We start from the raw sequence: 57,371 nt of genomic DNA on the forward strand, positions 1-57,371 counted from the left end.
CGGTTCACTTCGGCATGATCATGCTGGTCAACCTCGGTATCGGCCTGATCACTCCACCGGTCGGCGCGGTGCTGTTCGTGGGGGCGGCGGTGGGCAAGGTGAGTATCGAGAACACCGTGAAGGCGCTGCTGCCGTTCTATGGCGTGCTGTTTTTGGTGCTGATCGCGGTGACTTACATTCCGGCGTTATCGCTGTGGCTGCCAGGGCTGGTGCTGTGATGCTGATTGAACTGGAAGATCACCTGACCCACCTCACCCTCGCCCCGGCCGTCGGCGGCAGCATCGTCAACTGGCGCGTGCGCGCCAGCGGCCAGCCCCTGCTGCGGCCTAGCGATCAAGCGGCGCTGGACACCGGCCTGCCCGGCAAACTGGCCTGCTATCCCCTCGCGCCGTGGTCCAATCGCATTGCCAACGGCGGTTTCGATACGCCGGCCGGCTGGCTGGCACTCACGCCCAACAGCGCGACCGATCCGCTGCCGATTCACGGTTCGGCCTGGCAACAGGCGTGGCGCGTGGTCAGCCAGTCGGCGGGTGAAGTGCTGCTTGCGCTGGAATGCGCCACGCCGTTCGCCTATCGCGCCGAGCAGCGGTTTGGGTTGAGCAACGGCGTGTTGAGTATCGGGCTGAGCGTGACGCATCTGGCCGAAGCCGCCGCGTGGCACGGTTTGGGCTTGCATCCTTACTTCCCGCGCCGGGCGGGTACGCGGTTGCAGGCCAAGGCTGGGCAGGTATGGATGAGTGATGCGTCCAAGCTGCCGACGGCGCTGGCACCCGTACACGCCGATTGGGATTTCCAACAGCTCAAGGGATTGCCCCAAGCGTTGGTCGACAACGGGTTTTGCCAGTGGGACGGGCATTGCCGGATCGAACAGCCGGAGCTGGGTTACACCCTGGAATGCCAGGCCACCGGCGCCGATTACTTCTTGCTGTACTGCCCGCCGGGGTTGGGGTTCTTCTGCATCGAGCCGGTGAGCCATCCGGTGAATGCCCATCACTTGCCGGGCAGGCCGGGCCTGAAACTGCTGGAACACAACCAGCAGACCCAACTCAATTTCACCCTGAAATACATTCCAACTGTGGGAGGGGGCTTGCCCCCGATGGCAGTGTGTCAGCCACTACATGCATGACTGACCCACCACTATCGGGGGCAAGCCCCCTCCCACATTTTTGACTGGGTTCGGCTTCCAGGATCAGGTCGGCTATAAGGCAGCCTCGCTTTTGCTTTTGCTTTTGATCTTAGGCGCCCCGTAAAACCACGCTGGCCGAACGCAGGCTTGAATCCGTGGGCAACCCGGCAGGACGCCGGGTTAGCCGTCCTGGGCCAGGGATGGCCCATGACGGCGGCCCACGGATTCAAGCCGGAGTGAGGGCATGCCGAGCCTAGGCGAGGCACCGAGTGGTGGGGCAAGAGCCCTTTGGTTACTTTGGGGCTTTTCCAAAGTGACCCGCCGTAAGGGCGGAACCCATAGCAGCCGTGACCGCAACAATGGATATGTACTCAACCCAAAAAGCTGGTCAGCCCAGAGGCCGCCATCGGGGGCAAGCCCCCTCCCACATTGGATCTCCTTTGCATTGGCGACCCCATGACACGCCCTATCAGATCCAGCCAAGCCAGCTCCAGTACGTCGCCGCAAACACCAACATCAACAAGTAACCCATCAGCGTCACCAACACCCCCACCTTGGCAAACTGCCGCGCCGTGAATGTCCCGGTCCCCAGGCACACCATGTTCTGCGGCGCATTGATCGGCAGGATAAACCCGTAGCTCACCACAAACCCCAACAGCATGGTCATCCCCAACCGGTTGAACTCCCCCGGCAAGGTCTGCAACACCGCAATCAGGATCGGCAACAACGCCGAGGTCAACGCGGTCGCACTGGCAAACCCCAAGTGGATCACGATCAAAAACGCCCCGAGGATGGCAAACACGCCCAGCGGCCCGACCTGGTCCAGGCCGGTATGCGCCACCACTTGCGAACCCAGCCACTGCCCGGCCTGGGTGGTCAGCAACGCCGTGCCGAGGCTGATGCCGACGCCAAACACAATCACCGTGCCCCACGGAATCCGCGACTGCACATCCTTCCAGGTCATCACGCCGATCCCCGGCAACAGCAGGAACACCAGCCCGGCGTAGGTGGTCGAGGTGGTGTCGAAATTGTGCAGGCGCCCTTCGGTAGCCCACGCCAACAGCAACAGCACCGACACGGCAAGCAGGCGTTTTTGCGGGCCGGTCATCGGGCCGATGTCCACCAGCGACTGGGCCACGGCTTCTTTGCCGCCGGGGATGCTGTCGCTTTCCGGCGGCAGTAGTTTGATCACCAGGAACAGCAACACCGCCGACATGATCAGCGCCCATGGCGCGCCGGCAATCAGCCAGTCGATCCACGACACGCGCTGGCCGAGCATCTTGTCCATGAACCCAACGGTCAGCAGGTTCTGCGCGGCGGCGGTCTGGATGCCGACGTTCCAGATGCTAGTGCCCTGGGCCACCACGATCATCAGGCCGGCGGCGATGTTGGAGCGTTTATCGACGCCAAACGCCGCCACCACGCCCATCATGATCGGCACCACGCAGGCACTGCGCGCGGTGGCGCTGGGTACGACGAGGCTCAGGAGGATAGTCACCGCGATCGCCCCCAGCAGAATGCCGCGGGTGCTGGTGCCGACCCGGGTCAGCGTGACCAGGGCGATGCGCCGATCCAGGCCGGTGTGGGTCATGGCGGCGGCGATGAACAACGCCCCCGCCACCAGCGCCAGCGCCGGGTTGGAGAAGCCGGTCAGCGCCATGCCGATGGCCGGGCTGGAGCCGATCAGGTGCGCGGGGTCTTGCAGCGACGGCGCGGTGCCGAGCAAGAACGCCATGAGCGAGGTGATCATGATCGCGCTGGCCTCATAGGACACCGCCTCGCTGATCCACACCACCACCGCAAACGCGAGGATCGCCAGCATGCGATGCCCGGCCACCGGCAAATCCGCGGGCAGCGGTAACAGCAGCACCCCGACCATCACCAGTACAGCGACGACCAGGCCCAAGGGCAACTTGAATGATGCAGCGGTTGTTGCGGGGGCGCTCATGGGGGAGTCTCCGTCGGCGTCAAATCAGGCTGGGAGCATGGCGCAAAATGCCGCACGCGGTGTTGACAGGTATCAAACCTCTAGGCCAATAACTGACTCAACACCGCCCGCAACTTCCCGGGCTTGACCGGTTTGTTCAACAACGGTGCGTCCAGCCGCCGCAGGATGCGCCGGCACTGGTCGGTGCGGTCGGCGCTGATGATCACGGCGGGAATCGTCTGGGCAAAATGCTCGCGCAGGTACTTGACCACCTCACAGCCCACCACGCCGTGGTCCAGGTGATAGTCCGCCAGGATCAGTTCCGGCGCCCTGCCCTGCAACGCCAGCAACGCGCCGGCCTGGTCGGTGGCCGTGATCACCTCGCAGCCCCACTGCCCGAGCAGCGCGCTCATGCTTTCGAGGATGCTGACTTCGTTGTCCAGCACCAGCAAACGCCGCCCCGGCAGCGGGTTGCCGGTGGTCGGTTGCGTGGGTAGTTGGCTGATGGCCAACGGCATTTCTTCGCTGATCGGCACTTCGAGGCTGAACATCGACCCGCGTCCCGGCCACGAGCGCACCGCCACCGGGTAACCGAGGATCTCAGCGATCCGCTCGACAATCGCCAGCCCCAGGCCCACGCCCTTGCGGTCCGAGGCGCGGCCGACGTCCAATTGGTTGAATTCGAGGAAGATCGCGTCGAGCCGGTCGGCCGGGATGCCGCGCCCGGTGTCCCACACTTCCAGGCGCAGGTGATCGCCGCGACGACGGGCGCCGAGCAGGATGCAGCCGTCGTCGGTGTAGCGGCAGGCGTTGCTGAGGAAATTACGCAAAATCCGCGTCACCAGGCGCAGGTCGGTCCGGATCGCGTAATGGCCGGTGTGTGCGCGTAGATTCAGTCCGGCGGCCAGGGCGACGGACTGGAATTCGGAGACCAGCGGCGCAAACAACTCATCCAGGCGATACAGCGCCACGTCCGGCTTGACCGCTGCCTGGTCGAGCCGCGAGATATCGAGCAAGTCGGTGAGCAAATCCTCGGCACCTTCCAGGGCCTGGTGCGTGCGCTCCACCAGCACCTGTTCGACGCTCGGCAACGACCGTTCGCGCAGGGTGGCGATCAGCAGCCGTGCGGCGTTGAGCGGCTGCAACAGATCATGGCTGGCGGCGGCGAGGTACTTGTCCTTGCTGCGGTTGGCGGCCTCGGCGGCGTCGCGGGCGTCGCGCAGCTCCTGTTCGACCTGTTCGCGCTGGGCGACCTGCTGTTGCAGGTTGCGGTTGGCTTCGAGCAGTTCATCGGTGCGCGCCGCCACCCGCTGCTCCAGCTCATCGTTGAGGCGGATGTAGCGGTTGCGCTCGGCCTCCAGCTCATCGAGGCGGGCCGTGAGTTCCGGGTAGTGGCTCTTGCGCGCAGACTGGTCGCCCAACCCCAGCAGCCCGGCCAGGGCGCGCTGCTGGTCGTCAGAGAGCTTCGCCATAGACGACCTCGACGTCACGCTGGCTCGATTCGCGGGGGTTGGTGAGGATGCACGGGTCGTGCATGGCGTGCTGGGACAGGAACGGAATGTCCGCCACCCGCACGCCGTGCAGGCCGAGGGTTTCGTGGAAGCCGATGGCACGCTTCAGCGCGATCAGATGCTCGACCAGCCGCCCGCGGATCTGCGGATGAGTCAGGCCGCGGCAGTCGATGCCGAACGTCTCGGCAATCACCTTGAAGCGCTCCGGCGCCGAGTTGTAGTTGAACGCCACCACATGCTCCACCAGCACCGCGTTGCACAGGCCGTGAGGCAGGTCGAGGAAGCCGCCGAGGCTGTGGGACATGGCATGCACCGCGCCGAGGATCGCATTGGAGAACGCCAGCCCCGCCTGCATGCTGCCGAGCATGATCTTCTCGCGCAGGGCGATGTCCGCCGGGTTGGCGATCATCTGCACCAGGTTGCCGTTGATCAGGCGCATGGCTTCCAGCGCGTGGGGGTCGGTCAGCGGGCCGTGGCCAGTGGAGACGAACGCCTCGATCGCATGCACCAGCGCATCGATGCCGGTGCAGGCGGACAGGAACGGGTCCATGCTCGCCGTGGTTTCCGGGTCGATCAGCGACACGTCCGGCACCACCGCCTTGCTGACGATGGAGAACTTCATGCGCTCCTGCTGGTTGGAAATGATCACGAACTGCGAGACATCCGCCGAAGTGCCGGCGGTGGTGGGGATCAGGATCAGCGGGGGGCTGGGCACGCGAATGGTGTCCACGCCTTCGAATTCGAGGATGTTGCGCCCATGGGCGACCACGATGCCGATGGCCTTGCCGCAGTCCATCGGGCTGCCGCCGCCGATGGCCACGATCACGTCGCAATGGTTGTCGCGGTACACCTCGGCACCGAGCATGACTTCTTCGACGCGGGGGTTGGGCGAGACGCCGCTGTACAGGCAGTAATCGATGCCGATGGCCTGCAGGCTGGCTTCCACGTCGGCGACCCAGCCGGCGGCGATCACACCGGGGTCGCTGACCACCAGCACTTTGCGCGCACCGAAGGTCTTGGCGTAATTACCGACGTTGTGCCGGCAGCCGGCACCAAAGATGATTTCAGGCGAAACGAACTTACGCAGAAGGCTGAGATTTGGGCTCATTGGAAAGCCTGTTTTTATTATTTTTGAGAGATGCGCTCCACACTAACCCATCCGCGCGCGAATGCAATCAGACCAAAGAGTCATTCCCCAAACGACCCCGGCCAGCGCGAGGCTGGCCGGGGGTGAATCAGCGGCTGGCGAAGTACATGGTCACTTCAAAGCCGATACGCAGGTCGGTAAACGCGGGTTTAGTCCACATGGGGCGATCCTCTTGTTGTGCCGGAAGATTCCGGTAATGGCATTAATGCATGGGGGGATGGGGGTGCGAATGCTACTTTCGAACGAGCCTGAAGCATGCCTTGGTAGCAGATGTACACCGATCAAAAATGTGGGAGGGGGCTTGCCCCCTCCCACAGTTGGTTGCATGTCAAGTCGGGGTTAGAAGAAGCCCAGGGGGTTAGTCTGCAGGTAGTGATCCAACAGGCAAAGCCCTCTTGTTGTGCCGGAACGGGTGTACGCCGATCAAAATGTGGGAGGGGGCTTGCCCCCGATGGCAGTGTGTCAGCCAATACATGCCTGACTGATCCACCGCTATCGGGGGCAAGCCCCCTCCCACAGTTGGTTGCATTTCAAGTCGGGGTTAGAAGAAGCCCAGGGGGGTGGTCTGCAGGTAGTGATCCAACAGGCAAAGCCCTCTTGTTGTGCCGGAACGGGTGTACGCCGATCAAAATCTGGGAGGGGGCAAGCCCCCTCCCACAGTTGGTTGCATTTCAAGTCGGGGTTAGAAGAGGCCCAGGGGGTTGGTCTGCAGGTAGTGGTCCAACAGGCAAAGCCCTCTTGTTGTGCCGGAACGGGTGTACGCCGATCAAAATGTGGGAGGGGGCTTGCCCCCGATGGCAGTGGGTCAGCCAAGACATGCCTGACTGAGCCACCGCTATCGGGGGCAAGCCCCCTCCCACAGTTGGTTGCATTTCAAGTCGGGGTTAGAAGAAGCCCAGGGGGTTGATGTCGTAGCTCACCAGCAGGTTCTTGGTCTGTTGGTAGTGATCCAACATCATCTTGTGGTTCTCACGCCCCACGCCGGACTTTTTGTAGCCGCCAAACGCGGCGTGCGCCGGGTACAGGTGGTAGCAGTTGGTCCACACGCGGCCGGCCTTGATCGCCCGGCCCATGCGGTAGGCGCGGTTGATGTCGCGGGTCCACAGGCCGGCACCCAGGCCGAACTCGCTGTCGTTGGCAATGGCCAGGGCTTCGGCTTCGTCCTTGAAGGTGGTGATACCCACCACCGGGCCGAAGATTTCTTCCTGGAACACGCGCATTTTGTTATGGCCCTTGAGCAGGGTCGGCTGGATGTAGTAACCGCTGGACAGGTCACCCTCCAAACGCTCGGCCGCGCCGCCGGTGAGCAGTTCGGCGCCCTCTTCCTGGGCGATTTTGAGGTAGGACAGGATCTTGTCGTATTGCTGCTCGGACGCCTGGGCGCCGACCATGGTTTCGGTATCCAGCGGGTTGCCGCGCTTGATCTTGACGATCTTTTTCATCACCACTTTCATGAAGTCGTCGTAGATCGACTCCTGCACCAGCGCCCGCGACGGGCAGGTACACACTTCGCCCTGGTTGAAGAACGCCAGCACCAGGCCTTCGGCGGCTTTCTCGATGAACTGCGGCTCTGCATTCATGATGTCTTCGAAGAAGATGTTCGGCGACTTGCCGCCCAGCTCCACGGTCGACGGAATGATGTTCTCGGCCGCGCAATGCATGATGTGCGCGCCGATTGGGGTAGAGCCGGTAAAGGCGATCTTGGCGATGCGCTTGCTGGTGGCCAGCGCTTCGCCGGCTTCACGGCCAAAGCCCTGGACGATGTTCAGCACGCCCGCTGGCAGCAGGTCGTTGATCAGCTCGGCAAACACCATGATCGACAGCGGCGTCTGCTCGGCCGGCTTGAGCACGATGCAGTTGCCGGCGGCCAGGGCCGGGGCGAGTTTCCAGGCGGCCATCAGCAGTGGGAAGTTCCACGGGATGATCTGCCCGACCACGCCCAGCGGCTCGTGGAAGTGGTAGGCGGCGGTGTGTTCGTTGATCTCGGCGGCGCCGCCTTCCTGGGCGCGGATGCAGCCGGCGAAGTAACGGAAGTGGTCGGCGGCCAGCGGCACGTCGGCGTTGAGGGTTTCACGCACGGCTTTGCCGTTGTCCCAGCTTTCGGTGACGGCCAGCACTTCGAGGTTCTGTTCGATGCGGTCGGCGATTTTCAGCAGCACCAGGGCGCGATCCTGGGCCGAGGTCTTGCCCCAGGCGTCGGCGGCGGCGTGGGCCGCGTCGAGGGCCTTGTCGATGTCGGCGGCGTTGGAACGCGGGAATTCGGCGATCACTTCACCGGTCACCGGCGAGGTGTTGGTGAAGTATTCACCGCTGATCGGCGCGACGAATTCGCCGCCGATGAAGTTGCCGTAGCGTGACTTGAAGCTGACGATGGCGCCAGGGGTGCCAGGTTGTGCGTAGATCATGTTAAAGCCTCTGTCTGGGTCCGGGCCTGTCGGTCAACAGGCGATGACCCGATAGTAAAGAGCCCCCGCTGCCGGGCGAATGCGCCGTTGGCAGGAGGGCTCTTGTCATTTGGTCGTAGATTCAGTGTTTGGCGACCAGTTCTTTAGGCAATTTGAAGGTCCAGAGCATGCCGCCCTGGTTGAAGTCCTTGATGCGTTTGGCCACTTCACCGCCCCACAACGGCACCGCGCCGCCCCAGCCGGAGAGCACCGAGACGTACTGCTCGCCGTCCATTTCCCAGGTCACAGGCGAGCCGAGCACGCCGGAGCCGGTCTGGAATTCCCAGACCTTCTCGCCGGTCTTGGCGTTGAACGCCTGCAGGAAGCCTTCCGGCGTACCGGTGAACACCAGGTTGCCCTTGGTGGTCAGGACCCCGCCCCACAGCGGCGCGAAGTTCTTGTGGCGCCAGACTTCCTTGCCGGTTTTCGGGTCGATGGCGCGCAGCACGCCGATGTAGTCTTCGTTCAGCGGCTTGATGGTGAAGCCCGCACCGAGGAACGCCGCACCTTTTTTGTAGGTGATGCCTTCGTTCCACATGTCCATGCCCCATTCGTTGGACGGCACGTAGAACAACCCGGTGTCGCGGTTATAGGCCATCGGCATCCAGTTTTTCGCGCCGAGGAACGCCGGTGCGACGAACACCGAAGTGCCCTTGGCTTCGTTGCCTGGCGCGCCGGGGCGGCTGGCTTCGTTGTAGATCGGCCGACCGTCTTTATCCAGGCCGGTGGCCCAGGTGATCTTGTCGACGAACGGGAAGCCGCGGATGAACTTGCCGTTGGTGCGGTCGAGCACGTAGAAGAAGCCGTTACGGTCGGCGGTGGCCGCCGCTTTGATCTCTTTGCCGCCTTCGGTGTAGTTGAAGGAGACCAGTTCGTTCACGCCGTCGTAGTCCCAGCCGTCATGGGGCGTGGTCTGGAAGTGCCACTTGATGGTGCCGTCATCCGGGTTCAGCGCCAGGCGCGAGGACGAGTAGAGGTTGTCGCCAGGGCGCAAGTGCGAGTTCCACGGCGCCGGGTTGCCGGTGCCGAACAGCAGCAGGTTGGTTTCCGGGTCGTAGTAGCCGCCCAGCCACGGTGCCGCGCCGCCGGTTTTCCACAAGTCGCCAGGCCAGGTCTTGCCCGCCTCGCCGCCGGAAATGCCGTTTTCCACGGCCTTGCCGTCCTTGTAGACGTAGCCCATATGACCTTCAACGGTCGGACGGGTCCACAGCAGGTCACCGTTTTTCGGGTCGTAGGCTTCGATCTTGCCCACCACGCCGAATTCGCCGCCGGCCACGCCGGTAATCAGCTTGCCGTTGATCACCAGGGGCGCGGCGCTGATCGAGTAGCCTTCCTTGTGGTCGGCGACTTTCTTGCTCCACACCACTTTGCCGGTGTCTTTGTTCAGGGCCACCAGCTTGGCGTCGAGGGTGCCGAAGAACACCAGGTCGCCGTACAGCGCCACGCCGCGGTTGATCACGTCACAGCACGGGCGGATGTCATCGGGCAGACGCGCATCGTACTGCCAGAGCTTCTTGCCGGTGCGTGCGTCCACCGCGAACACCCGCGAGTAGGACCCGGTGAGGTACATCACCCCGTCCTTGATCATCGGCTGCGCCTGCTGGCCGCGCTGTTTCTCGCCGCCAAAGGAGAACGCCCAGACCGGGCGCAGGTCCTTGACGTTGTCCACATTCAGGGTATCGAGCGGGCTATAGCGCTGGCCTTGGACGCCCAGACCGTTGGTGACGATCTGCCCCGGGTTTTTCGGGTCCTGGAGAATCTCCTGATCGGTCACGGCCGCCATGGCCTGGCCGGATAACAGAATGGCACCGAGCAACACACTCAAGGCGAAGGGTTGGCGGCGTGCGGGTTGGGTCATGACGGCTACCTCTGCGGTTTTTTGTTATACCCGGGAAATTTTCCCGGTCTGGTACAGATTCTTGGGCGCAGGGGCGGTTGTCACAATTGACCGCAGTATCGAGATTGCTAGTTCCTTAGTAGCGGGTCCGGTCCGTCAGCGCGCCGAATCCACGCGCTGCATCTGCTCGCGCTCGTAACGCGGGTACAGGTGGCTGACGCTACGGATCAGTTCATAGCGGCTCAGGTTGATCGCGGCGAAGCGCTCGGGGATGGGGCTGCGGATCATCTCGGCCATGTCGCTGCCGTGGGCGGCGCCGTCGCGCAGCAGTTGGTCGAGCCAGGTCAGGTAGTCGCGCATCTGCGCGAACGGCTGTGCATCGTTGGCCACCGGGCCATGGCCGGGCACGACCAGGGTCCAGGGCAAGGCCTGTAGGGTGTCGATGTCCGCCAGCCACGCCGCCAGCCCGGGGCTGTTGGGGGTGGTGAGGGCGCGTTGGTAGAACACCAGGTCGCCGGCAAACAGCACGCCGGTAGTCTGGTCGAGGATGGCCAGGTCGGCGTCGGTGTGGCCGGTCAGCGCGAGCAGGCGCAGGTCGTGGCGGCCAAAGCTGAGCACACCGGGTTCGAGCACTTGCGTGGGCAATTGCACTTCGGTGCCGCGCATCCAGTCGCCGACCATGCGGTAGAGGTTCTCCGCCATGCCGTCGCCCTGCTCATGCAGCAGGCGCGTGGTGCCGGCCAGGGCGCCGATGGGCACGTCCTTGAAGGCCTGGTTGCCCAGCGCATGGTCGGGGTGGTGGTGGGTCAGCAGCACCTGGATCACCGGTTTGTCGGTGACGCTGGCGATCGCCCGGCGCAGGGCTTCGCCGTAGCGCCGCGACGGCCCGGTGTCGATCACCACCACGCCGGCCTCGGTGACGATGAACGCGGTATTGACGATATTGCCGCCGTTGTCCTTGGCGAAATTGTCGGTGCTGCCTTCCAGCAGCCAGGTGTCGTCGGCGATCAGTCGTGGCTTGAGGGCGTAGTCGAGGTCGGCCACGGCGGGCAGGCTCAAGCTCAGGCACAACAATAGAATCCAGCGCATGCCGCGCTCCTTCTGGTCAGGGAATGGCTGCGTCGAATTCATTGCCGCTGTTGTCGCGCAGCACCAGGCGCGTCGGCCCGGGTGCGTCGATGTCAAAGGCCAGGTTGGGGTTTTCGCTGACCGCCGGGAACAGCACCAGCTCGGCCAGCACCTGGCCGTCCTGGCCACGCAGTTGCGCGTGGTTGAGATAGAACTCGGGGATGCCGCTGACCATGCCGTTATCCATCGGGTGCGCCACCTGTACGCGCACCCGGCTGAATTCGCCGCGTGGGTAACGCCCGCCGAGGACTTCGCCGATATGCTCTTCCCAACCCGGCTGGGTGCGGACCACGCTGGGCGCGGTGCAACCGCCGCCGGCCGCGTCGATCAGGGTCGAGCCGACGTGCCACAGCCCGTCATCGGTGAGCACCGCCGCGCGCAGGGGCGTGGCCTGTTCGATACGGATACGGATCGACAGCCAGGGCAGCACCCCGGCCTTGGGCTGAAAATCGACAATCCTGGGCAACGGGTTGAGTTCGGCCCAGGCAAGGATCTTCACCACGTGCCCCTTGAACGCCCGCGCGTCGATTTCCAGGGGCACCTGGCGTGCATCTTCGGCGAACGGCGGCGCCAGCAGCTTGACCCGCTCATCGAACACGAACGGCGCATCGGCCAGCAACTGCTTGTGGTAGAACGCCCACATCACCGACGGCACCGGGTCCGTGCCCGGTTCGACCGCCGCGGCGTGGGCCGCCAACGGTAACCAGCAGGCCAACATGCAGTTCAGTCGCCAGTTCATCGCCTGCTCCTATTGGTACATTTCGGGCACTTCGTACTGCAGGCCGTAATGGCTGTAGATGGTTTGCAGCGAACCGTCGCGGATCAGGCCTTCCAGCGCCTCTTCCACCGCATAGGCCAACTGGCGATTGCTTTCGTGTACCGCCATGCCGATCTCCCAGCGCTGCCGGCCCATGTTCGGGTAAGCGTTTTGCGCCAGGGCCAGTTGCGGATCGCGTGCTTGATGCACCTGCCAGTCGATCTCGCCGCGCATCGCCATCACCGCGTCGACTTCACCGGCCTTCATCGCCGCGAACGCCTGGGGGACACCGGGGTAGTGATGGGTCTGGCGGGCGAGCATGCCGTTGAACACCGAGGTCAGGTAGAACGACGGCACGCTGTCGACTTCGACACCGATCGGGTGCTCCTCGAACACCGCCACGCTGGCGACCTTGTCCAGACGGCGGCGGTCGTAGGCCACCTGCCATTGTTCGTTCTGGTACGGCCCGAACATCACCACATGGCCGTTTTCCAGTTCGCCCTGATCGTTACGCCTTTGCGCGTAGTCGTGGTCGTAGGGTGCGCGCATCATCAGGTCGGCCAGTTGCTGGTTATGCAACTGGCTGCCGCGCCAGATGTAGTCGCGCAGGTCGTCGTCGAGTTTTTCCCCGGCCGGCGCCCAGATCAATTTGAGCTGCACCCCCAGCGCCTTGGCCAGGGCCTCGGCCAGCTCCACGTCGACCCCGCGCGGGGTGGCACCGTCTTCGAAACTGTAGGGGGCAAAGTCCTTGTACACCGCCACTTTCAACTCACCGGCGGCGATCATCTGGTCATAGCTGCGCACCTGCGCCTGTGCCGTCTGGCAACACAGCAGGGCCAGGCCGAGCACATAAGCGAACAGGCGCATGGCTTACTCCTCGACGTGAACGCTGTCCAGGTAGGTGCGTACCGCCCACAAGGCTTCCTGGCTCAGGTAATCGGCCATTTTCGGCATATATACCCGGCCGTCGCGCACCGCGCCGTGACGCACGCGCTGCACAAACCACTCATCACCGGCCTCGCCCACATCCAGCATGCGCAAGTCGGGGGCGATGCCGCCGGACTTGGCTTCCAGGCCGTGGCAGGCGGCGCAGTTCTGATTGTAGGCGGACGAACCGATTTCCAGGGCCCGGTCGTGTTCAGGCGACGTGCGGTAAGGGTTCACTGCCGCCCAGCCGTCCTCGTCGACCGGCACGCCGGCGTCCTTGATCGAGGTCAGGCCCTTGGTTTCCACTGCTTGCGGGACCACGTTGCCGTGGGCCCAGGCCGAGCCTGCACCGATCACACCGGCCAACAGCCCGGCGACGAGCAAGGCATTGCGTTTTGTTGTCATTATTTTTGCCCTCAGGATTGCACGCAAAACCTCATTGCAGAGGTTATGGCAACCATCTTAGAAACCCTGGGGCATAGGCCGTATGCTGCTTTGGTGGCCGGCTTGTCCTCCCTTGGTAGTAGGGCTTGTGGGGCACGCCTAAAACAGCGGCGCTTCGGGAAGTCTTCCCGGCAACAGCGGGACTTTTTCCGTATCCGCGCAGCGCCCTGGCGCTCCACCCTGTGCAGGCCAAAACCTCCACTGGGAACTGCAACCATGATAATAAGATCGCTACCCGCCCGTTCGCCGCTGAGCCTTGCCGTGCAGGCTTTCCTGCTGGTCGGCAGCCTGTCCTTGAGTGCGGCCAGCTTCGCCGCCGCCGACCCTGCCGCGCCGTCCACCGCAAAGGCGACGCGCAACGTCACCTGGGAAGACATCGCCAACGACCACCTGAGCACCAAGGACGTGCTGCAATACGGCATGGGCACCAACGCCCAGCGCTGGAGCCCGCTGGCCCAGGTCAACGACAAGAACGTGTTCAAGCTCACCCCGGCCTGGTCGTACTCGTTCGGCGATGAGAAGCAGCGCGGCCAGGAATCCCAGGCCATCGTCAGCGACGGCGTGGTCTACGTCACCGGCTCCTACTCCCGCGTGTTCGCCCTCGACGCGAAGACCGGCAAACGCCTGTGGACCTACAACCACCGCCTCCCCGAAAACATCCGCCCGTGCTGTGACGTGGTCAACCGCGGCGCGGCGATCTTCGGCGACAAGATCTACTTCGGCACCCTCGACGCACGCCTGATCGCCCTCGACAAGAACACCGGCAAAGTGGTGTGGAACAAGAAGTTCGGCGACCACGCCGCCGGTTACACCATGACCGGCGCCCCGGTGCTGATCAAAGACAAGGTCAGCGGCAAGGTGCTGCTGATCCATGGCAGCTCCGGCGATGAGTTCGGCGTGGTCGGCCAGCTGTATGCGCGCGACCCGGACACCGGCGAAGAAGTGTGGATGCGCCCGTTCGTCGAAGGCCACATGGGCCGCCTGAACGGCAAGGACAGCACCCCGACCGGCGACGTCAAAGCGCCGTCGTGGCCGGATGACCCAACCACCGAAACCGGCAAGGTCGAGGCCTGGAGCCACGGCGGCGGCGCACCTTGGCAGAGCGCGAGTTTCGATGCCGAGACCAACACCATCATCGTCGGCGCCGGCAACCCCGGCCCGTGGAACACCTGGGCGCGCACGTCCAAGGACGGCAACCCGCACGATTTCGACAGCCTCTACACCTCGGGCCAGGTCGGTGTCGACCCGAGCACCGGCGAAGTGAAATGGTTCTACCAGCACACCCCGAACGATGCCTGGGACTTCTCCGGCAACAACGAGCTGGTGCTGTTCGACTACAAGGACAAGGATGGCAAAGTGGTCAAGGCCACCGGTCACGCCGACCGCAACGGGTTCTTCTACGTGGTCGACCGCAACAACGGCAAGCTGCAGAACGCCTTCCCGTTCGTCGACAACATCACCTGGGCCAGCCATATCGACCTGAAGACCGGTCGTCCGGTGGAAAACCCGGGCCAGCGTCCGGCCAAACCGTTGCCCGGTGAAACCAAGGGCAAGCCGGTGGAAGTCTCGCCACCGTTCCTCGGCGGCAAGAACTGGAACCCCATGGCCTACAGCCAGGACACCGGCCTGTTCTACATCCCGGGCAACCAATGGAAAGAGGAATACTGGACCGAAGAGGTCAACTACAAGAAGGGCTCGGCGTACCTGGGCATGGGTTTCCGCATCAAGCGCATGTATGACGACCACGTCGGCACCCTGCGGGCGATGAACCCGACCACCGGCAAGGTGGTGTGGGAGCACAAGGAAGCCCTGCCACTGTGGGCCGGCGTACTGGCGACCAAGGGCAACCTGGTGTTCACCGGCACCGGCGACGGTTTCTTCAAGGCCTTCGACGCGAAAACCGGCAAGGAGCTGTGGAAGTTCCAGACCGGCAGCGGCATCGTCTCACCGCCGATCACCTGGGAACAGGATGGCGAGCAGTACATCGGCGTCACCGTCGGCTATGGCGGCGCGGTGCCGTTGTGGGGCGGCGACATGGCCGAGCTGACCAAGCCGGTGGCACAGGGTGGGTCGTTCTGGGTGTTCAAGATCCCGAGCTGGGATAACAAGACCGCCCAAAAATAACCCGTCCCCAGCCCCGTCGTAGCAGCTGGCTGCTCGACAGCTGCTACGTCACGGGGTTGCTTCGTCTGGAGGTTCCAAGATGAACTATCTGCCCTTGTTACTCCTGCTCGCCCTGCCCCTGGCCCACGCCGACGACGGCGACGACACCCCGCTGGTCATCAACGGCTGCACCCTCGCCGAACACAGCCAATGCCCCGGCGCCAACCTCAGGGGCGCCAACCTGAGCAACCAGGACCTCAGCAAAATGAACCTGGCCGGCGCCGACCTGCGCGATGCGGACTTGCGCCACGCCAACCTCGACCTGGCCAACCTGGAAAAAGCCCAGTTGCAGGGCGCCAACCTGACCCGCGCCAGCCTGCAACAAAGCAACCTGCGCCTGGCCGATTTCACCGGCGCCACGCTGATGGCGATCCAGGGTTGGGGCCTGTTCGCCCAGGGTGCGCAGTTTGAAAACGCCAACCTGAGCGCGGCCTACCTGCAATTCGCGCGGCTGTCCGGGGCAAAAATGCGCAAGGCCAACCTGCGCGCCGCCGACCTGGAAATGACCTGGTTGAGCAAGGCCGACCTGCGAGGGGCGGATCTGAGCGATGCGAATCTGCAAGAGGCCAAGTTCGGTGAGAGCAACCTGGAAAGCGCGATCCTCACGGGCGCGCGGCAGCATTATGCGAATTTCCAGGATGCGAACATGGAAGGCTGCAAGGACTGCCCCACCACCTGGAATCGTTAGCACACCGCCATTTGAATGTAGGAGCGAGCTTGCTCGCGAAAAACCGGAGACCGCTGCGGGGGGTCTGGTTTTTCGCGTTATCGTTGACGGTTTTCGCGAGCAAGCTCGCTCCTACAGTGGTAACAGTGGTGACAGTGGTACATGGGGGGATCAGCCCGCTACGCGTACCACGCCGAGGTCGATTCCCAGGTGGACCAGTTCGGCATGGGAACTGACCTGCAATTTGCTCTTGAGCAGGGTCAGGTGGTTGGACACGGTCTTGCTGCTGATATTCAACTGGTCGGCAATCACTCGGGTCGGCGTGCCTCTGGCCAGCATCAGGAAAATCTCCAGCTCACGCGGGGTCATGCCTTGCAAGCGTTGGTCGCTTGGCGTGTAGGCCAGTTGGGTGGCGAGGGACTGTTCGATATAGGCGTGGCCGTCGAGGACGCGCCGCACCGCTTCGATCAGCACCTCGGGCGCCGAGCTTTTGGTCAGGTAGCCCGAGGCGCCGGCTTCCAGGGCCTGGCGCACCAGCGGCAGTTCGTCGTGCATGCTGAAGAACAGCACGCGCAGTTGCGGCAGGCGCTGGCGCAGGCGGCGCGTGGTTTCCAGGCCGCTGATGCCGGGCAGGCCGAAGTCCATGATCACCAAATGCGGCAGTGCTTCCTGGACCCGGCTCAAGGCCTCTTCGCCGCTGGCCGCTTCGCGCACTTCGATGGCCGGCAACAATGCGCGCAACAGGCTGGCATAGCCCTGGCGCACCACCGCATGGTCGTCCACCAACAGAATATTCATGAGGCCTCCAATGGCATGTTCAACGCCAGCGCCCAACCGACGCCGGGGTGGCTGAGGATTGTCAGTTCGCCGCCCAGGCAGCGCGCGCGTTCGTACATCGAATACAGGCCGACGCCGGGACGCTGCGGCGTTTGCGCGCCGCAACCGTTATCGCGCACCCACAGGCGCAGGCGCGAACCGTGACGATGCAGGCGCACGCGCACCTGGCTGGCATCGGCATGCCGCACGATATTGGTCAGGGCTTCCTGCAGCAGGCGATAGAGGTGCGTCTTGCTCGCCCCGGACAACGCCGGCAGGTCCGCGCTGACCCGCAGCCGGCAATCGATGCCATGGCTGGCCTGCCACTGCGTCACCAGCATCGCGAACGCCTCGGCCAGCGGCAGGTGCTGCAGGGCCACCGGGTACAGGTCGTGGACCAGTGCGCGAAAGCCTTGCTGCAAGTGATCGCAGTGATCCTCCAACTGCGCCACCGTGCGCGCGAGCAATTGCGGTTGGTCGGTGACCAGACGCAACAGGCAGGCCTGGGCGCGAATACCGGCCAGGTATTGGCCGAGGTCATCATGCAGGGTCTGGGCCAGGTGGTTGCGCTCCTGCTCTTGCACCGCCATCAGGGTTTGGGTCAGTTGGGTATTGTCGGTGTGCGCCTGCTCCAGGGCGTCGGTCATGCGGTTGAAATGCAGCGCCAGTTGCCGCGCTTCCGGCGAACCGGCGCTGCGCAGGCGCACATTGAGCTGGCCGGCGCACACCTGTTGCAAGGCGCGCAGCAGTTCGTCGAGTACGCCCATGCCACGACGCACCGCCCAGCGGATGGTCAGCAGGCTCAGGGCCAGGGCCAGGGCGCACAGGCTCAACAGTTGTTGCAGGGAGTCCCAGACTTCATCGATCTCATCCCGCGGGTCGACGGCGATGGACACGCGTCGGCCGTCCGGCAGGTCCAGCACCTGGGCACTGCGCCGCGCCTCGGCAAACAGCAGGCGCCCGAGCCAGGCGTCCAGGCCGGACGGCAGCGGCGCCGGCAAGGTCTCGTCGGGGGCCAGCCAATGCACGCGCACATGGCGCAGGCTGGCGGTGAGATGCGGTTGCAGGCTGGCCGGGTCGCGCTCGGCGGTTGCGCTGAGGTAATGCACCACCGCTTCGGCCGATTGCAGCTCACGCTCCACATCCGTCAGGGCCTGATGCAACAACAGCGCGGTGCAGGCGCAGGTGACCAAAGCGAAGAAACCGCACACCCACAGGTTGATGCGCCACAGTGCCGACATACCTAGTGCGCCACGCTGGCGGGCACGCTCAGCGCCGGGCGTGGTGCGTGCAGCTTGTCGACGCCGATCAGGCTCACGATCAGCAGGAACGGCAAAAGCAGCGCCTTGAGGATTTGCATGATCGTTCATCTCCCGGATGGACACGGTGGGGGTAACCCATGCTAAGACCGCGTCACCTGCGCGGGGCTACTACCTTGGTACTGGCTCAGCGGTACTTTCTGCATATTTGCAGCAGACATAAGGCTTCCTATGCTGGCGCTACCTGACATGGAGTGCCTTATGCGCCAGCTCGCCCCCTACGCCGTGCTCTACCTGCTGGCGATTGCCTGCGCCGCCGGGGTGGCCACTGCCAGCCAGGCCGCCGAGGCGCCGTTGGCGGTGCAGATCGGCTACCTGGGCTATCGGCCCGACCCTGGGCCGCTGCTGTCGAACGTGATCCCCGAGCCCACCGACGCCGGGCAACGCGGTGCGGAACTGGCGATCATCGACAGCAACAGCACCGGCGCCTTTCTCAACCAACGCTACAGCCTGACCAGTGCCACGGTGGACAGCCCCGACGCCCTGCTCGCCGCCGCCCAGGCCCAGCACGCCCAGGGCCTGCGCCTGTTCGTGGTCAACGCCCCCGCCGCCAGCCTGCGCCAGCTCAGCGCGGCCCTGCCCGACAGCCTGCTGTTCAACGCCGGCAGCCCCGATGACAGCCTGCGCAGCACCGACTGCCTGGGCAACGTGCTGCACACGCTGCCCAGCCGCGCCATGCTCGCCGATGCCCTGGCGCAATTTCTGGTGGTGCGCAAATGGCAGAAGGCGCTGCTGATCGTCGGCCCCACCGAGGATGACCAGGCCTACGCCGCCGCCCTGCGCCGCGCCGCCAAGCGCTTCGGCGTGCATCTGGTGGCGGAGAAAGCCTGGCGCTTCGATAACGACCAACGCCGCAGCGCCCAGGCAGACATGCCGCTGTTCACCCAGACCGCCGAATACGACGTGGTGCTGGTGGCGGACGAGCGCGGCGACTTTGGCGAGTACGTGCCCTACCAGACCTGGTACCCGCGCCCCGTCGCCGGCACCCAGGGCCTGACGCCCACCGGCTGGCACAAGACCGTCGAGACCTACGGCGCCGCGCAATTGCAAAAACGCTTCGAAGCCCTGGCCGGGCGCTGGATGAACGACCGCGACTTCGCCGCCTGGATGGCCGTGCGCAGCGTTGCCAGTGCGGTGAACAAGCTGCGCCAGGTCGACCCCATGACCATCCGCCAACTGGAGATCAGCGAGCAACTGCCGCTGGACGGCTTCAAGGGCCGCAAGCTCAGCTATCGCGCGTGGAACGGCCAACTGCGCCAACCGATTCCGATCGTGCAGCCCCGCGCCCTGGTCAGCACCTCGCCTCAGGACGGTTTCCTGCACCCCTTCAACGAAATGGACAGCCTGGGCTACGACAAACCCGAGGTGACCTGCCGCTTCCCTTGATCGCTCCCCTACTCACAATAATAAGGAATCCGCCATGCGCCGCACCCTGCTCTCATGCGCCCTGCTGCTTGCCGCCGGGCACGCCGTGGCCAGCACCGCCTGGGTCTCCAACGAGAAAGACAACACCCTCAGCCTGATCGACATGCAGACCCTGCAAGTCACCGACACGCTCAAGGTCGGCCAGCGCCCGCGGGGCCTGCTGCTGTCCCATGACAAAAAGCTGCTGTACATCTGCGCCAGCGACTCGGACCGCGTGCAGGTGATGGACGTGGCCACGCGCAAGATCATCAAGGAACTGCCCTCCGGCAAAGACCCCGAGCAGTTCGCCCTGCACCCCAATGACCGCTGGCTGTATGTGTCCAACGAAGACGATGCACTGGTCACCGTGATCGACACCGAGACCTCCAAGGTGCTCGGCCAGATTAACGTCGGCGTAGAGCCCGAAGGCATGGCCGTGAGCCCGGACGGCAAGTGGGCGGTGAACACCAGCGAAACCACGAACATGCTGCACTGGATCGACACCAGCACCCAGACCCTGGTCGACAGCACCCTGGTGGACCAGCGCCCGCGTTTCGTCGAGTTCAACCACGATGGCTCGCAGCTGTGGGCCTCGGCGGAGATCGGCGGCACCGTGACCATCCTCGATGTGGCCAGCCGCGCGATCCTCAAAACCCTGACGTTCAAGATCAAGGGCGTCCACCCGGACAAAGTGCAACCGGTGGGGATCAAGCTCAGTTCCGACGGCAAGTACGCCTTTGTCGCCCTGGGCCCGGCCAACCATGTGGCGGTGATCGACGCCAAGACCTTCGAGATCCTCGACTACCTGCTGGTAGGCCGCCGCGTGTGGCAGATGGCATTTACCCCGGACGAAAAACAGTTGCTGGCCACCAATGGCGTCAGCGGCGATGTGTCGGTGATCGATGTGGACAGCCTCAAGGTGCTCAAGTCGGTGAAGGTCGGGCGTTATCCGTGGGGCGTGGTGGTCACGCCATGAACGCCCTGGAGGTGCGCGACCTGAGCTTCGCCTATGGCGCGCGCCAGGCCTTGCACGAGCTGAGTTTCAGCCTGGCACCGGGGCGATTCGCCGCGTTGCTGGGGCCCAACGGCGCCGGCAAGTCGACCTTGATCGCCCTGCTCACGCGCTTGTACGACCTGCAAAGCGGCGACATCCGCGTCGGCGGCCACTCCCTGCGCGATGCACCGCGCGCGGCCCTCACGCAACTGGGGGTGGTGTTCCAGCAAAGCACCCTGGACCTGGACTTGAGCGTCGAACAGAACCTGCGTTATCACGCCGCGCTGCACGGTTTGTCGCGGCGCCAGACCGACGTGCGCGTCGCAACCGAGCTGGCGCGCCAGGCCCTCACCGAGCGGCGCCGCGAAAAAGTCCGCGAGCTCAACGGCGGGCACCGGCGCCGCGTGGAAATCGCCCGGGCGTTGTTGCATGAACCGCGCTTGCTGCTGCTGGACGAAGCCAGCGTCGGCCTCGACCCCGCCAGCCGCCTGGCGCTGAACCAGCACGTGCGCAACCTGTGCCTTGAGCAAGGCATCAGCGTGCTGTGGACCACCCACCTGCTCGATGAAGTGCAGCCCGACGATGCGTTGATGATCCTGCACCAGGGCCGCTTGGTGGCCAGCGGGCAGGTCGATGCGCTGATCCTCGAACAGGGTGGCGATCTCGGCAGCGTGTTTGCGCGCCTGACCCGCCCCACAACGACGGGAGCCCCGGCATGAACGCTTACTGGCAATGCTTGCGCGGCATCGTGCTGCGCGAGTGGCTGCGCTTTGTGTTGCAGCGCACGCGGTTTCTCAGCGCCCTGGTGCGCCCGCTGTTGTGGCTGCTGGTGTTCGCTGCCGGGTTCCGCGCCGCGCTGGGTATCTCGGTGATCGAACCCTACGACACCTACATTCCCTATGAGGTCTACATCATCCCGGGGCTGGCTTGCATGATCCTGCTGTTCAACGGCATGCAGGGTTCGCTGTCGATGGTCTACGACCGCGAGATGGGCAGCATGCGCGTGCTGCTGACCAGCCCGTTGCCGCGCACGTTTTTGCTGTGCAGCAAGTTGCTCGCCACCGCGCTGATTTCGCTGTTGCAGGTGTACGGGTTCCTGGCGATCGCCTGGGTCTACGGCGTGCAACCGCCGGCCATGGGGCTGTTGATCGCCCTGCCGGCCTTGCTGCTGGTGGCCTTGATGCTGAGCGCGCTGGGTTTGCTGCTGTCGAACGCGATCCGCCAACTGGAGAACTTTGCCGGGGTGATGAATTTCGTGATCTTCCCGCTGTTTTTCATATCGTCGGCGCTGTACCCGTTGTGGAAGATGCGCGACTCCAGCGAGTGGTTGTATTGGCTGTGCGCAATCAACCCCTTCACCCACGCCGTCGAGCTGGTGCGCTTTGCCCTGTATGAACGCTTCGCCGGCCTGGCCCTCGCGGTGTGCCTGGGCTTGACCGTATTGTTCGCGGTGTTGGCGGTGCTGACCTTCAACCCCCAGCATGCGGCGTTGCGCAAAAAAGGCTGAGGGCGGCAAAAACTACTACTTTAGTACTGGTTTTCCTGTCTATCGTCGCATTCCCAAGGGCTCGGGACTCACGTGTAATGGGCGCATAACGATAAGGATCGCCCTGCCATGCTGCCTGCCCGACTGCCCTTGTTGGCGCTGCTGTGCCTGTTTGCCGCCAACGTACAGGCCGATACGCCATTGTTTTCCGCCGACGGCTATCGCATCAGCCTGTATCGCAGCCCCACGCCCGATCATGTGCAGGGCGCGACGATCATCGACACCCCTGCCCTGCAAGCCCTGCTGACCCAAACCCCAGCCCCGGTGCTGATCGATACGTATCGCCGCCAGTGGCTGCAAGGCCGCTTCATCGAAGACCAGCCCCACGCCAACCTGCCCGGCAGCCGTTGGCTGGCCAACACCGGCGACGGCGACCTTACGCCGGAGTGGCAAAGCTATTTCGTGCGCCACCTATACACCTACAGTGGCGGCAACCTGGCACGACCATTGGTCTTCTATTGCCGCTCCGATTGCTGGCTGAGTTGGAACGCGGTAAAACGTGCCGCCAACCTGGGCTATACCTCTGTGTATTGGTATCGCGATGGCCTGGATGCCTGGGAAGCGGCGAAGCTGCCGGTGTCGGTGGCGCAACCCGAGCCATTTGAATAACCACAATAAGAAAGGTGAACGGCCATGTACAAAATCCTGATTGCCGATGATCACCCACTGTTTCGCGAAGCGATTCATAACGTCATCAGCGATGGTTTCCCCGGCAGCGAAGTGATGGAGACCGCCGACCTGGACAGCGCCCTGGCGCTGACCCAGGAACACGACGACCTCGATCTGATCCTGCTCGACCTGAACATGCCCGGCATGCACGGTCTCAATGGCCTGATCAACCTGCGCAACGAATCGCCGACCATCCCGGTGGTGATCGTGTCCGCCGAGCAAGACAAGCAAATCGTGCTGCAGGCCATCACCTATGGCGCCGTCGGTTTTATCACCAAGTCGTCGCCGCGCCAGCAAATGACCGAGGCGATCCAGCAGATTCTCAACGGCAATGTGTACCTGCCGCCTGACATCATCCGCACCCAGAAACCCGGCACCCACCGGCGCCTGAACGAAAACCCGGGCTTCGCTCCGGAACTGCTGCAGGCGTTGACCCGCAAGCAGTTGCTGGTGCTGGAGCGGATGACCAAGGGCGAGTCGAACAAGCAGATTGCCTACACCTTGGAGATCGCCGAGACCACGGTGAAGGCCCATGTGTCGGCGATTTTGCGCAAGTTGAATGTGCATAATCGGGTGCAGGCGATTTTGAGCGCAGGGGATATTGATTTTGGTTCTTATCTGCGTCGCTGATCTTTCGGAAACAACATAGAAGCCTTGTGGGATGGGGCTTGTGTGGGGTTTGTGTGGGGCTTGTGTGGGAGGGGGCTTGCCCCCGATAGCGGTGGATCAGTTATAGGTGCAGTGACTGACAGTCAGCTATCGGGGGCAAGCCCCCTCCCACATTGGATCTCCATATGATCTCTGGATCTCCATTTGATCTCTGGATCTCTGTTTGATCGCTATTTGAGGAGCGTTCGGTGGTCATTTGCCTAAGAGGTGGCTCATCGCGGTCTTGAGCTTCATCGGCCGCACCGGCTTGTGCATTAAGGTGTGCCCCAGTTCGCGGATCTGCAGCTTCAGTTCGTTGCTGTAATTGGCGGTGATCATCATGGCCGGGATCGGGCTGGCGCGCCGGGCGTTGATGCGTGCCACGGCGTCGACGCCGTTCTGCTCATCGTCCAGGTGGTAATCGGCGATCAGCAGGTCGGCCTCGGCGTGGTAGTTGTCCACCTGCCGCGCCAGGTCTTGTTCCGATAACGCGGTGACCACCCGGCAGCCCCACCCTTCCAGCAAGGTCCGCATTCCCGCGCAGATCGCTGCGTCGTTATCCAGCACCCACACCCGCGCGCCTTGCAGGCGCTCCAGCATCGGTTCGCTCATGGACGGCTGCGGCAGCGATTTGGGCGCGGTGGCGCTCAAGGGCACGTCCACCGCGAACATCGAGCCCTTGCCCGGCCACGACTTGACGGTGATGCGATGGCCGAGGATGCCGGCGATTTTTTCCACGATGGCCAGGCCCAGGCCCAACCCGCGATCCTGGTCGCGCCGCTGCACATCGCCGCGCTTGAACTCCTGGAAAATTTCCTCCAGGCGATCTTCGGCAATGCCCATGCCACTGTCCCAGACCTGGATCGACAAGCGCTGGTGCTGGCGGCGGCAGCCCAGCACCACGCGTCCCGAGTAGGTGTAGCGAATCGCATTGCTCAGCAGGTTGCGCAGAATCCGCGCCAGCAGCTGGATATCGCTGCGCACCAGCGCCGAGCAGCCGACGAAGTGCAACTCCAGGCCTTCGCTGCGCGCCAGTTGGGTGAATTCGACGGCGAGGTTGTCGAGCAGCTCGCTGAGGGCGAACGGGGCGATATCGGCTTTGATCACCCCGGCATCCAGCTTGGAAATATCGACCAGGGTGCCCAACAGGTTTTCCACGTCTTCCAGCGAGTTGCTCACGTTGCGCACCAGGGTTTCATTGGCCTGGGGTTCGCGGCGTTCGAGCAAGGCGCCGGTGAACAGCCGCGCGGCGTTCAGCGGTTGCAACAGGTCGTGGCTGACGGCGGCGAGGAATTTGGTTTTTGACAGGTTGGCCTGCTCGGCTTCGAGCTTGGCTTCGCGCAGGCGCGATTCCACGCGGCGGCGTTCGTCGATTTCGCGCAGCAACTGGTCGTTCAGCGAAGTCAGTTCCGAGGTGCGCTGGGCGACGCGCAGCTCCAGGTTCTGATAGGCCTGGTGCAAGGCTTCGGCGGTGCGCCGGCGCTCGGTGATGTCGCGGATCAGCACAAAGATCCCCACCACTTCACCACTGGCCAGGCGGTTGGGCACGTAGGAGCGCAGCATGTAGCGCTCCTGGTTGTTGATGTTGGTTTCGGCGAATTCGAAGGTCACGCTCTCCCCCGCCAGTGCCCGCGAGACGTAGGCATCCAGGCGCTGACAGTGTTGTTCGCTGTGGACTTCGCGCAGGCTCTGGCCGAGCATCATGCCCCGCGGCCAGCAGTACCATTCTTCATAGACCTTGTTGGTGAACTCATACACCAGGTCGGCATTCAGGTAGCCGATCAGCGCCGGCACATGGTCGGTGATCAGGCGAATCCAGCGCTCGCTCTCCTGCGCCTTTTGCGCCGCGGCCTGTTCGCGGCGCAGGGTTTCGGCGCGCAGGCGGGCGTTGATCAGCAAGTGGTTGCTGGCGCGCAGTTCGGCCATCGCCTGGTTCAGTGCGTCGGTGCGCTCGCGCACTTGTTCGGCGAGCACCACCGAGTGCTGGAACGTGGTGTAGGGGTCGTTGCCCTGGGTCACCCCGGACTCGATGCGCTCGATCAGCGCCGCGTTGATCCGCGTCAGCTTGTAGTTGTCCAGGCGTAGCCGCGCCAGCTCGGCCAACAGTTCATTGCGATCCTGGGGCTCGCCCTCGGGCAATGGCGACGCCGGTGAAGGTCTGGTTGATATGCATGCCATTGAACTGTTCTCCGTAGGTGTTGAACCCCATCACCCGCTGGTCGCGCAGGAAGCCGCCGATCTGCTCCAGGGTGCCGCTGTCTTCCAGCTCCAGGCGGCGCAGGAAGCAGTCGCAGCCAATGGTCAGCAGCAGCTCGCCGAGGCGCGATTGCAGGCCGTCGAACAGGGTTACCAGGTTCGGCAGGATCGGCCCGGGTGTCATCACCGTGAGGACGATGCCGTTTTCCACGGCGCAGTAGAAACTCAGGCTCAGGTCGTCATGCACCTGCTGGATCGCCCTGACGTAGTACTGGTCGTGGATACGTACCGCCAGCGGGTGCGCGGCGAAGATGCGGTGGTCGAGGTCGGCCACGGCCACGCCGATGTGTCGCGCGTACTCCTCGGCGGCGGGCTCGGCGTTGAGCTCGAACACTCGCCGCGACGGGCTGTCGGCGCCGGTCACCACGAGTTTTTCCGCACGCGGCAGAATGTGGTGGGTGGTGAACACCTCGAAGTCCAGCCAGGTATTGACCAGCACCACCACGGCCGCGCCGCTGTGGAACGCGCCGTTGAAATACACATGGGTGTGCGTGAGGTAATTGTCGTCGCCGGCCGAGCCGCCGAAATGCGGGATATCGCCGAGCGCCGCGCTGAGGGCCGCGAGCACCATTTCTTCACGGCTGGACAGGCCGTCGAGCAAGGTCAGGGCGAAGGTGTTGCCCTTGATCGGCGCCAGGGTGTTGCTGCGACAGCCGCCCACCAGGCGTTCGACCATGTGCTGGGCGTCGATCAGGCTGAAGTGTTCCACCTGGTCGATCAGTTCGGTGGCAATCGAAAAATGCGCGTGGTTAAAGCCCATCGCCGTCACGCAATTGCGCCCGTAGCCTTGGGGTGTGATCTCGCCGGCGCTGGTGCAACCGACGAGGCGCACATTGCCGAAACAACGTTGCAGGGCTTGGCCGAGCGCCTGCAGGTCGTAGGAAGCCGAGCAGAAAAACAGCACGAAGCCCAGGTACGGATGCAGCAGTTGCTCGGCCAATTCTTCGGCGGCCTGCCCGGCATCGGTGGCCAGAGACATGGCACTGACTACGCCTTCATGGTTGTGCATCGTCGACTCTCCGCTCTGAGGCATGAGTGTACGAAGGCTGGGGGGGCGGAACCTATGCTACTTGGGTACTGGGTGGGGGGATGCGATGGGATGAGACGCTCAGGATGCAGGTAATCAAATGTGGGAGGGAGCTTGCTCCCGATGGCGGTGGATCAGCTACAAATGAGCCAACTGAACCACCGCTATCGGGGGCAAGCCCCCTCCCACATTTTGACCGCGTACCACTTAAAGACCAGGGCAGTCAGGTTTTACCAGGTGAGCACGGCACCGACGGCGAAGGTGTCGGTGTCTTCATTTTGGGCGCTGGTGTCATGCCCCTTGATCTGGAACTGGTTGTATTCAGCGACCAGCTTCAGGTTGTCGTTCACGTCGTGAAACAGCGCAATGCCACGGGTGTCATAGTCCGCGCCGCTGCCCACCACGCCGTTGCCGTCGTCCTTGGTCTTGCCATACGACAGCGCCAGGCGGTTCTTGCCCAATTTGTAGGACCCCTGCAGCAGGTAGCCGTTGCTGTCGACATTGCGCAGGGTCGCTTCGCCGGCATTGTTGGTGAAGAACGGGTTGATGCCCTTGGCCTGGAAGCCCGAGCCGGTCAGGGACAGGCCGCCCATTTTCGCCTGTACGCCGTAGCCCACGCCTTTGGAGGTGACGCTGTCGACATTGGAATCGGTGTTGTCCGAGGTCTGGTAGCTGCCGTTGAGCCAGCTGTAGATCTTCGCCCCGCCCAGGTCGAACTGGTAGGTGATCTCGCTCTCGGTACGCGGGTTTTTCTGGTAGGCCTTGCCTTGGGGGCTGCTGTCGTTGGTATCGACCGGGTCGAGGATGCCGACGGCAACACGCAGGCCGTCCATCACCGGGGTGCGGTAGGTGATCTGCGAGGTCGGGAACGGGTATGGATAGCCGCTGCCGATATTGCCGAACGAAACCCCGCCGCCGTCGACCAGGCCGAGGCTGTCGCTGACCTGGCCGTAGCCCGCGAGCAATTCGTCGAGCAGGATGTTGGAGCGGGCGAACAGGCCGAAGTCCTTGCCGATCAGCACTTCGCCCCACTCCGGGTTGGCTACGGTGCCGTAGAACTGGCGCACATCGATGGCAGTGTCGGTGCCGTTGGTCTGGCTGTCGTTGATGGTCACCCAGAACGAGGCACGGGCGCCGAGCTTGAGGTCGTCGGCCTGCTTGGTCATGTTGAAGCCCAGGTAGTTGGGCAAAAAGCCCATCTTCACCCGGGCCTGGCGGCGGTCGTATTGGTCACCGGCGCGGTCTACGTTGCTGTTGACGTAGAAGGCGTTGATGTAGCCATCGGTGGAGAAGGTGGTTTCGTCTTTGTCGTACAGCATGATTTCAGCGCTGGCGAACGGGCTCAGGCCCAGGCCGACGAGAAACACAGGCAACAGACGCAGGGGGAGTTTCTTATTGTTATGCATGGTGCGCTCCGCAACGGGGACATGATGTCGGAGGCGATTATCGAAAGCTGCCAGGCCACGGCCTACGCTGCCTTAGCGCCAATTTCAGGGTGCTTTGGACGGGCAGCGGGGGCTCGGCAAATTCGGTGTAAGACCGGCCCGTTCACAGACGCGGCACTTAGGGTGTAAGACCGACCCTGAACAACATGCCGAAAGACCGTATCATGTCCTGTTACAGGTCGACCCTTTGCCTCGCAGCGTTTTTTTCCCTTAATCTGCCAAGTCCATGTGGGACACATCGCGAATGTAACCCGCAGCCCGCCACCAAGGACCGCCGCCCATGCCCGCGTTGATTCAGGCTTTTCTGGACGAGGCATCGTCGACCTACACCTATGTGGTGCATGAGGCCGACGATGGCCCCTGCGCCATCGTCGACTCGGTGCTCAACTACGACCCGGCCTCCGGGCGCACCGACACACGCCAGGCCGACAAGGTGATCGCCTACGTGCGCGAACATCGCTTGCAGGTGCAATGGCTGCTGGAAACCCACGCCCATGCCGACCATCTGTCCGCCGCGCCTTACCTACGCCGGACGTTGGGCGGCAAGATCGCCATTGGCCAGGCCATCAGCAAGGTGCAGCACGTGTTCAAGCACCTGTTCAACCTGGAGCCGGAATTTCGCGTCGACGGTTCGCAGTTCGACCACCTGTTCGCCCCGGATGAAATCTTCCCTATCGGCAACTTGAAGGCCCAGGCCTTGCACGTGCCCGGCCACACCCCGGCGGACATGGCCTACCTGATCGACGATCAACTGATCCTGGTCGGCGACACCCTGTTCATGCCCGACGTCGGCACCGCCCGCTGCGACTTCCCCGGTGGCGATGCACACCAGCTGTATGCGTCGATGCGCAAGCTCCTGGCCTTCCCGCCGCAGACCCGACTGTACGTATGCCACGACTACCCGCCACAAGGCCGTGAGGCCCGGTGCCAGACCACCGTGGCCGAGCAGCGCGCGGGCAATATCCATGTGCATGACGGGGTGGATGAAGCGGCGTTTGTGCAGATGCGGACCCAGCGCGATGCCGGGCTGGGGATGCCGACACTGCTGCTGCCGGCGATCCAGGTGAATGTGCGGGCGGGGAATCTGCCGCCGCCCGAAGAGAATGGGGTGGTGTACCTGAAGATCCCGCTCAATCAGCTCTGAACGCGCTGAACCGGCCACCTGCGTCGCGGGTTCACGCGATGGAGAACTGAGCCACAATCTGCTTGAGATCCATCGCCAGCTTCGACAGTTCGTGGCTGGCAATCGACGTTTGCCCGGCGGCCGACGAACTCTGGATCGACAGGTCGCGAATGCTGATCAGGTTCTGGTCGACGGAGCGCGCCACATGCGCCTGTTCTTCGGATGCCGTCGCGATCAACTGGTTCCGGTCGTTGATGTCGGCAATCGCTTCGGTGATCTGAGTGATGGCCTGGCCTGCTTCGTGGGCGATTTTCAGCGAGTCCACCGCTTCGCTGCGGTTCATGGTCATCGACGACACCGCCTCGTTGGAACAGACCTGGATCTTCGCGATCATCTGCTCGATTTCCTGGGTCGAGGTCTGGGTCCGGTGAGCCAGCGCCCGCACTTCATCGGCCACCACCGCAAACCCTCGGCCTTGCTCGCCGGCCCGCGCCGCTTCGATGGCGGCGTTCAGCGCCAGCAGGTTGGTCTGTTCGGCAATCGAGCGGATCACTTCCACCACCCGTGCGATGTCCTGGGCCTGCTTGGCCAGGCCTTCGACCTCCATACCGGTCTGCTGCACGGTGGCGCTGAGTTTTTCAATCGACGCGATGGTCTGGGTCACACGCTCCTGGCCGATTTGGGCCGAGCGTTGGGAGTCCTGGGTCGACTGGGAGGCCGAGACGGCATTGCGCGCGACTTCTTCCACCGCTGCGGTCATCTCATTGACCGCCGTGGCGGCCTGGTCGGTTTCCATGCTCTGGCGCTCGATACCGGCGCTGGACTCACGGGTAATCGAACTCATCTCTTCGGCAGCCGAGGCCAACTGCCCGGAGGCTTCGGAGATGTGCTGCAAAGTGGTTTTGAGGTTCATCTGCATCGCGGCAGTCGATTGTTGCAGCTCCGTCAGCTCATCCTTGCCGTTGACGGCGATGGCCACGCGCAGATCACCGTCGGCGATCTTGGAGGTCGACACCAGCAACTCGCGCACTGGGGTAATGATACTGCGGGTAAACAGGCTCGCGACGACCACGGTCAACAGCACTGAAGCGCCCATCAGCACCCAGGTAAACAGACGAGTCGCGTTGTATTCGCTGGAGGCGATCCGCACCGCCTCATTGGAGCCGCGCTCGTTCAGGGTGATCAGGTCGTTGATCGAGTCCTGCGCCTTGAGGGCGACGGGGGTTTGCACATCGCTCAGATAAGCGGCGATCTGCGCGGAGGAGCCTGTGGTAGAGAGTGTCAGAAACTCGTCGATCTTCTGGTTGTAAGTGCCAATACTGCTCATGATTTCGTCATATTTGGCCTGCTCCTCGGGGCTCGACACCATGGGAGCGTAGCTCTGGGCGATCTTCATCAACTCCGATCGGACACTTTGAAGGCTATCCCGTGAACTTTGATCCTGCCGGGCACTGTCCATGGCAAAACGGCGCAACTCCAGACGCAACTTAAACAGGGCTGAATCGATTCTTCCGGCCAGACGAATACTGGGCAGCCAGTTGCTTTCAATCTCGATGGTTGAAGAATAGACGGAATCGACTTTTACCAGCGTCATGCCCCCTTGTATTAACAACAGAATGCAAACCACTCCGAAACAAAGGGTGGTACGTAGATTCAATTTCAGGGATCTCATAGACATCTCGATTCACCTTTTACGTGGAATTGTTAGTTAGGTGGCTTATAGCTACTAATTTGTTTAATAACGCGTGAAAAATTCGTGAGCGATCAAGGAAATTTTTATGATACAAGAAAAAAAACCCGTTCTTTTTAATTACTTAGCTAAACAACAAAACTCATCCAGCCTGAAGCCCAAAGCGCGTTGGAAGTCAATCGGCCCAGGCGGCAATATTTAGAATGCGAAGTTAGATTAAAGTCGTAGGGTACACGGCACCTTGGCGGCTGATTCTCCATGACTTATCCGGCCACTTGAATGGGGAACGTAGCCGATACAATAGAGCGCTCAGGTAAAACATACATTGACAGGTGTCAATACTAAAAAGCGCGCGCGCCAATAAAGAGCAATGCATGAGTTGCGTTGCGCCGCGAACCTTGTCTCAGACCATCAATCCATCCGGCGGCAGTGGCAACGCAGTCTTATAGCGCACTTGTTTAAGAGCGAAGCTGGAGCGGATATTGGCAACACCTGGCACTTTGGTCAGAAAGTCCATCATGAAACGCTCCAGCGACTGGATCGTCGGCACCAACACACGGATCAAATAGTCCGGGTCGCCGGCCATCAAGTAGCACTCCATCACCTCGGGCCGGTCGGAAATCGCCCCTTCGAATTGCTGCAAGGCCAGTTCGTTCTGCTTTTCCAGGCTGACATGGATAAACACGTTGACGTGCAGCCCCAGCAGGTCGGCATCGAGCAAGGTTACCTGGTCGCGAATCAGGCCCAGTTCCTCCATCGCCTTGACCCGATTGAAACACGGCGTGGGCGACAGGTTGACCGAGCGGGCGAGGTCGGCGTTGGTGATGCGCGCATTCTCCTGCAGGGCGTTGAGAATGCCGATATCGGTACGGTCCAGTTTGCGCATGAGACAAAATCACCTGTTTATTATGTTTATGCAGTTTTTTTATCCGCAAATGAGCCAGAGCGCAACGAAACACAGATAAATATTCTTCTACGCCCCGCCTATGATTGTTGTAGGACAAGATTTCTCCTACCCGGAGGATGACGGTCAGCTAGCGCGCCCACTACAAGAAATTCACAAGATCGAGCGTAGAAAGCCATGAACCAGCCGTATGCACCGCTGCGCCTGCACGTTCCCGAACCCTCGGGCCGTCCAGGCTGCAAGACTGACTTTACCTACCTGCGTCTGACCGACGCCGGCCTGGTGCGCAAACCCAGCATCGACGTAGAACCCGCCGACACCGCCGATTTGGCCAAGGGCCTGATCCGCGTGCTCGACGACCAGGGCCAGGCCCTCGGTCCGTGGGCTGAAGACGTGCCTGTCGAGATCCTGCGCCGGGGTATGCGCGCCATGCTCAAGACGCGCATCTTCGACAACCGCATGGTGGTCGCCCAGCGTCAGAAAAAAATGTCGTTCTACATGCAGAGCCTCGGCGAAGAAGCCATCGGCAGCGCCCAGGCCCTGGCCCTGAACATCGACGACATGTGCTTCCCCACCTACCGTCAGCAAAGCATCCTGATGGCCCGCGACGTGCCGCTGGTGGACCTGATCTGCCAACTGCTGTCCAACGAGCACGACCCGCTCAAGGGCCGGCAACTGCCGATCATGTATTCGGTGAAAGACGCCGGCTTCTTCACCATTTCCGGCAACCTTGCCACCCAATTCGTACAAGCCGTGGGCTGGGGCATGGCCTCGGCGATCAAGGGCGATACCAAGATCGCCTCGGCCTGGATCGGCGACGGCGCCACTGCCGAATCGGACTTCCACACCGCCCTCACCTTCGCCCACGTCTACCGCGCGCCGGTGATTCTCAACGTGGTCAACAACCAGTGGGCCATCTCCACCTTCCAGGCCATCGCCGGCGGTGAAGCCACCACCTTCGCCGGACGCGGCGTCGGGTGCGGCATCGCCTCCCTGCGCGTGGACGGCAACGACTTCATCGCGGTGTACGCCGCTTCCGCCTGGGCCGCCGAACGCGCGCGCCGCAACCTCGGCCCGACCCTGATCGAATGGGTCACCTACCGCGCCGGCCCGCACTCCACGTCGGATGATCCGTCCAAGTACCGCCCCGCCGACGACTGGAGCCACTTCCCCCTGGGCGACCCGATTGCGCGCCTCAAGCAGCACCTGATCAAGATCGGCCAGTGGTCCGAAGAGGAACACGCGACGGTCAGTGCCGAACTGGAGGCCGAAGTGGTCAAGGCGCAGAAAGCAGCCGAACAGTACGGCACCCTCGCCGGCGGCCAGATTCCAAGCGCCGCGACCATGTTCGAAGACGTCTACAAAGAGATGCCGGAGCACTTGAAGCGCCAGCGTCAAGAGTTGGGGGTCTGACATGAACGATCACAACAACAGCATCGAATTGGAAACCGCCATGACCACCACCACCATGACCATGATCCAGGCCCTGCGCTCGGCCATGGACGTGATGCTTGAGCGTGACGACAACGTGGTGGTGTTCGGCCAGGACGTCGGCTATTTCGGCGGCGTATTCCGTTGCACCGAAGGCTTGCAGAACAAGTACGGCAGTTCGCGGGTGTTTGACGCGCCGATCTCCGAAAGCGGCATCGTCGGCGTGGCGGTGGGCATGGGCGCCTACGGCCTGCGCCCGGTGGCGGAAATCCAGTTCGCCGACTACGTCTACCCAGCCAGCGACCAGATCATCTCCGAAGCGGCGCGCCTGCGTTATCGCTCGGCCGGCCAGTTCACCGCGCCGTTGACCCTGCGCATGCCCTGCGGCGGCGGCATCTACGGCGGCCAGACCCACAGCCAGAGTATCGAAGCGGTGTTCACCCAGGTCTGCGGCCTGCGCACGGTGATGCCGTCCAACCCCTATGACGCCAAGGGCCTGTTGATCGCCTCGATCGAAAACGACGACCCGGTGATCTTCCTCGAGCCCAAGCGCCTGTACAACGGCCCATTCGACGGCCACCACGACCGCCCGGTAACGCCGTGGTCGAAACACCCGCAGGCGCAAGTGCCGGACGGTTACTACAGCGTGCCGCTGGACGTGGCCGCGATCGTGCGTCCGGGTTCGGCCGTCACCGTGCTGACCTACGGCACCACCGTGTACGTGTCGCAAGTCGCCGCCGAAGAAACCGGTATCGACGCCGAGGTCATCGACCTGCGCAGCCTGTGGCCGCTGGACCTGGAAACCATCGTCAACTCGGTGAAAAAGACCGGCCGTTGCGTGGTGGTGCATGAAGCCACCCGCACCTGCGGCTTTGGCGCCGAGCTGGTGGCGCTGGTGCAGGAACATTGCTTCCACCACCTGGAAGCGCCGATCGAACGCGTCACCGGTTGGGACACCCCCTACCCGCACGCGCAGGAATGGGCGTATTTCCCAGGGCCGTCCCGTGTGGGCGCGGCGTTGAAACGGGTCATGGAGGTCTGAATGGGCACGCACGTTATCAAGATGCCGGACATTGGCGAAGGCATCGCAGAAGTTGAACTCTCGGCCTGGCATGTGAAGGTCGGCGACCTGGTCGTCGAAGACCAGGTGCTGGCGGATGTGATGACCGACAAGGCGATGGTGGACATTCCCTCGCCGGTCCACGGCAAGGTACTTGCCCTCGGCGGCGAGCCGGGTGAAGTCATGGCCGTGGGCAGTGTGCTGATCAGCATCGAAGTGGAAGGCGCGGGCAATACCAAAGACGTGCCGATGACGGCTGAACCGGCCAAGGCGGCGCCTGCGCCGGTAGCGCAAAGCAAGCCGGCCCCAGCGGTAGAAAGCACACTGGCGCTCAAACCGTCCGTCGCGCCCCAGGCCCCCGTGGCCCGCGATGCCAACGAGCGTCCGCTGGCCTCCCCCGCCGTGCGCAAGCGTGCGCTGGATGCAGGCATTCCCCTGCGCCTGGTGCAGGGGTCCGGTCCGGCGGGCCGGATTTTGCACGAAGATTTGGACGCTTACTTGCTCCAGAGTCCGGCGAAAAAAACTACGGCAGCCAACCCCTACGCCGAACGCAACGACGAAGAACAGATCCCGGTGATCGGCATGCGCCGCAAAATCGCCCAGCGCATGCAGGACGCCACCCGGCGCGCCGCGCATTTCAGCTATGTGGAAGAGATCGACGTCACCGCCCTCGACGAACTGCGCGTACACCTCAATGAAAAACACGGCGCGACACGCGGCAAGCTGACGCTGCTGCCGTTCATCGTGCGCGCCATGGTCGTGGCGTTGCGCGATTTCCCACAGATCAATGCGCGTTACGACGACGAAGCCCAGGTCATCACCCGCCTCGGTGCGGTGCATGTGGGCGTCGCCACCCAGAGCGATGTGGGCCTGATGGTACCGGTGGTGCGCCACGCCGAAGCACGCAGCCTGTGGGGCAATGCCGAGGAAATCGCGCGTTTGGCCAGCGCCGCGCGCACGGGCAAGGCCAGCCGCGACGAACTGTCGGGGTCGACCATCACCCTGACCAGCCTCGGCGCCTTGGGCGGCATCGTCAGCACGCCGGTGCTGAACCTGCCGGAAGTGGCCATCGTCGGCGTCAACCGCATCGTCGAACGGCCGATGGTGATCAAGGGCCAGATCGTGATCCGCAAGATGATGAACCTCTCCAGCTCGTTCGATCACCGCGTGGTCGACGGCATGGACGCGGCGCAATTCATCCAGGCCATTCGCGGCCTGCTCGAACAACCCGCCAGCCTGTTCCTGGAGTAAGGGCATGACTCAGACATTGCACACCACCCTGCTGATCATCGGCGGCGGCCCTGGCGGTTATGTGGCGGCGATCCGCGCCGGCCAGCTGGGCATCCCGACCATCCTCGTGGAAGGCCAGGCGCTGGGCGGCACCTGCCTGAATATCGGCTGCATCCCGTCCAAGGCCTTGATCCACGTGGCCGAACAGTTCCAGCAGACCGTACACCACAGCCAAGGCTCCCAACTGGGCATCGAAGTGGATGTGCCGACCCTGGACATCCGCAAAAGCGTGGCTTGGAAAGACGCCATCGTCGACCGCCTGACCAGCGGGGTTGCCGCGCTGCTGAAGAAACACAAGGTGCAGGTCATCCACGGGTGGGCCCAGGTGGTGGACGGCAAGACCGTCGACGTCGACGGCCAGCGTATCCAGTGCGAACACCTGCTGCTGGCCACCGGCTCGAAAGGCGTCAACCTGCCGATGCTGCCGATCGGCGGGCCGATCATCTCGTCCACCGAAGCCCTGGCGCCGACCCGCGTGCCCAAGCGCCTGATTGTGGTGGGTGGCGGTTATATCGGCCTGGAACTGGGGATTGCCTACCGCAAGCTGGGCGCCGAAGTCAGCGTGGTCGAAGCGCAGGAGCGTATCCTGCCGGCCTACGACGCCGAGCTGACCCAGCCGGTGGCCGAGTCGCTCAAGCAATTGGGTGTGAAGCTGTACCTCAAGCACAGCGTCACCGGCTTTGAGCACAACCGCCTGCAAGTGCGCGACCCGAAGGGCGACACCGTGTCGCTGGAGACCGATCAGGTGCTGGTCGCCGTCGGTCGCACCCCCAACACCCGGGGCTGGAACCTCGAAGCGCTGGACCTGGAGATGCACGGCGCGGCGGTCAGGATCGACCACCGCTGCCAGACCAGCATGCGCAATGTGTGGGCCATCGGCGACCTCAGCGGCGAGCCGATGCTCGCGCACCGGGCCATGGCCCAGGGCGAAATGGTCGCCGAACTGATCAGCGGTCAACACCGCGAATTCAACCCGGCGGCGATCCCGGCCGTGTGCTTTACCGACCCGGAGCTGGTGGTGGTCGGCAAGTCGCCCGACGAGGCCAAGGCGGCGGGGCTGGACTGCATCGCGTCGAGCTTCCCGTTCGCGGCCAATGGCCGGGCCATGACCCTGGAGTCGAAAAGCGGCTTCGTGCGGGTGGTGGCGCGGCGTGACAATCATCTGATTGTCGGCTGGCAGGCGGTTGGCGTCGGCGTGTCCGAGCTGTCCACCGCCTTTGGGCTGAGCCTGGAAATGGGCGCACGCCTGGAAGACGTGGCCGGCACCATCCACGCCCACCCGACCCTCGGCGAAGCCGTCCAGGAAGCCGCCCTACGAGCGCTGGGCCACGCCCTCCACCTGTAAAAAACTCACCCCCCCGTGGAAGCAGGCTTTTGTGGGAGGGGGCTTGCCCCCGATAGCGGTGGGCCAGTCAACGCATGTGCCGACTGGCTTGCCCTCATCGGGGGCAAGCCCCCTCCCACAAAAGCCCGCTCCCACATGAAGCAAGAATGCAGTATTGTTGCGCTCATTCAGAAAAAAACCGACTTGACCAGAGATAGAGGGTGTCATGGGTAACGAAAGCATCAATTGGGACAAGCTGGGTTTTGACTACATCAAGACCGACAAGCGGTTTATCCAGACCTGGAAAAACGGCGAGTGGCAAGCGGGCACCCTGACCGAAGACAACGTGCTGCACATCAGCGAGGGCTCCACCGCCCTGCACTACGGCCAACAGTGCTTTGAAGGCCTCAAGGCCTATCGCTGCAAGGACGGCTCGATCAACCTGTTCCGCCCGGACCAGAACGCCGCGCGCATGCAGCGCAGTTGCGGTCGCCTGTTGATGCCGCAAGTGCCGACCGAAGCCTTCATCGACGCCTGCAAGCAAGTGGTTCGTGCCAACGAGCGGTTCATCCCGCCGTATGGCAGCGGCGGCGCGCTGTACCTGCGCCCGTTCGTGATCGGCACCGGTGACAACATCGGCGTGCGTACCGCGCCGGAGTTCATCTTCTCGGTGTTCGCGATCCCGGTCGGCGCCTACTTCAAGGGCGGCCTGGTGCCGCACAACTTCCAGATCTCCGGCTACGACCGCGCCGCGCCACACGGCACCGGTGCCGCCAAGGTCGGTGGCAACTACGCCGCCAGCCTGCTGCCAGGTTCCGAAGCGAAAAAAGCCGGCTTCGCCGACAGCATCTACCTGGACCCGGCCACGCACTCGAAGATCGAGGAAGTCGGTTCGGCCAACTTCTTCGGGATCACCCGAGACAACAAGTTCATCACGCCGAAGTCGCCTTCGGTGCTGCCAGGCATCACCCGCATGTCGCTGATCGAACTGGCCAAGACCCGCCTGGGCCTGGAAGTGGTCGAAGGCGAAGTGTTCATCGACCAACTGGATATCTTCCAGGAAGCCGGTGCCTGCGGGACGGCTGCCGTGATCTCGCCGATCGGCGGTATCGAGTACCAGGGCAAACTGCACGTGTTCTACAGCGAGACCGAAGTCGGCCCGATCACCCAGAAGCTCTATAAAGAGCTGACCGGCGTGCAATCCGGCGACGTCGAAGCGCCAGAAGGCTGGATCGTCAAGGTCTAACCCCGCCACACCGCAATACCCTGTAGGAGGGGGCTTGCCCCCGATAGCGGAGTGTCAGTCACTGGAGGTATCGACTGACCCACCGTCATCGGGGGCAAGCCCCCTCCCACATTTGATCTGCGATCATTCTCAGGATTGAGTCGGAATATTTTCCACCATCTTCTTGCCCATGCTGATCCTCGGCTCCACCCCGTACCCCAACGCCTCGTAGAACCCCACCACCGTGTCATTGCCGCCGGTGATCTGCAGGTTGATCTTCATACACCCCAAGGCGCTCAAGGCCTGCTCCGCATGCCGCACCAGCGACGCACCCAGCCCTTGCCGGCGATAGTCGGCGCGCACCGCCACCGAATACAACCAACCACGATGCCCGTCGTACCCCGCCAGAACAGTACCGATCACGACGTTCTTATCCGTCGCCACGAAGAACAGCCCGTCATTGACCGCCAGCTTCTTATCGATCGCCAGGGTCGGCAGGTTGTGCGCGGTGTCATAACCAAAAGCGTCCTGCCACAACGTAACCACCTGCGCCCGGTGCAGACGGTCGCGGTAGACGCCGATAGGGTGGCGCGACGACAGCGCTTTCTCCATCACCAACGTGCGCTCGTTGCCATGGTAGACGTCGCGCACGGTGTGAAAGCCCAATTTGGTATAGAACGACTCGGCGCTCAGCGAAGACGGCACGTTCAACACCGTCACCCCGGCCTCGCGGGCGCGCAATTCGATTTCGATCATCAGCAGCCGACCGATGCCCTGCCCTTGCAGCGCCGGGTTGACGAACACCGAGCGCACCACATTACCGTCAAGGGAAGCGGTGGCGACGATCACCTCGTCCTGAACCGCCACCAGCACCGACCGACGCCGGAGCAGTTCGAGCACCGCATCGGGTGTGAAGTTGCCCGCCACCCGGGCGATCACATCCGCCGGATAGTCACGCGCATTGCTGCTGTGCAAGGCGGCGAGGATGACCCGGCTGATCCCATCTGCATCGGCGGCCTGGGCAATACGAACGGCGATAGACATGCACTCTCCTTCCTGACTCGGATACCACAACCACCCCCATACTAATGTGGGAGCTGGCTTGCCTGCGATAGCGCTCCGTCAGCCAACCTATCCGCCACCGCTTGATCGCATTCCAACCCGCACAGCCGATTCGGCTGCCACACCCCACTTTTCAGCTTTCCCGGCTGAGCGCCGCCTCGGTTTCAGCCGGGATTCCTCCGTCAGCCCGCACAAAATAGCTCCACTGCTCAACCCATGGATTCGTGCCCCCATGCAAACCACCAACACCGTCTTGATGATTCGCCCGGCGCGCTTTGCCTTCAACCCGGACACCGCGATCAACAACCGTTTCCAACGCCAGCCCCTCGACCCCATCGACGCACAGCACAAAGCGCTGGAAGAGTTCGACGGCTATGTCGACACCTTGCGCCGGCATGGCGTCGAAGTCCTGGTCGTGCAGGACACCCCGGCGCCGCACACCCCCGACTCGATCTTCCCCAACAACTGGTGGAGCAGCCATGCCGACGGCAGCCTGGTGCTCTACCCGATGGAAGGCCAGAACCGCCGACTGGAGCGCAACAAGGGCGTGCTGCACGTCCTCGAACAGCGTTTTGCAATCAAGGACACGATTGACCTCAGCCATCTCGAACAACAGAACATCTTCCTCGAAGGCACCGGCAGCATGGTGCTCGACCGCCAACACCGGATCAGCTACGCCTGCCACTCCGGGCGCACCCACCACGACGCCCTGCGCCAGTTCGCCGAACGCCTCGACTATCAGCTCTGCGTGTTCCACGCCGTCGACCGCCACCACGCGCCGATCTACCACAGCAACGTGATGATGAGCGTCGGCCGCAACCTCTCGGTGGTGTGCCTGCAAGCCCTGCCGGACGCCGACGAACGCCAGGCCCTGGAGCATTCCCTGCGCGACACCGGCAAGGACATCCTTGCCCTCGATTTCGACCAGTTGGAAGCCTTCGCCGGCAACATGCTCGAAGTCCACGACCGCGACGGCCAGCCGCTGCTGGTGATGTCCGCCAGCGCCTGGAACGCCCTGCAACCCGCGCAGCGCCGGCATGTGGAACGCCACACGCGGCCGGTGGTGGTGAACATCGACAACATCGAACGCATCGGCGGCGGCAGTGCCCGCTGCATGCTCGCGGAAGTGCATCTGCCCGCCCGCGCCACCTTCCAATAACTACAGGAGCCACTCCATGACCCGCTATATCGACGTCAACGACCTCAGCTACCTGGTCTCGCAAAAAGGCCTGCAAACCTGCATCACCGAGATGGCCGAGTACATCCGCGCCGACTACCTGCGCTGGCAGGATTTCGAGAAATGCGCGCGCCTGGCCAACCACTCGCCGGAGGGCGTGATCGAACTGATGCCGGTGTCCGACGCGTCGTTGTATGCCTTCAAATACGTCAACGGTCACCCGAAAAACACCCAGGCCGGCATGCTCACCGTGATGGCCTTCGGCGCCTTGGGCAATGTGGACACCGGCCGGCCGCTGCTGCTGGCGGAAATGACCCTGACCACCGCGATTCGCACCGCCGCCACCTCGGCCCTGGTCGCACGCTACCTGGCCCGGGACAACAGCCGCAGCATGGCGCTGATCGGCAACGGTTCGCAAAGCGAATTCCAGGCCCTGGCCTTCCACACCCTGCTGGGCATCAATGAAATCCGCCTGTTCGACATCGACGCCAGGGCCACCGCCAAGCTGGCGGCCAACCTCAAGGCGTTCCCGGCAATCAAGGTGATCCTGGCCGCCAACGTGGCCGAAGCGGTGAAAGGCGCGGACATCGTCACCACCGTCACCGCCGACAAAGCCTACGCGACCATCCTCACCGACGAGATGATCGAACCCGGCATGCACCTCAACGCCGTGGGCGGCGATTGCCCGGGCAAAACCGAACTCGACCGACGCATCGTTGAGCGTGCGCGGGTGATCGTCGAATACGAACCGCAAAGCCGCATCGAAGGTGAAATCCAGCACATGCCGGCCGATTCGCCGGTCACCGAACTGTGGCAAGTGATCAATGGCCAGGCGCCCGGCCGCGAGAATGCGCGCCAGGTCACCCTGTTCGACTCGGTGGGTTTTGCCATCGAAGACTATTCGGCGCTGCGCTACGTGCTGGACGTGGCCAAGGCGCTGGACGTCGGCAGCGAACTGGAACTGGTGCCCGACCTGGCCGACCCGAAAGACCTGTTCGCACGCCTGGCCCAACCTCCGCGCGTACAGCACAAAAAGCGCGCCTGAAACCGCTCTGGCCTGCCGCTTTGCGCCGAGGGCAGGCCAGAACCACGACGATCAAAAGCCGATTCAGCGGGTGCCGCAGCCGATTCCGCTGCATTGCCTGTTTTAACAGCGCAATTCGCGCTTTGAGCACGGGGTAAACGACACAAAAAACGCACCACCTTGAAGCATTCTGAGCGCGACCGAAGAGTCAGCAAATGAATGCGCGCTGCTCCTTTGACTGCCCTGACATCAATTACAAAATATAGGGACTCCACATGACGCCACTCCGCTCATTGTTCGCTGCGTTGCTATTGCCGCTGTGCGCCAGCGCCGCCCACGCCCAAGACTGGAAAGAAATCCGCTTCGGCGTATTCCCCGAATACCCACCCTTCGAGTCCGTCGCCGCCGATGGCAGCCTGCAAGGCTTCGATATCGAGCTGGGCAACGCGATCTGCGCCAAGCTCGAAGTCAAATGCACCTGGGTGCATAACGAATTCGACGGCATGATCCCCGCCCTGCGCGCGCGCAAGTTCGACGCGATCATGTCCTCCATGGCCGTGACCCCGGCGCGGGAAAAACAGATCGACTTCACCGACCGCCTGTTCCTCAGCCCCACCTCGGTGATCACCCGCAAGAACGCCGACTTCGGCGACACGCCGGAATCCCTCAAGGGTAAACAAGTCGGCGTGCTGCAGGGCTCGTTGCAGGAAGCCTACGCCCGCGCGCACCTGACCAAGCTCGGCGCCCAGATCAAGGCGTACCAGTCCCAGGACCAGAACTACGCCGACCTGCAAAACGGCCGCCTCGACGCCACCCTGACCGACAAACTCGAAGCCCAGCTCAACTTCCTGTCCAAGCCCGAAGGCGCCGACTTCAAGACCGGCCCGGCCTTCAAGGACCCGACGCTGCCCCTGGACATCGCCATGGGCCTACGCAAGAACGACCAGGAACTGCGCGCGCTGATCAACAAGGGCATCGCTGCCGTACAGGCCGATGGCACCTACGCCCAGATCCAGAAGAAATACTTCGGCGATCAAGACATCTACAACGAGTAAGCCAACACCGCCTCTGTGAGAGAAGACTTGTGTGGGAGGGGGCTTGCCCCCTCCCACCAAAGCCCGCTCCCCCAGGGGTCTGTCTGCGCCCTTTAGAGATCTCCCCATGAACGAATTCCTCAACCTGCAGGGCTACGGCCCGATGCTCGCCCAGGGCGCCTGGATGACGGTCAAGCTGGCGTTCCTCGCACTGGCCCTGAGCCTTGGCCTGGGCTTGATCGCCGCCGGCGCCAAACTCTCCAGCGTCAAACTGCTGCGGGTGCCGGCCACGCTCTACACCACGCTGATTCGCAGCGTGCCGGACCTGGTGCTGATCCTGCTGATTTTCTACAGCCTGCAACTGTGGCTGAACGACCTGACCGAAGCCTTCGGCTGGAACTACTTTGAAATCGACCCGTTTACCGCCGGGGTGGTCACCCTGGGGTTTATCTACGGCGCCTATTTCACCGAAAACTTTCGCGGCGCGATCCTCAGCGTGCCGGCCGGTCAACTGGAAGCCGCGACCGCCTATGGCCTGAGCCGCTGGCAGCGCTTTCGCCTGGTGCTGTTCCCGCAGTTGATGCGCTTCGCCCTGCCGGGGCTGGGCAATAACTGGCTGGTGTTGCTCAAGTCCACGGCGCTGGTGTCGATCATCGGCCTGTCCGACCTGGTCAAAGCCGCACAGAACGCCGGCAAGACCACCAACGAGCCGCTGTACTTCCTGATCCTCGCGGGCCTGGTGTACCTGGTGATCACCACCCTCTCCAACCGCATCTTCAAGCGTCTCGAACGGCGCTACAACCTCGGCATCAAGAGGATAGCGCGATGATCGAACTGTTCCAGCAATACGGCCTGGCCTACCTGTACAGCGACGGCGCGGGTGTGTCCGGGGTGGCGATGACCCTGTGGTTGTTCATCATCTCGGTGCTGTTCGGGTTTTTCCTGTCGATCCCCCTGGCGATCGCCCGCGTCTCGGAACACGCCTGGCTGCGCTGGCCAGTGGAGGTGTACACCTACCTGTTTCGCGGCACGCCGCTGTATATCCAACTGTTGATTTGCTACACCGGGCTGTACAGCCTGGAGGTGGTGCAGGACAACGCCCTGCTCAACCAGTTCTTCCGCAACGCGTTGAACTGCACGCTGCTGGCGTTCGTCCTCAACACCTGTGCCTACACCGTGGAAATCTTCGCCGGGGCGATCCGCAACATTCCCCATGGCGAAATCGAAGCGGCACGCGCCTATGGCCTGCACGGCTGGCGACTGAACCTGTTTGTGGTGGTGCCCGCGGCGCTGCGCCGTGCGTTGCCGGCCTACAGCAATGAAATGATCCTGATGCTGCACGCCACGTCGCTGGCGTTTACCGCCACCGTCGCCGACATCCTCAAGGTGGCCCGCGATGCGAATGCCGAGACGTTCCTGACGTTCCAGGCCTTCGGTATCGCCGCGCTGCTCTACATGCTGCTGTCCTTTGCACTGGTGGGCCTGTTTCGACTGGCCGAACGTCGCTGGATGCGTTTTCTTGTTCCTACCCGAGGCTAACCCATGAATCAGTCCGCGCAGGCCCTGGCCACTTATCCCGTCGATACACTCGCAGCCCCTATCGCCAAGGCGGCGACGGCGGCGGTCAAACTGCAAGTCGAAGGCATCCACAAACGCTACGGCGAACATGAAGTGCTCAAGGGCGTTTCCCTCAACGCACGCAACGGCGATGTGATCAGCCTGATCGGCGCCAGCGGCTCGGGCAAAAGCACGATGCTGCGCTGCATCAACTTTCTCGAACAGCCGGACGCCGGGGTCATCACCCTGGACGGCATCAGCATCGAAATGCGCCAGGGCCGCGCCGGCACCCGCGCACCGCACCAGGCGCAACTGCAGAACCTGCGCACACGCCTGGCCATGGTGTTCCAGCATTTCAACCTGTGGAGCCACATGACCGTACTGGAAAACATCACCATGGCCCCGCGTCGGGTGTTGGACGTGAGTGCGGCCGAGGCGGAACGACGTGCGCGGCTGTACCTGGACAAGGTCGGCTTGCCGGGCCGGGTGGCGGATCAATACCCGGCGTTTCTGTCTGGCGGCCAGCAGCAGCGCGTCGCCATCGCCCGCGCCTTGGCGATGGAACCGGAAATCATTCTGTTCGACGAACCGACCTCCGCCTTGGACCCTGAGCTTGTAGGAGAAGTCCTCAAAGTCATACAGACGTTGGCTGAGGAAGGTCGTACCATGTTGATGGTCACCCACGAAATGGGCTTTGCCCGCCAGGTGTCCAGCCAAGTGCTGTTTTTGCATCAGGGCCGCGTCGAAGAACAAGGCGGTGCCGAAATTCTCGACCATCCCAACAGCGAACGCTTGCAGCAATTTCTTTCCAACCGCTTGAAGTGAAACCCATGGATACCAAGGCCAACGGACCCCATTCCTCCCCTGCGCTGGATCGCATCGATGAGGCGATCATCGACGTGCTGCGGCATCAGGGACGTATCACCTACGAGAAGCTCTCGTCGCTGGTGCATCTGACCCCCAGGCCGTGCCTGGAACGGGTGCGCAAGCTCGAACGGCGCGGGGTGATCCGCGGGTACGGGGCGATCACCGACGTGCAGATGGTCTCACCGGGGCTGTCGCTGCTGGTGCTGGTGGCCTTGTCCAACCAGAGCGGGCGCTCGGCGCAAAAGGCCTTCGAAGCCTGCGTCAAAGCCTGCCCGCAGGTGTTCGAATGCCAGTTGATCAGCGGGCCGTTCGACTACAGCCTGCGCATGCGTTGCCGGGATATGGAACATTACCGAGTGCTGACGGAGACCTGGTTGAACAACGATGAGTTGCACATCGACAAATTGGTGGCCCACCCCGAACTCGCGGTAGTCAAAAACACCGCCACCGAACTGGCCTGACCCCCAGACACCAAAGATCAAATGTGGATCAGATAGGGCTCATTCTGCTCTTGGGCGCGGCCTTATAGCCGACCACATCCTGGAAACCGAACGCGGTCAAGAGTGTGGGAGGGGCCTTGCCCCCGATTGCAATCTGTCAGCTACAAATTAGTTGACTGATACACCGCCATCGGGGGCAAGCCCCCTCCCACATTTGGATCTCCGTGGATCAGATAGGGCTCATTCTGCTCTTGGGCGCGGCCTTATAGCCGACCACATCCTGGAAGCTGAACGCGGTCAAGAGTGTGGGAGGGGCTTGCCCCCGATTGCAATCTGTCAGCTACAAATTAGTTGACTGATACACCGCCATCGGGGGCAAGCCCCCTCCCACATTTTCTACCCCGCCTCCAAAAGTCGCTACAAGCGTTCATCAGCTCGCCGTAGCAAGCAGCAAATCCTGCACCGAACGCCCCTGCCCACGGTGGCGATCATGCGCGTACAACGATGCGGCAATTTCATCCGCCCGGATCGGCAGCACCGACAGCAAGGTATCGCTCAACCCATGGCTGGCCTGGCTGAAACCCTGGATGTAGATGCCGGCCTTGCACCGCTCATCCGTCACGATGCGGTAGTCGCGGCTGACTTCGAAATCGCTCATATAGGCCTGCAGCGGCGCCAGCAACTCGCGGTGCATCTGGCGCTCGTAGCCGGTGGCCAGGATCACCGCGTCGTAATGGCTGACGCTGGTTTCGCCACTGGTGTTATTGCGCAGGGTCAACTCGATGCCCAACGGACCGGCGCTGACGTTCTCGACCACGGTCATGGTGCGGAAGGCCTGGCGCGCGGTGCCGGAGACTTTCTGGCGATAGAAGATGCCATAGATGCGCTCGATCAACTCCAGGTCGACCACCGAATAGTTGGTGTTCTGGTACTCGGCGATCAGCCGCTCACGCTCGGCGCCGACCTGCTGGAACACCAGGTCGGTAAAGGCCGGCGAAAACACTTCGTTGACGAACGGGCTGTCATCCGCCGGTTTCAGCGCCGAGCCGCGGAGGATCATATCGACTTGTACCGCCGGGAAGCCGTCGTTCAAATCGATGAACGCTTCGGCCGCGCTCTGGCCGCCGCCGATCACCGCGATACGCATCGCCTTGCCCTGCACGCAAGGCTGCTGGGCCATGCGCGCCAGGTACTGGGAATGGTGGAACACGCGGGGGTCATCCCTGAACGCCTTGAACACGTCGGGCACGCGCGGCGTGCCGCCGGCGCTGACCACCACCGAACGGGTGGTGCGGACATGCTGTTCACCCAACGCATCGCGGGAAATCACGCGCAGTGCTTCAACCTGCTGCTGATGCAGGATCGGTTCGATGGCCAGCACTTCCTCGCCGTAGCGGCTCTGGGCCTGGAACTGCCCGGCGACCCAGCGCAGGTAGTCGTTGAACTCCATGCGGCACGGATAGAACGTGCCAAGGTTGATGAAATCGACCAGACGGTTGTGGGCTTTCAGGTAGTTGACGAAGGAATATGGGCTGGTGGGGTTGCGCAGGGTCACCAAGTCCTTGAGGAACGAAATCTGCAGTTCGCTCTGGGTCACCAGGGTATTGCCGTGCCAACGGTAGTCGGCCTGCTTGTCGAGAAACAGCACGTCCAGTTTGCCCTGGGCCTTTTCGCGCTCCTGCAGGGCGATGGCCAGCGCCAGGTTCGAAGGGCCGAAACCGATACCGATCAAGTCGTGAACCGCGGGCGAAGCAATTGCCTGTGTCATTCCAGTGTCCTCTGGATAAGCCCCTTGGCGGTGGGGCGGGAATACCTTCACGACCTGCACAACAGGTCATGTGTTGATAGGAAACGAGGACAATGAATTAAAATTTAACCACTCGACGCTCAGGGTGCGTCCCACTCGCGCATCCGCACCCGGCAGTGCTTCATCGCATTGACGATGTGTTTTTCCACCAGGCTGCGGGAAATCCCCAGGCGCTCGGCAATCTGCGCGTGGGACAGGCCGTCGAGCTTGCGCAGCAGGAAGCTGTCGCGGCAGACCGCCGGCAACTCGGCCAAGGCGCGTTCGAGCATCTGCAGGCGCTGAGTGTGATCGTGGGTAGCGTGGGGCGAAGCGTTGGCGAAGCGCTCTTCGGCGTCCAGCACCTCCAACGGCTCGACCTGACGCAAGGCGTTGCGTCGATGGCCGTCGATCACCAGGTTCAGCGCGGTACGGTACAAAAAGGCGCGGGGCTGGTCGATGGGGGTGTCACTGGCGCGTTCCAGCACCCGCACATAAGCGTCATGCACCACATCTTCGGCCACCTGGCGGTTGCCCAGCTTGGCGTTGAGGAAACACACCAGCTCGCGATAGTAGTTTTCCAACATGACTCCCGACCACCTGACGGCGGTATTAGGTCCTTGAATGCTTAAAAAGACAGCCCATGAGTGATGGCAGTTTGGGTAAGTGCAATTTATAGTAATTCTCATCTACTTTTAAAGAAGACTTGCTTCAGCGGGCAATTTTTTTACTCGCCAGCACTGTAACTACTTGTGAAACAGCCTAAATCTTCGGGCCATGCTCTCGTTTAACTGTCAGCCCCCCCGCAACTGCGGTCCGAACTTTCCTGGCTGGAACCAACCCATGAAACGCCCTCGACCTGCCCGACACGCCCTGCTGGTTGTGGCGTGCCTGATCCCTGTTATCGGCATCGCCGCCTGGCAATTGCAGCCGCCGGGGCGCGACAACCTGGCCACCGTTACCGTGACCCGCGGCAACATTGAAAACAGCGTCACCGCCCTGGGCACTCTGCAACCGCGACGCTATGTGGATGTGGGCGCCCAGGCGTCCGGGCAGATCCGCAAGATCCATGTCGAAGCCGGCGATCAGGTGCAGGAAGGCCAGTTGCTGGTAGAGATCGACCCCTCGACGCAAAAAGCCAAGCTCGACGCCAGCCGCTACGCCATCGAAAACCTCAAGGCCCAATTGCAGGAGCAGAAAGCCCAGCACGCACTGGCGCGCCAGAAGTACCAGCGCCAGCAGCGCCTGGCCGCCGGCAACGCGACCCGCGAAGAGGACGTGCAAACCGCCAAGTCCGAACTGAGCGCCACCCAGGCACGGGTCGACATGTTCCAGGCGCAGATTCTCCAGGCCCAGGCCAGCCTGCGCAGGGACGAGGCGGAATTGGGCTATACGCGCATCTATGCGCCGATGACCGGCACCGTGGTGGCGGTGGACGCACGGGTCGGCCAGACCCTCAATGCCCAGCAGCAAACCCCGCTGATCCTGCGCATCGCCAAGTTGTCACCGATGACCGTGTGGGCCGAGGTCTCGGAAGCCGATATCGGCCACGTCAAACCCGGTATGACCGCCTATTTCACCACCCTCAGCGGCGGCAACCGCCGCTGGACCAGCAGCGTGCGGCAGATCCTGCCGATCCCGCCCAAGCCGCTGAACGAAACCCAGGGCAGCGGCAGCCCCAGCAGTTCGAACAAAAGCGGCAGCGGCCGCGTGGTGCTGTACACCGTGCTGCTGGACGTGGACAACAGCGACAACGCCTTGATGGCCGAAATGACCACCCAGGTGTTTTTCGTCGCCGGCCAGGTCAAGGATGCGCTCACCGCGCCGGTCGCCGCCCTGCAAGACAGCACCAGCGCCGACCGGCAGACCGCCCGCGTGGTCGCGGAAAACGGCCGCATCGAAGAGCGCGTCGTGCGCCTGGGTATCAGCGACCGCCTGCGCGTCGAAGTGTTGGAAGGCCTCAGCGAAGGCGATCACCTGCTGATCGGGCCGGGCGCCGGCAGCGGTGGGTTGAATTGAGCACGCCCCTGATCGAACTCAAGCACATCCGCAAATCCTACGGCGGCGGCGACAGCCCGCAGGTCGACGTATTGCGCGGCGTCGACCTGTCGATCCATGCCGGGGAATTCGTCGCCATCGTCGGCGCCTCGGGTTCCGGCAAATCCACGCTGATGAACATCCTCGGCTGCCTCGACCGCCCCACCGCTGGCGACTACCTGTTCGCCGGCGAAAACGTCGCGCACCTGGACAGCGACGCGCTGGCCTGGCTACGCCGCGAAGCCTTCGGCTTTGTGTTCCAGGGCTACCACTTGATCCCGTCGGCGTCGGCCCAGGAAAACGTCGAAATGCCAGCGATCTACGCCGGCATCAGCGCCGCCGAACGCCACGCCCGCGCCAGGGCCCTGCTCACGCGCCTGGGCCTGGCCGACCGCACCGGCAACCGTCCGCATCAACTGTCCGGCGGCCAGCAGCAACGGGTCTCCATCGCCCGCGCGCTGATGAACGGCGGGCATATCATCCTCGCCGACGAGCCCACCGGCGCCCTCGACAGCCACAGCGGCGCCGAGGTAATGAGCCTGCTCGACGAACTGGCCAGCCAGGGCCACGTGGTGATCCTGATCACCCACGACCGCGACGTGGCGGCGCGGGCCAACCGAATCATCGAAATTCGCGACGGCCTGATCATCAGCGACTCGGCGGACAGCACCCGCCACCGCCCGGCCAGCGCCGACAGCGCGGCGCTGCAAGCCGTCGACCTGCGCCAGCGCCTGGCCGAAGGCGCCGAGCACAACGGCGCGTGGAAGGCCGAACTGCTCGACGCCGTGCAGGCCGCCTGGCGCGTGATGTGGATCAACCGCTTCCGCACCGCCCTGACCCTGCTCGGGATCATCATCGGCGTGGCCTCGGTGGTGGTGATGCTGGCGGTGGGTGAAGGCAGCAAACGCCAGGTCATGGCACAGATGGGCGCATTCGGCTCCAACATCCTCTACCTCAGCGGCTCTTCGCCCAACCCGCGCACGCCGCTGGGCATCGTGACCCTCAACGATGTCGCGGCATTGGCGACGCTGCCGCAGATCAAGCGGATCATGCCGGTCAACGGCAGCGACGCCGGCATCCGCTACGGCAACCTGGATTACCTGGCCTATGTGGGCGGCAACGATGTCAACTTTCCGCAGATCTTCAACTGGCCGGTGGTCGAGGGCAGTTACTTCACCGAAGCCGACGAGCGCGCCGGTGCCACGGTCGCGGTGATCGGCCACCGCATCCGAGAGAAACTGTTCAAGCAGGTCAGCCCGATCGGCCAATACATCCTCATCGAAAACGTGCCTTTCCAGGTGATCGGCGTGCTCGCGGAAAAGGGCTCCAGCTCCGGCAACAAAGACAGCGACGACCGCGTGGCCATTCCCTACACCGCCGCCAGCGTGCGCCTGTTCGGCACGTACAACCCCGAATACGTGGTGATTGCCGCCGCCGATGCGCGCAAGGTGCGGGAAGCCGAACACGCCATCGACCAACTGATGCTGCGCCTGCATAACGGCAAGCGTGACTACCAACTGACCAACAACGCGGCAATGATCCAGGCCGAGGCGCGCACGCAAAACACGCTGTCGCTGATGCTCGGTTCGATCGCCGCGATTTCGCTGCTGGTGGGCGGCATCGGGGTGATGAACATCATGTTGATGACCGTGCGCGAACGCACCCGCGAAATCGGTATCCGCATGGCCACCGGCGCGCGCCAGCGCGACATCCTGCGCCAGTTCCTGACCGAGGCGCTGATGCTCTCGGTGGTTGGCGGCCTGTGCGGTATCGGCCTGGCGCTGCTGGTCGGCGGCGTGCTGATGCTGGCCAAGGTCGCAGTGCAGTTTTCCCTGGTGGCGGTGCTCGGCGCGTTTGGCTGCGCACTGGTCACCGGCGTCGTATTCGGCTTTATGCCGGCCCGTAAAGCTGCCCGGCTCGATCCGGTTAAGGCGTTGACCAGTGAATAAACGATCTCCCGCCTCCCCCGTGTGCGTACTCGGCCTGTGCCTGCTGCTCAATGCCTGCGCCGCCAGCCTGCCCGCCGTCGACAGCGGCGTGGCAGCACCGACCGCCTGGCAATACGCCGAGCGTGACGCCGCCCAACTCAACAATCAGCGCTGGTGGACGCAATTCGGCAGCCCGCAACTGAACCGCCTGATCGAACAGGCGCGCCGTGACAGTTTTGACGTGGCGGCCGCCGTCGCACGGGTGCGCCAGGCCCAAGCCAAGGCAGTGATCGCCGGCGCGCCGCTGTTGCCGGAAGTGAAGTTCAACCTGTCCACCAGCCATCAGAGGTTACTGCGCGGCCAGGGCGGGCCGGACCTGGACGCGACGCAAAGCAATGACACGGTCAACAGCTTCGGCGCCAACCTCAGCGCCAGTTATGAAGTGGATTTCTGGGGCGGCCGCGCGGCCGCGCGAGACAGCGCCCTGCATAGCCTGCGGGCCAGCGCGTCGGACCAGGCTACCGTGGAACTGACCCTGCTCAGCAACGTCGCCGACCGCTACGCGCAAACCCTCGCCGCACGCCAGCGCGAGCAGATCGCCGAGTTGAACCTGGCGAATGCACGCAATGTGCTGGAACTGGTGCAGACCCGCTACGACGCCGGTTCCGCCACGGCCCTGGAACTGGCCCAGCAGCAAAGCCTGGTCGCCAGCCAGCAACGGCAATTGCCGCTGATTCAACAACTGGCGCAAGAGTCGCGGATCACCCTCGCCGCCCTCCTCGGCCAGCCGGTCCAGGCGTTGGACCTGGGCACCGAGCCCTTCCAGGCCCTCACCTGGCCGCGCATCGGCCCGGGCGTGCCCAGCCAACTGCTGAGCCGGCGCCCCGACCTGGCCAAGGCCGAAGCCGAACTGGCGGCGGCGCAAGCGGATGTTCGCGTCGCCCGCGCGGCCATGCTGCCTGCGGTGACGCTCGGCGCGACCTTCGGCTCCGACGCCGGCAAAGCCGTGGAGATCCTGCGCAGCCCGTATTACACGCTGACTGGCGGCCTGGTCGCACCGATCTTCAACAACGGCCGTTTAACCGCCGAACGGGACAAGGCCCGCGCGCGCCAGGACGAGCTGCTGCAGACCTATCGCGGGGCGATCATCAACGGTTTCGCCGATGTGGAAAAAGCCCTCAGCAACATCACGCGCCTGGACCAGCAGCGCCAATGGCAAACGCAAGAGCTGCAGGCGGCGCAGAACGCCTTGCGCATCGCCGAAAGCCGCTACCAGGCGGGCGCCGAAGACTGGCTGAGCGTGCTGGACAGCCAGCGCACCCTGTACACGGCCCAGGACCTGAATGTGCAACTGCGCTTGTCGCGCCTGCAAGCCAGTATCGCCTTGTACAAAGCCTTGGGCGGCGGCTGGGAATCCGACATCCGATAAACGAAAGTCGCATTTCGTACACTCGCCGTTTTGTCCTCCTACATTTTTCCCCCCACGGTCCTTGGTAAAAAAGTCGTCCCGAATGAGCAGCCACAACAGTGGCTTCTTTTTCTCACACGACAGGCCAGGATCGCTGATGAAACCCCTTCCAGCTGCAAGCGCAATCACCTACCGTTGCCTGGTGCTGGTCGCAGCCCTGGCGCCCACCGGCGCTTACGCTGAAACGCCGCGCTCGCCGTTCGGCATCGAATGGTTCCTGGACTGCCCGCAGCCGACGCTCGAACGCCTGGACCCGGAAGTCATCGAACGCACCCAATGCGGCATCGTCACCGCGCCCCTGGACCATGGGGCGCCGGAGCGCGGTCGCATCAGCTTCGACATCACCCGTGTCGGCGCCAAACTGCCGCTGTCACGCCAGGGCGCGATATTCGCCAACCCGGGGGGCCCCGGGCTCGACGCCGGCGGCGCCTTCGCCGTACACCTGGCCACCGTCTGGAAGCACTACGCCCGACAACCCGACTGGGGCGACACTTACCGCCAGTTGGCCGATACCTATGATGTGATCGAAGTCACCCCGCGGGGCCTGGGCCGGCTGCCGGGCTCACGCCTGGAGTGCCGCTCCGACGCGCGGATCGTGCCGCAAGCGGACGTCAGCGAAGACCGCAGCGCGGCCAACCTCACCGCCGCGCGCCAGAATGCACGGTTGATCGCCCAAGCCTGCGCCAGCCACCCGCTGACGCCTTACATCACCACCGAGCAAACCGCCCGCGACCTGGAATTTGTGCGCAAGCAATTGGGCGAGTTGCAGTTCAACTACCTGGGCAACGCCTACGGCACCTGGCTCGGCGCCTGGTACGGCGGCCTGTTTCCGGCGAACGTGGGGCGCATGGTGCTCGACTCGAACATCAACTGGACCTCAACGTTCGAGCACGCCAGCGTGATCGTCGCCAGCGAAAAGGAGAAGATTTTCGAGCGCTTCGTGGCCCAGGCCGCCGCCCTCGACCCTGGTGTGTATCAGCTGGGCGACACGCCGGCCGCCGTGCGCCGTGTGTTCATGGAACTGCTGCCCAGCGTGCGTACCGCGCTGCGTTCCAGCAACCGTTTCTACAGCGACCCCGCCGGCCTGATGGGCGCCCATGTGCTCAGCCGCTGGCTGCGGGACACTCCCGACGGCGACGACCTGGCGCTGGAAACGCGTGCCCGCGCACACCGCTTCAGCCCCGACCCGGTGATCGAAGAGCGCGCCAAGTCGATGTTCAGCCTGCTGCTGCAACGCGTGCGCGAACCCTTGCAGGCCAACGTGCCCAAGCCCGGGCCGTTGCGCATGTCGGCCGCCGACTCGGTCAAAACCGCGATCCTGTGCAATGACTCGACCTACTCCAACGAAGACCTCTGGCAGCAGAAAGAAACCGAATCGCTCGCCAAGTACCCGGTCGCCGGCAGCGCCCTCGAGGCGCGCCAATGCACCACCTGGCCGCAACAACACAGCCGGGGCTTGCCGTACAAGGAACTCGCCCGGCTCGACAGTCTGCTGATGGTCCAGGCCGAATTCGACGACCAAACCCCGTCCACCGGCGCCGCCTGGGCCTTCGAACGCACCTTCCCGGCGAGCCGCGTACAGCTGAAGAACGCCTATGCCCACGGGGTTTCGTTCAGCGGCGTGAGTGCCTGTGTGAACCAGTGGGTGGGCGATTATCTGATGCATGGGAACAAACCGCCGCGCTCGACGGTGTGTACGGATGCCACTGTGCAATGAGTCTCCGTTTGCGACCTTTCCACACCAGAAACGACACCCTGCGTTGACGCTACGGCCCAATCGTTATTAAGTACTATTTATCCGCATTAATACGATAAATAGACCCCATGCTCACTCGCCCGCTACGACGCAAACGCCAGAAGCTGTCCGACGTGATTGTCGAGTCGGTCAAGCGCTCCATCGTCACCGACGCCTTGAAGCCCGGCGACCGCCTGCCCACCGAGCGCGAGCTGATGGAAAGCTTCCAGTGCTCCAAGGGCTCGGCCCGCGAAGCGCTCAAGGCCCTGGAAGTCGAAGGCCTGGTCAGCACGCGCACCGGCCCGAGTGGCGGAGCCTACCTGAACCAGGCCGGCACCGAACCGGCCAGCCGCGCACTGCGCAACTACCTGCACTTCCAGCACTTGGATGGCGAGCAGGTGTACCAGTTGCGCAAGGTCATCGAAGTGGAACTGGCGGTGTCGGTGCTCGGGCGCCTGAGCGAAGACGACTACCAGGCCCTGCAGGCCAACGTGGATTTTTGCAGCGCGCCGGAAGACAGCGAAGCCGGCCAGCGCGAACAACGCCTGGCGGAACTGGAGTTCCACAACCTGCTCGCCAAGGCCTGCCCCAACCCGCTGCTGAGCTTTACGGCGCAATTTCTCAACGACCTGCTGCGCGACCTGGTGGTGCTGAAAAAAGCCTACAAGCCCAAGCGCAAGCAGTTCGACGCGGCCAACCTCGACTATCACAAGCAACTGTTGAGCGCCTTTCGCGCCGGCGATGAAAGCGCGGTGCGTAGCCTGATGCATGAACACATGTGCGACGCCGAACACCATATGACCGCGCTCGAAGGCCAGGTCAGCCCGCATTTTCTACTGGAGTTCGATCACTCTTAAGAACACCCCAGCTCCAATGTGGGAGGGAGCTTGCTCCCGATGAGGCCGGCACAGTCACCGTTATATCGACTGACACACCGCTATCGGGAGCAAGTCAAATCGTCGCACCGCCCCTCCCACAGTTGACTGCATTCCAACCCGCACACTGCGTTACCCCAATAAAAAAATGCCTGCCCACAGGCCCTGCTCCACCGTATCGCCCTTGCCGCTCCTGCCAATAACTAAACCAGGGAGTCACCCCATGCAGCGTCGTACGTTATTGAAAGCCAGCCTCACCCTCGCCTCCGCCCTCAGCCTGCCGCTGAGCGTGCGCTCGGCATTCGCCGCCGAGCCTTTTACCTTTTACGGCCTCAAGTCCATGTCTGGCGCCTTTGCCAGTTATGGCAAGTTCGCCGACATGGGTTCGCGCCTGGCGGTGGCGCAACACCCCGAGATTCTTGGGCGCCCGCTGAACTACAAGGTCATCGACACCGAAGGCAACGCGGGCAAGGCGGTGCGCAAGGTACAGGAAGCGATTGCGCAGGACGGCGCGCGGTTCTTCCAGGGCTGCACCCTGTCGTCGTCGGCGCTGGCAGTGGCCAAGGAAGTCGACAAGGCCGGCGGCGTGTTCATGACCCCGGTGGGTGCCGATGAAGTCACCGGCAAAGACTGCAACCACGCGACCTTCCGCTGGTCGGTGCCGACCTACGGCGCGATTCGCGAAACCCTGGTGCCGCTGATCAAGCTGCTGCCGGACGCCAAGCGCTGGTACACCATCACCCCGCAATACGTGTTCGGCGAAGCCTTGCTCGAGGGCGCCAAAAACGTGCTCAAGGAACATGGCCTGGAACACGTCGGCAACAGCTACCACTCGCTGCAGGAGCAGGAATTCTCCGGCTACCTGACCAACGCCATCGCCACCAAGCCCGACGTGCTGGTGCTGCTCAACTTCGGCAGCCAGTCGTCCAACACCCTGCGCCAGGCGGTCAACTTCGGCATCAAGGAGCGCATGAAAGTGCTGCTGGTGTGGTCTGCCGGCCTCGACCAGTTCCAGGAACTGGGCAGCGATGTGCTCGAAGGCGTGTACCTCGGCGCGCAGTACTGGCACCAGGTCGACAGCCCGCTCAACCGCGAACTGGTCAAGCTGACCCAGGCCAAGTACGGCATCAACCCCACTTACCCGCTGGCCGCCGACTACATCAGCACCAAGGTCATGCTGGACACCATCATCGCCACCGGCAGCTTCGACGGGCCGACCGTGGCCAAGGCCATGCAGGGCCTGAGTTTCGAGGGCCCCACCGGCAAGGAGTCGATCCGTGCCGGCGACCACCAGGTGATCAAGGATTACTACCTGCTGATCGGCAAGGCCGCCGCCGACATGGCCGACAAGGACGACCTGGCCAAGGTGCTCAGCGCCGGCCAGTCATTCCCGCCGGTCGAGGCCACGGGCTGCACGCTCGGCTGACCCCCTGACTATTTGCACCGCAGGGCCGCGCGAGCGGCTTCCTGCCGAGGGTTCCTGCATGCTCAATCTTTACCTGTTCCAGATACTCAATGGCCTTGGCCTGGGGATGATCTACTTCCTGATCGCGGTCGGGCTGACGATCATTTTCGGCCTGCTCAACTTCGTCAACTTCGCCCACGGTGCGTTCTTCCTGCTGGGCGCCTACATCTGCTACACCGCCGTGAGCCTCACCGGCAGCTTCTGGCTGGCGCTGCTGCTGGCACCGCTGGTGGTGGCCGCGCTGGCGTGGGTGATCGAGCGCTTGCTGATCCAGCGGATTTATCACTTGCCGCACATGTTCCAGATCCTGGTGACGCTGGGGATCGCGCTGATCATCCAGGAAGCCAGCGTGATGATCTGGGGCCCGGTGGGCAAAAGCGTCGCCGTGCCGGAACTGCTGCGCGGGGTGCTGGTGCTGGGCGATTTCGTCTATCCCTATTACCGCCTGTTCCTCATCGTATTTTCCGGGCTGGTGGGCCTGGGCCTGTGGCTGCTGCTGGAACGCACGCGCTTCGGCGCACTGGTGCGCGCCGGCAGCGAGAGCACCGAAACCGTGTCGCTGCTGGGCACGAATATCTTCCGCCTGTTCTCCATGACCTTTGCCCTCGGCGTCGGCCTGGCCGGCATGGCCGGCGTACTGTTCGCGCCGTTGCGCGGTGCCCAGCCCTTT

Annotated in this window: 50 protein-coding genes (2 of these 50 only partly in view); 30 read left to right on the plus strand and 20 right to left on the minus strand. The window is 63.3% G+C overall.

Features of this window, described 5'->3' with window-relative positions:
* Window positions 1-218 carry the end of a TRAP transporter large permease gene (locus tag MOQ67_RS20535; protein WP_017847471.1) on the plus strand. Its footprint begins 1,063 nt before the window's first position, so only the last 218 of its 1,281 coding nucleotides appear in the window; its start codon lies off the left edge, out of view; it ends in the stop codon at window positions 216-218.
* Complete coding sequence (locus MOQ67_RS20540) at window positions 218-1,126, plus strand: aldose 1-epimerase (RefSeq protein WP_448675544.1); 909 nt, start codon at window positions 218-220, stop codon at window positions 1,124-1,126. Before MOQ67_RS20535 ends, MOQ67_RS20540 begins: the two co-directional genes overlap by 1 nt.
* Window positions 1,127-1,595: 469 nt before the next feature.
* On the opposite strand, the gene MOQ67_RS20545 is transcribed toward MOQ67_RS20540, so the two are convergent.
* The 10 genes from MOQ67_RS20545 to pedF form a co-directional block, all read right to left on the minus strand.
* Entirely contained in the window at window positions 1,596-3,074 is a 1,479-nt protein-coding gene (locus MOQ67_RS20545) for a DASS family sodium-coupled anion symporter (RefSeq protein WP_017847473.1), read from the minus strand.
* Window positions 3,075-3,154: 80 nt separating this feature from the next.
* Window positions 3,155-4,525, minus strand: a complete 1,371-nt coding sequence (locus MOQ67_RS20550; protein WP_198718504.1) for an ATP-binding response regulator — start codon at window positions 4,523-4,525, stop codon at window positions 3,155-3,157.
* Window positions 4,509-5,672, minus strand: a complete 1,164-nt coding sequence (gene ercA / locus MOQ67_RS20555) for an alcohol dehydrogenase-like regulatory protein ErcA (RefSeq protein ID WP_017847475.1) — start codon at window positions 5,670-5,672, stop codon at window positions 4,509-4,511. Before ercA ends, MOQ67_RS20550 begins: the two co-directional genes overlap by 17 nt.
* Window positions 5,673-5,799: 127 nt before the next feature.
* A complete protein-coding gene (gene pqqA / locus MOQ67_RS20560; RefSeq protein WP_010209364.1) occupies window positions 5,800-5,871 on the minus strand; it encodes a pyrroloquinoline quinone precursor peptide PqqA in 72 nt (23 codons plus the stop codon).
* 724 nt (window positions 5,872-6,595) lie between these two features.
* Window positions 6,596-8,116 (minus strand): acetaldehyde dehydrogenase ExaC, encoded by a 1,521-nt coding sequence (gene exaC / locus MOQ67_RS20565; RefSeq protein ID WP_017847476.1) that lies wholly within the window; start codon window positions 8,114-8,116, stop codon window positions 6,596-6,598.
* Between the two features lie 121 nt (window positions 8,117-8,237).
* Window positions 8,238-10,013: a PQQ-dependent methanol/ethanol family dehydrogenase gene (locus tag MOQ67_RS20570; protein ID WP_017847477.1), complete on the minus strand. Its 1,776-nt coding sequence runs from the start codon at window positions 10,011-10,013 to the stop codon at window positions 8,238-8,240.
* A 135-nt stretch (window positions 10,014-10,148) separates the two neighbouring features.
* Window positions 10,149-11,081 (minus strand): quinoprotein relay system zinc metallohydrolase 1, encoded by a 933-nt coding sequence (locus tag MOQ67_RS20575; protein ID WP_017847478.1) that lies wholly within the window; start codon window positions 11,079-11,081, stop codon window positions 10,149-10,151.
* Between the two features lie 16 nt (window positions 11,082-11,097).
* Window positions 11,098-11,859: a quinoprotein dehydrogenase-associated SoxYZ-like carrier gene (locus MOQ67_RS20580; protein WP_057004484.1), complete on the minus strand. Its 762-nt coding sequence runs from the start codon at window positions 11,857-11,859 to the stop codon at window positions 11,098-11,100.
* Between the two features lie 9 nt (window positions 11,860-11,868).
* Window positions 11,869-12,744 carry a substrate-binding periplasmic protein gene (locus tag MOQ67_RS20585; RefSeq protein WP_079444252.1) on the minus strand — a complete coding sequence of 292 codons (876 nt, stop codon included), beginning with the start codon at window positions 12,742-12,744 and terminating at the stop codon, window positions 11,869-11,871.
* Between the two features lie 3 nt (window positions 12,745-12,747).
* A complete protein-coding gene (pedF, locus tag MOQ67_RS20590) occupies window positions 12,748-13,209 on the minus strand; it encodes a cytochrome c-550 PedF (protein ID WP_017847481.1) in 462 nt (153 codons plus the stop codon).
* 255 nt (window positions 13,210-13,464) lie between these two features.
* Between pedF and exaA the strand changes: the two genes are divergently transcribed.
* Both exaA and MOQ67_RS20600 read left to right on the plus strand, forming a co-directional pair.
* The gene (gene exaA, locus MOQ67_RS20595; protein WP_079444253.1) at window positions 13,465-15,372 is read left to right on the plus strand and encodes a quinoprotein ethanol dehydrogenase; all 1,908 of its coding nucleotides are present in this window, start codon (window positions 13,465-13,467) and stop codon (window positions 15,370-15,372) included.
* A gap of 79 nt (window positions 15,373-15,451) precedes the next feature.
* Window positions 15,452-16,099 carry a pentapeptide repeat-containing protein gene (locus tag MOQ67_RS20600; RefSeq protein WP_017847483.1) on the plus strand — a complete coding sequence of 216 codons (648 nt, stop codon included), beginning with the start codon at window positions 15,452-15,454 and terminating at the stop codon, window positions 16,097-16,099.
* Between the two features lie 150 nt (window positions 16,100-16,249).
* On the opposite strand, the gene MOQ67_RS20605 is transcribed toward MOQ67_RS20600, so the two are convergent.
* Together MOQ67_RS20605 and MOQ67_RS20610 are read right to left on the minus strand one after the other, a co-directional pair.
* Complete coding sequence (locus tag MOQ67_RS20605) at window positions 16,250-16,876, minus strand: response regulator transcription factor (protein ID WP_017847484.1); 627 nt, start codon at window positions 16,874-16,876, stop codon at window positions 16,250-16,252.
* Window positions 16,873-18,135: a HAMP domain-containing sensor histidine kinase gene (locus tag MOQ67_RS20610; protein WP_017847485.1), complete on the minus strand. Its 1,263-nt coding sequence runs from the start codon at window positions 18,133-18,135 to the stop codon at window positions 16,873-16,875. The genes MOQ67_RS20605 and MOQ67_RS20610 overlap by 4 nt, the downstream gene beginning before the upstream one ends.
* A 279-nt stretch (window positions 18,136-18,414) precedes the next feature.
* Between MOQ67_RS20610 and MOQ67_RS20615 the strand changes: the two genes are divergently transcribed.
* The 6 genes from MOQ67_RS20615 to MOQ67_RS20640 all read left to right on the plus strand — a co-directional run bounded on the left by MOQ67_RS20615 (window position 18,415) and on the right by MOQ67_RS20640 (window position 23,456).
* Window positions 18,415-19,599: an ABC transporter substrate-binding protein gene (locus tag MOQ67_RS20615; RefSeq protein ID WP_198717562.1), complete on the plus strand. Its 1,185-nt coding sequence runs from the start codon at window positions 18,415-18,417 to the stop codon at window positions 19,597-19,599.
* Between the two features lie 34 nt (window positions 19,600-19,633).
* Entirely contained in the window at window positions 19,634-20,593 is a 960-nt protein-coding gene (locus tag MOQ67_RS20620; protein ID WP_017847488.1) for a YVTN family beta-propeller repeat protein, read from the plus strand.
* Complete coding sequence (locus MOQ67_RS20625; protein ID WP_198717561.1) at window positions 20,590-21,330, plus strand: ABC transporter ATP-binding protein; 741 nt, start codon at window positions 20,590-20,592, stop codon at window positions 21,328-21,330. The genes MOQ67_RS20620 and MOQ67_RS20625 overlap by 4 nt, the downstream gene beginning before the upstream one ends.
* Entirely contained in the window at window positions 21,327-22,118 is a 792-nt protein-coding gene (locus tag MOQ67_RS20630; protein ID WP_017847490.1) for an ABC transporter permease, read from the plus strand. The genes MOQ67_RS20625 and MOQ67_RS20630 overlap by 4 nt, the downstream gene beginning before the upstream one ends.
* 108 nt (window positions 22,119-22,226) lie before the next feature.
* Entirely contained in the window at window positions 22,227-22,766 is a 540-nt protein-coding gene (locus MOQ67_RS20635) for a PQQ-dependent catabolism-associated CXXCW motif protein (protein ID WP_017847491.1), read from the plus strand.
* Window positions 22,767-22,790: 24 nt separating this feature from the next.
* On the plus strand, window positions 22,791-23,456 hold the full coding sequence (locus MOQ67_RS20640; protein WP_017847492.1) for a response regulator transcription factor: 666 nt from the start codon (window positions 22,791-22,793) through the stop codon (window positions 23,454-23,456).
* A gap of 231 nt (window positions 23,457-23,687) precedes the next feature.
* Here MOQ67_RS20640 and MOQ67_RS20645 read toward each other — a convergent pair whose 3' ends face one another.
* The 3 genes from MOQ67_RS20645 to MOQ67_RS20655 form a co-directional block, all read right to left on the minus strand.
* Entirely contained in the window at window positions 23,688-25,652 is a 1,965-nt protein-coding gene (locus MOQ67_RS20645) for a PAS domain-containing hybrid sensor histidine kinase/response regulator (RefSeq protein ID WP_079444258.1), read from the minus strand.
* Entirely contained in the window at window positions 25,582-26,739 is a 1,158-nt protein-coding gene (gene nosP / locus MOQ67_RS20650) for a nitric oxide-sensing protein NosP (protein WP_102618595.1), read from the minus strand. Before nosP ends, MOQ67_RS20645 begins: the two co-directional genes overlap by 71 nt.
* Window positions 26,740-26,987: 248 nt before the next feature.
* Window positions 26,988-28,163, minus strand: coding sequence for a porin (locus MOQ67_RS20655; RefSeq protein ID WP_017847495.1), 1,176 nt, complete (start codon window positions 28,161-28,163; stop codon window positions 26,988-26,990).
* A gap of 319 nt (window positions 28,164-28,482) precedes the next feature.
* On the opposite strand from MOQ67_RS20655, the gene MOQ67_RS20660 reads away from it, so the two are divergent.
* On the plus strand, window positions 28,483-29,346 hold the full coding sequence (locus MOQ67_RS20660; protein ID WP_046382806.1) for an MBL fold metallo-hydrolase: 864 nt from the start codon (window positions 28,483-28,485) through the stop codon (window positions 29,344-29,346).
* Between the two features lie 31 nt (window positions 29,347-29,377).
* Here MOQ67_RS20660 and MOQ67_RS20665 read toward each other — a convergent pair whose 3' ends face one another.
* Window positions 29,378-31,003 (minus strand): methyl-accepting chemotaxis protein, encoded by a 1,626-nt coding sequence (locus MOQ67_RS20665; protein ID WP_198717560.1) that lies wholly within the window; start codon window positions 31,001-31,003, stop codon window positions 29,378-29,380.
* A gap of 415 nt (window positions 31,004-31,418) precedes the next feature.
* Window positions 31,419-31,901 carry an Lrp/AsnC family transcriptional regulator gene (locus MOQ67_RS20670; protein ID WP_017847498.1) on the minus strand — a complete coding sequence of 161 codons (483 nt, stop codon included), beginning with the start codon at window positions 31,899-31,901 and terminating at the stop codon, window positions 31,419-31,421.
* A gap of 195 nt (window positions 31,902-32,096) precedes the next feature.
* Here MOQ67_RS20670 and MOQ67_RS20675 point away from each other — a divergent pair, with 195 nt between their 5' ends.
* The 5 genes from MOQ67_RS20675 to MOQ67_RS20695 all read left to right on the plus strand — a co-directional run bounded on the left by MOQ67_RS20675 (window position 32,097) and on the right by MOQ67_RS20695 (window position 38,270).
* Window positions 32,097-33,332 carry a 3-methyl-2-oxobutanoate dehydrogenase (2-methylpropanoyl-transferring) subunit alpha gene (locus MOQ67_RS20675; RefSeq protein ID WP_057005599.1) on the plus strand — a complete coding sequence of 412 codons (1,236 nt, stop codon included), beginning with the start codon at window positions 32,097-32,099 and terminating at the stop codon, window positions 33,330-33,332.
* Between the two features lies 1 nt (window position 33,333).
* Complete coding sequence (locus tag MOQ67_RS20680) at window positions 33,334-34,392, plus strand: alpha-ketoacid dehydrogenase subunit beta (RefSeq protein WP_017847500.1); 1,059 nt, start codon at window positions 33,334-33,336, stop codon at window positions 34,390-34,392.
* On the plus strand, window positions 34,393-35,661 hold the full coding sequence (locus MOQ67_RS20685; RefSeq protein ID WP_198718481.1) for a dihydrolipoamide acetyltransferase family protein: 1,269 nt from the start codon (window positions 34,393-34,395) through the stop codon (window positions 35,659-35,661).
* A gap of 4 nt (window positions 35,662-35,665) precedes the next feature.
* Window positions 35,666-37,045 carry a dihydrolipoyl dehydrogenase gene (gene lpdA, locus MOQ67_RS20690; RefSeq protein ID WP_198718482.1) on the plus strand — a complete coding sequence of 460 codons (1,380 nt, stop codon included), beginning with the start codon at window positions 35,666-35,668 and terminating at the stop codon, window positions 37,043-37,045.
* A gap of 205 nt (window positions 37,046-37,250) precedes the next feature.
* Entirely contained in the window at window positions 37,251-38,270 is a 1,020-nt protein-coding gene (locus MOQ67_RS20695) for a branched-chain amino acid aminotransferase (RefSeq protein WP_017847503.1), read from the plus strand.
* A 129-nt stretch (window positions 38,271-38,399) separates the two neighbouring features.
* Here the strand turns inward: MOQ67_RS20695 and MOQ67_RS20700 are convergent, their stop codons facing one another.
* Entirely contained in the window at window positions 38,400-39,293 is an 894-nt protein-coding gene (locus MOQ67_RS20700; RefSeq protein ID WP_017847504.1) for a GNAT family acetyltransferase, read from the minus strand.
* 250 nt (window positions 39,294-39,543) lie between these two features.
* On the opposite strand from MOQ67_RS20700, the gene ctlX reads away from it, so the two are divergent.
* The 7 genes from ctlX (at window position 39,544) to MOQ67_RS20735 (ending at window position 45,431) form a co-directional block, all read left to right on the plus strand.
* Window positions 39,544-40,470: a citrulline utilization hydrolase CtlX gene (ctlX, locus tag MOQ67_RS20705; protein ID WP_193040724.1), complete on the plus strand. Its 927-nt coding sequence runs from the start codon at window positions 39,544-39,546 to the stop codon at window positions 40,468-40,470.
* A 16-nt stretch (window positions 40,471-40,486) separates the two neighbouring features.
* Window positions 40,487-41,533 (plus strand): ornithine cyclodeaminase, encoded by a 1,047-nt coding sequence (locus MOQ67_RS20710; RefSeq protein ID WP_198718483.1) that lies wholly within the window; start codon window positions 40,487-40,489, stop codon window positions 41,531-41,533.
* Window positions 41,534-41,787: 254 nt separating this feature from the next.
* Window positions 41,788-42,567, plus strand: a complete 780-nt coding sequence (locus tag MOQ67_RS20715) for an ABC transporter substrate-binding protein (protein ID WP_198718484.1) — start codon at window positions 41,788-41,790, stop codon at window positions 42,565-42,567.
* A gap of 106 nt (window positions 42,568-42,673) precedes the next feature.
* Window positions 42,674-43,375 carry an ABC transporter permease gene (locus tag MOQ67_RS20720; RefSeq protein WP_448675545.1) on the plus strand — a complete coding sequence of 234 codons (702 nt, stop codon included), beginning with the start codon at window positions 42,674-42,676 and terminating at the stop codon, window positions 43,373-43,375.
* Window positions 43,372-44,085, plus strand: a complete 714-nt coding sequence (locus MOQ67_RS20725) for an ABC transporter permease (RefSeq protein ID WP_046382798.1) — start codon at window positions 43,372-43,374, stop codon at window positions 44,083-44,085. The genes MOQ67_RS20720 and MOQ67_RS20725 overlap by 4 nt, the downstream gene beginning before the upstream one ends.
* Before the next feature lie 3 nt (window positions 44,086-44,088).
* Window positions 44,089-44,928, plus strand: coding sequence for an ABC transporter ATP-binding protein (locus MOQ67_RS20730; protein ID WP_198718486.1), 840 nt, complete (start codon window positions 44,089-44,091; stop codon window positions 44,926-44,928).
* Between the two features lie 5 nt (window positions 44,929-44,933).
* Window positions 44,934-45,431, plus strand: coding sequence for an Lrp/AsnC family transcriptional regulator (locus MOQ67_RS20735; RefSeq protein WP_198718487.1), 498 nt, complete (start codon window positions 44,934-44,936; stop codon window positions 45,429-45,431).
* A gap of 409 nt (window positions 45,432-45,840) precedes the next feature.
* Here MOQ67_RS20735 and MOQ67_RS20740 read toward each other — a convergent pair whose 3' ends face one another.
* Both MOQ67_RS20740 and MOQ67_RS20745 read right to left on the minus strand, forming a co-directional pair.
* The gene (locus MOQ67_RS20740) at window positions 45,841-47,178 is read right to left on the minus strand and encodes a lysine N(6)-hydroxylase/L-ornithine N(5)-oxygenase family protein (protein ID WP_198718262.1); all 1,338 of its coding nucleotides are present in this window, start codon (window positions 47,176-47,178) and stop codon (window positions 45,841-45,843) included.
* A 119-nt stretch (window positions 47,179-47,297) separates the two neighbouring features.
* Window positions 47,298-47,780 (minus strand): sigma-70 family RNA polymerase sigma factor, encoded by a 483-nt coding sequence (locus MOQ67_RS20745; RefSeq protein ID WP_017847509.1) that lies wholly within the window; start codon window positions 47,778-47,780, stop codon window positions 47,298-47,300.
* A gap of 256 nt (window positions 47,781-48,036) precedes the next feature.
* On the opposite strand from MOQ67_RS20745, the gene MOQ67_RS20750 reads away from it, so the two are divergent.
* The 7 genes from MOQ67_RS20750 to MOQ67_RS20780 all read left to right on the plus strand — a co-directional run.
* Window positions 48,037-49,212, plus strand: a complete 1,176-nt coding sequence (locus tag MOQ67_RS20750) for an efflux RND transporter periplasmic adaptor subunit (protein WP_104902823.1) — start codon at window positions 48,037-48,039, stop codon at window positions 49,210-49,212.
* A complete protein-coding gene (locus MOQ67_RS20755) occupies window positions 49,209-51,179 on the plus strand; it encodes a MacB family efflux pump subunit (protein WP_198718261.1) in 1,971 nt (656 codons plus the stop codon). The genes MOQ67_RS20750 and MOQ67_RS20755 overlap by 4 nt, the downstream gene beginning before the upstream one ends.
* The gene (locus tag MOQ67_RS20760) at window positions 51,172-52,587 is read left to right on the plus strand and encodes an efflux transporter outer membrane subunit (RefSeq protein ID WP_198718260.1); all 1,416 of its coding nucleotides are present in this window, start codon (window positions 51,172-51,174) and stop codon (window positions 52,585-52,587) included. Before MOQ67_RS20755 ends, MOQ67_RS20760 begins: the two co-directional genes overlap by 8 nt.
* Before the next feature lie 136 nt (window positions 52,588-52,723).
* Entirely contained in the window at window positions 52,724-54,343 is a 1,620-nt protein-coding gene (locus MOQ67_RS20765; protein WP_198718259.1) for an alpha/beta fold hydrolase, read from the plus strand.
* Between the two features lie 107 nt (window positions 54,344-54,450).
* The gene (locus tag MOQ67_RS20770; RefSeq protein WP_046382795.1) at window positions 54,451-55,218 is read left to right on the plus strand and encodes a FadR/GntR family transcriptional regulator; all 768 of its coding nucleotides are present in this window, start codon (window positions 54,451-54,453) and stop codon (window positions 55,216-55,218) included.
* 241 nt (window positions 55,219-55,459) lie between these two features.
* Window positions 55,460-56,662, plus strand: coding sequence for an ABC transporter substrate-binding protein (locus MOQ67_RS20775; protein ID WP_046382794.1), 1,203 nt, complete (start codon window positions 55,460-55,462; stop codon window positions 56,660-56,662).
* A 58-nt stretch (window positions 56,663-56,720) separates the two neighbouring features.
* On the plus strand, window positions 56,721-57,371 hold the 5' portion of the coding sequence (locus MOQ67_RS20780) for a branched-chain amino acid ABC transporter permease (protein ID WP_046382793.1). Its footprint extends 210 nt past the window's final position; 651 of the gene's 861 nt are visible here — the first part of the coding sequence; its start codon is at window positions 56,721-56,723; the stop codon falls past the right edge of the window.

The organism is Pseudomonas sp. LY-1 (genome assembly GCF_053502595.1).

Excerpts from the sequence above, each read along its gene's own strand:
- MOQ67_RS20725 (WP_046382798.1), top strand. The coding sequence starts at position 43,372 with ATGATCGAACTGTTCCAGCAATACGGCCTGGCCTACCTGTACAGCGAC.
- MOQ67_RS20580 (WP_057004484.1), bottom strand. The coding sequence starts at position 11,859 with ATGAACTGGCGACTGAACTGCATGTTGGCCTGCTGGTTACCGTTGGCG.
- lpdA (WP_198718482.1), top strand. The coding sequence starts at position 35,666 with ATGACTCAGACATTGCACACCACCCTGCTGATCATCGGCGGCGGCCCT.
- MOQ67_RS20610 (WP_017847485.1), bottom strand. The coding sequence starts at position 18,135 with ATGTCGGCACTGTGGCGCATCAACCTGTGGGTGTGCGGTTTCTTCGCT.
- ctlX (WP_193040724.1), top strand. The coding sequence starts at position 39,544 with ATGCAAACCACCAACACCGTCTTGATGATTCGCCCGGCGCGCTTTGCC.
- MOQ67_RS20775 (WP_046382794.1), top strand. The coding sequence starts at position 55,460 with ATGCAGCGTCGTACGTTATTGAAAGCCAGCCTCACCCTCGCCTCCGCC.
- MOQ67_RS20575 (WP_017847478.1), bottom strand. The coding sequence starts at position 11,081 with ATGCGCTGGATTCTATTGTTGTGCCTGAGCTTGAGCCTGCCCGCCGTG.
- MOQ67_RS20765 (WP_198718259.1), top strand. The coding sequence starts at position 52,724 with ATGAAACCCCTTCCAGCTGCAAGCGCAATCACCTACCGTTGCCTGGTG.
- MOQ67_RS20600 (WP_017847483.1), top strand. The coding sequence starts at position 15,452 with ATGAACTATCTGCCCTTGTTACTCCTGCTCGCCCTGCCCCTGGCCCAC.
- MOQ67_RS20540 (WP_448675544.1), top strand. The coding sequence starts at position 218 with ATGCTGATTGAACTGGAAGATCACCTGACCCACCTCACCCTCGCCCCG.
- MOQ67_RS20700 (WP_017847504.1), bottom strand. The coding sequence starts at position 39,293 with ATGTCTATCGCCGTTCGTATTGCCCAGGCCGCCGATGCAGATGGGATC.
- MOQ67_RS20770 (WP_046382795.1), top strand. The coding sequence starts at position 54,451 with ATGCTCACTCGCCCGCTACGACGCAAACGCCAGAAGCTGTCCGACGTG.
- MOQ67_RS20680 (WP_017847500.1), top strand. The coding sequence starts at position 33,334 with ATGAACGATCACAACAACAGCATCGAATTGGAAACCGCCATGACCACC.
- exaA (WP_079444253.1), top strand. The coding sequence starts at position 13,465 with ATGATAATAAGATCGCTACCCGCCCGTTCGCCGCTGAGCCTTGCCGTG.
- MOQ67_RS20665 (WP_198717560.1), bottom strand. The coding sequence starts at position 31,003 with ATGTCTATGAGATCCCTGAAATTGAATCTACGTACCACCCTTTGTTTC.
- MOQ67_RS20550 (WP_198718504.1), bottom strand. The coding sequence starts at position 4,525 with ATGGCGAAGCTCTCTGACGACCAGCAGCGCGCCCTGGCCGGGCTGCTG.
- MOQ67_RS20730 (WP_198718486.1), top strand. The coding sequence starts at position 44,089 with ATGAATCAGTCCGCGCAGGCCCTGGCCACTTATCCCGTCGATACACTC.
- MOQ67_RS20660 (WP_046382806.1), top strand. The coding sequence starts at position 28,483 with ATGCCCGCGTTGATTCAGGCTTTTCTGGACGAGGCATCGTCGACCTAC.
- MOQ67_RS20620 (WP_017847488.1), top strand. The coding sequence starts at position 19,634 with ATGCGCCGCACCCTGCTCTCATGCGCCCTGCTGCTTGCCGCCGGGCAC.
- pedF (WP_017847481.1), bottom strand. The coding sequence starts at position 13,209 with ATGACAACAAAACGCAATGCCTTGCTCGTCGCCGGGCTGTTGGCCGGT.
- nosP (WP_102618595.1), bottom strand. The coding sequence starts at position 26,739 with ATGCACAACCATGAAGGCGTAGTCAGTGCCATGTCTCTGGCCACCGAT.
- MOQ67_RS20695 (WP_017847503.1), top strand. The coding sequence starts at position 37,251 with ATGGGTAACGAAAGCATCAATTGGGACAAGCTGGGTTTTGACTACATC.
- MOQ67_RS20750 (WP_104902823.1), top strand. The coding sequence starts at position 48,037 with ATGAAACGCCCTCGACCTGCCCGACACGCCCTGCTGGTTGTGGCGTGC.
- MOQ67_RS20720 (WP_448675545.1), top strand. The coding sequence starts at position 42,674 with ATGAACGAATTCCTCAACCTGCAGGGCTACGGCCCGATGCTCGCCCAG.
- MOQ67_RS20585 (WP_079444252.1), bottom strand. The coding sequence starts at position 12,744 with ATGCGCCTGTTCGCTTATGTGCTCGGCCTGGCCCTGCTGTGTTGCCAG.
- MOQ67_RS20715 (WP_198718484.1), top strand. The coding sequence starts at position 41,788 with ATGACGCCACTCCGCTCATTGTTCGCTGCGTTGCTATTGCCGCTGTGC.
- MOQ67_RS20685 (WP_198718481.1), top strand. The coding sequence starts at position 34,393 with ATGGGCACGCACGTTATCAAGATGCCGGACATTGGCGAAGGCATCGCA.
- MOQ67_RS20645 (WP_079444258.1), bottom strand. The coding sequence starts at position 25,652 with ATGGCATGCATATCAACCAGACCTTCACCGGCGTCGCCATTGCCCGAG.
- ercA (WP_017847475.1), bottom strand. The coding sequence starts at position 5,672 with ATGAGCCCAAATCTCAGCCTTCTGCGTAAGTTCGTTTCGCCTGAAATC.
- MOQ67_RS20625 (WP_198717561.1), top strand. The coding sequence starts at position 20,590 with ATGAACGCCCTGGAGGTGCGCGACCTGAGCTTCGCCTATGGCGCGCGC.
- MOQ67_RS20675 (WP_057005599.1), top strand. The coding sequence starts at position 32,097 with ATGAACCAGCCGTATGCACCGCTGCGCCTGCACGTTCCCGAACCCTCG.
- MOQ67_RS20735 (WP_198718487.1), top strand. The coding sequence starts at position 44,934 with ATGGATACCAAGGCCAACGGACCCCATTCCTCCCCTGCGCTGGATCGC.
- MOQ67_RS20635 (WP_017847491.1), top strand. The coding sequence starts at position 22,227 with ATGCTGCCTGCCCGACTGCCCTTGTTGGCGCTGCTGTGCCTGTTTGCC.
- MOQ67_RS20570 (WP_017847477.1), bottom strand. The coding sequence starts at position 10,013 with ATGACCCAACCCGCACGCCGCCAACCCTTCGCCTTGAGTGTGTTGCTC.
- MOQ67_RS20655 (WP_017847495.1), bottom strand. The coding sequence starts at position 28,163 with ATGCATAACAATAAGAAACTCCCCCTGCGTCTGTTGCCTGTGTTTCTC.
- MOQ67_RS20605 (WP_017847484.1), bottom strand. The coding sequence starts at position 16,876 with ATGAATATTCTGTTGGTGGACGACCATGCGGTGGTGCGCCAGGGCTAT.
- MOQ67_RS20710 (WP_198718483.1), top strand. The coding sequence starts at position 40,487 with ATGACCCGCTATATCGACGTCAACGACCTCAGCTACCTGGTCTCGCAA.
- MOQ67_RS20640 (WP_017847492.1), top strand. The coding sequence starts at position 22,791 with ATGTACAAAATCCTGATTGCCGATGATCACCCACTGTTTCGCGAAGCG.
- MOQ67_RS20545 (WP_017847473.1), bottom strand. The coding sequence starts at position 3,074 with ATGAGCGCCCCCGCAACAACCGCTGCATCATTCAAGTTGCCCTTGGGC.
- MOQ67_RS20745 (WP_017847509.1), bottom strand. The coding sequence starts at position 47,780 with ATGTTGGAAAACTACTATCGCGAGCTGGTGTGTTTCCTCAACGCCAAG.
- MOQ67_RS20615 (WP_198717562.1), top strand. The coding sequence starts at position 18,415 with ATGCGCCAGCTCGCCCCCTACGCCGTGCTCTACCTGCTGGCGATTGCC.
- MOQ67_RS20670 (WP_017847498.1), bottom strand. The coding sequence starts at position 31,901 with ATGCGCAAACTGGACCGTACCGATATCGGCATTCTCAACGCCCTGCAG.
- exaC (WP_017847476.1), bottom strand. The coding sequence starts at position 8,116 with ATGATCTACGCACAACCTGGCACCCCTGGCGCCATCGTCAGCTTCAAG.
- MOQ67_RS20740 (WP_198718262.1), bottom strand. The coding sequence starts at position 47,178 with ATGACACAGGCAATTGCTTCGCCCGCGGTTCACGACTTGATCGGTATC.
- MOQ67_RS20630 (WP_017847490.1), top strand. The coding sequence starts at position 21,327 with ATGAACGCTTACTGGCAATGCTTGCGCGGCATCGTGCTGCGCGAGTGG.